Source organism: Janthinobacterium sp. PC23-8 (assembly GCF_002250505.1).
In the GTDB taxonomy this organism is placed as follows: Bacteria; Pseudomonadota; Gammaproteobacteria; order Burkholderiales; family Burkholderiaceae_D; genus Janthinobacterium.
The window spans coordinates 1,788,185-1,843,410 of the sequence record NZ_NJGY01000001.1 but is presented as its reverse complement, the minus strand read 5'-3'; the positions used below and the strand labels follow the sequence as shown (position 1 = coordinate 1,843,410).

Below are 55,226 nucleotides of genomic sequence, written 5' to 3'. Positions count from 1 at the left end.
TCAGGGCGGCAATTTTTTCATCGTCGGTCAGGCCATGGATCTGGTAGATCAGGCCCCAGCCCATGCGCGTGCGCAAGTCTTCGCGCACCGGCAGCACGGCCGGCGGCACGGCGCCGCTGCACACCATGTAGGCCTGGTTGGCGCGGATTTCATTGAACAGGGCAAAGGCGTCGATCTGCGCCAGCGGCGACAGCTTTTCGCAGTCGTCGAGCAGGTACAGGTCGACCTCGGGAGAGTAGAGGAATTCGGACTCGATCGAAAACGGCGAAATATAGCGCGCGCGCTCGGTGCTGGCCAGGGCCTTGAGCAGATGGCTCTTGCCGGCGGCCAGCTCGCCCCACAGGTAGGCAAAATGTTCGCGCGCCGTGCGCGCGGCGAACTGGCGCATCAACTGCGCCACTTCGGCATTTTGTCCCACCTCGAAGGTATCGAGGCTGTGCGCCTGGTCTGTGCCGAGATCGAGCACCAGTTGTTTCATGGCGTACGCCTTGTCCTGTTTTTCATTACTGCGTATGCGTCGTCGCTGTTGTTGTTAGTTTCATATTGTAAAAGCTGATATTCAAGTATTATAGAAGCTGCTGGCAAGGTAGTGGCGTCTTAGATGCTTGAAAGCGACCATTAACACGGCGGAAGCGGGCAAAGCGAGCAGTACGCCGACGAAACCGAATAGTTGGCCGAAAGCGAGCAGGGCGAAGATGACGGCCAGCGGATTCAAGCCGATGCGCTCGCCGACCAGGCGCGGCGTGAGGAAAAAGCCTTCGATCAGCTGGCCGCAGCCATAGATCACGGCCACCGCCACCACGCCGCTCCAGTCGGCAAACTGCAGCAGGGCGGCGATCAGCGCCAGCACCAGGCCGAGACCAAAACCCAGATACGGAATGAATACCAGCAAACCGGTGATGATGCCCACCGGCAGCGCCACTTCAAAGTCGGCGATCGACAGCGCGATCGAATAATAGGCCGCCAGCACCAGCATCACCAGCAACTGGCCGCGCAGGTATTGCGCCAGCAGGGTGTCGACTTCCTGCGCCATGGCCACCGTGCGGCCGACCCAGCGCCGTGGCACGCTGCCGGCGATGCGCGCCAGCATGGGGTGCCAGTCCAGCAGCAGGTAGAACAGCACCACGGGAATCAGCACCACGGTGGCCAGCCAGCCCAGCACGGCCGTGCCGCCGATGCGCGCCGAGGCCAGCACCGTGCTCCAGATCTCGTCGCCGCTGGTGGCCATCTGCTGGCTCAGCATGCGTTTGATGCCGGTGCCGTCCAGGCGCACGCGGATGCCCAGGTCGCGCAGTTTCGGCGCGATCACGTCATTGGTCTTGTTCAGGAATTGCGGGATCTGCGCCTGCAGCAGCGGGATTTCCTTTTGCAGCACCGGCACCACGATCAGCACCAGCGCCGTGAGCGCGAGGAAGAACAGCAGCACCACCAGCAGCACCGCCAGCGGGCGCGGCAGGTGGAAGCGCCGGTAATGCAGGCGTTGCAAACGGTCCACGCCTGGATTGAGCACATAGGCCAGCACGGCGGCGGCCAGGAAAGGCGTCAGGATGGGGCCCAGCATGAGCAGCAACAGCAGCAACGCCAGCCAGACCGCAGTCCAAAATGCTGTTTGCTTCTGTTCGGCGGTGATGGCAAAGGGCATGTGGTTTCTGTTTTTGCGTTAAAAAAAGGCAGTTAATTACAAACTCAGGGGTCAGTTTGATAAAATAGCGGCTTGATCGACCGAATTGACCGGCTGGCGCGCCGCTCGCACAAGGCTTGCACCCCTTGCTGCGCACCTGTGCCGGCGGTTGTCCGTTTCCATTCCGCCTTCTATTTTACCGCCTCCGCTGCCACCACACCATGAACCAGACTTCTAATGTTTCCCTTTCCTACCGTGACGCTGGCGTCGATATCGACGCAGGCGACGCTCTAGTCGAAGCAATCAAGCCTTACGCCAAGCGCACCCTGCGCGAAGGCGTGATGGGCGGCCTGGGCGGTTTTGGCGCCATGTTTGAAATCAGCAAGAAGTACAAGGAACCGGTGCTGGTCTCGGGCACCGACGGCGTGGGCACCAAATTGCGCCTGGCGTTCGAACTGAACCGCCACGACACGGTCGGCATCGACCTGGTCGCCATGAGCGTCAACGACATCCTGGTGCAGGGCGCCGAGCCGCTGTTCTTCCTCGACTACTTCGCTTGCGGCAAGCTCGACGTGGCGATCGCCACCGACGTCATCAAGGGCATCGCCCAGGGTTGCGAACAGGCCGGCTGCGCGCTGATCGGCGGCGAAACGGCGGAAATGCCGAGCATGTACCCGGCCGGCGAATACGACCTGGCAGGCTTTGCCGTCGGCGCCGTGGAGAAAGCCAACATCATCGACGGCACGAAAATCGCCGCCGGCGACGTGGTGCTGGGCCTGGCCTCGTCGGGCGTGCACTCGAACGGTTACTCGCTGGTGCGCAAGATCATCGAAGTGGCCAAACCGGACCTGGAAGGCGACTTCCACGGCCGCAAGCTGGCCGACGTGCTGATGCAGCCGACGCGTATCTACGTCAAGCCGCTGCTGGCGCTGATGGCTTCGATGGAAGTCAAAGGCATGGTCCACATCACCGGTGGCGGCCTGGTGGAAAACATTCCACGCGTGCTGCAGCCTGGCCTGGTGGCCGAGCTGGACTCGAAAGCCTGGACCATGCCACCGCTGTTCACCTGGCTGCAACAGCATGGCGGCGTGGCTGATGCTGAAATGCACCGCGTGTTCAACTGCGGCATCGGCATGACCGTCATCGTGTCGGCCGACAACGCTGCCGCCGCGATTGCCCAGCTGCAAGAAGCGGGCGAAACCGTGTACACCATCGGCACCATTCGTGCCCGTAACGGCGACGAGCACCAGACCATCGTCATCTAAGACGTCGCAGTCGATAAAAAGCAGGCCGCTTGCGCGCGCCTGCTTTTTTTACGGCTTGAGGATCTTGTCCACCTTCGCGCAGCGCAGCCGGAACGCATCGGGCATTTTCGAACCGAGCAGCGGGCGCAGGTAAAGGCGGAAGGCATCGGTCACATCGGTGCCGCTTTCACTGATGAATTCGTCTTCCATGGTGCGCGTCTTGCCGGCCACCTCCGTCAACGGCAGCAGTTCGTAGTCGACCGAGTAGTAGCCGGTGCGCTTGATGGCGACCGAGCCGTCGCGGTCTCCCCACATGGCGTACTGCACGGCTTTTTCGCCGACCTCGCGCGCTTCGCGCTGGTCGACATCCGACACGCAGCCGATGAACGAGCGCTGCAGATAGCCGAAGGTGTCGCCGCGCACGCGCTTGATGCCGAGTTTTTGCTTGATCTCGTCGCACAGCAGGTCGGCCAGCGCGCCGGTGCCGGACAATTGCACATTGCCGTGGTCATCGCGCTCGATTTCTTTGGCGAGCAGGCTGGCGATGGCCTCGCCCGACGCATCGTGGATGCCTTCGGAGACGGCGATCACGCAGCGGCCATGTTTCTCATACATCGCCTTCACGTCGGCAAGAAACTGTTCCAGCACAAACGTGCGTTCCGGCACATAGATCAGGTGCGGCCCGTCGTCGGGAAATTTTTTGCCCAGCGCGGATGCGGCCGTCAGAAAGCCCGCATGGCGGCCCATCACCACGCCCACGTACACGCCGGGCAGGGCTGCGTTGTCGAGGTTGGCGCCGGCAAACGCTTGCGCGACGAAACGCGCGGCCGAGGGAAAGCCCGGCGTATGGTCGCTGCCGACCAGGTCGTTGTCGATGGTTTTCGGGATATGGATGCAGCGCAGCGGGTAGCCGGCCTTGTGCGCTTGCTCGCTGACGATGCGCACCGTGTCGGACGAATCGTTGCCACCGATATAAAAGAAGTGTTCGATCTCGTGCGCGCGCAGCACCTGGAAGATTTGCTGGCAGTAGGCGATATCGGGCTTGTCGCGCGTGGAGCCGAGTGCCGACGAGGGCGTGGCGGCCACCAGTTCGAGGTTGTGGCTGGTTTCCTGCGTCAGGTCGATAAAGTCTTCATTGATAATGCCGCGCACGCCGTGCAGCGCGCCGTAGACGCGCGTGACGTGCTGGAAGCGCCGCGATTCGAGCACCACGCCCACCAGCGACTGGTTGATGACGGCGGTGGGGCCACCGCCTTGCGCAACAAGAATTTTTCCGGACGGCATAGGATCTCCTGGCAAGTAACACGGCCCTCCAGCCTACTCCTTTTTGGCCGCCGCGCCGTGTTTTCCGATATGCCGGTCGAGGAAGCGTTCGGCCCGCGACCAGAAATCGACGCGGTTCTTCGGCAGCGACCAGCCGTGGCCCTCTTCCTCGTACACCACCCATTCGACCTGCCGGTTATGCTGCTTCATGGCTGCATGGAATTGCTTGCCGTGATACAGCGGCACGCGCTGGTCGAGCGCGCCATAGGCCAGCAGCAGCGGCTGGGTGATGCGCGCAGCCTGGGCGATCGGCGAGGTGGCCTTGAACTGCGCCGCATCCTTGACCGGGTCGCCGATCAGTTCGGGCATGCCGTAGTGTTTCCAGTCGTCGCTCATGTCCGAGGCAAAGCTCCAGTGGCCCGTATAGAGCAGGCCGATATCGGTCACGCCCGCCAGGTCGATGCCGCAGCGGTACAGGTCCGGATCGTTGACCAGCCCCATCAGTGCCGCATAGCCGCCATAGCTGCCGCCGGCGATGCAGATGCGCTGGCCGTCCGCCACGCCCTGTTGCACCGCCCAGCGCGCGCCATCGGCGATGTCGTCCTGCATTTTCAGGCCCCATTGCTTCCAGCCGGCATGAAAAAGCTTGCTGCCAAAACCGGTACTACCGCGAAATTCCGGTTCCAGCACGGCGTAGCCGCGCGAGGCCAGGAACTGCACTTCGCCGTGCCACTGCCAGGACGAGCCGCGCACATACGGGCCGCCACGCACCATCACCACCAGCGGCAAATTCCTGCCGTCGCTGTTGCCCGGCAGCGTCAGCCAGGCGGGGATCGTCAGGCCGTCGCGCGCCGCATAGTGCACCAGCTTTTGCCGGCTCATCTGCGCGGCCTGGATGCGCGGCATTGAGGCGCCGATCGGTGTCAATTGCCCCGTTTTGCTGTCAAGCAGGGAAAAACTGACCGGCTGCACGTCGGCGTACGAGGCGACCACCAGGAAGGGCGTCGCCGCCCTGGGCGCGACCGAGATCAGGTTGACGGTGTGCGGCAGCGCCGCATCGATGCCGGCCTGGGTGGCGGCCATGGCTTGGTCGAACCAGCGCGTGCCGCGCCGCTCGGCCAGGTAGCGCAGGCCCAGCAGCTTGCCCTTGCCGACCAACAGGCTGCCGCTGAAATCATAGCCATCGAGCGCCATCACGGGCGCCGGGTCGATACGGTTGGCGGCCAGGTCGTAGGCGTACAGGTTCAGGGTGTCGCTATCGATGCGGGCGCTCACGTACAGCGTGCCGTCGGGGCCGAAGGCGAGCGGCGTAAAGGCGTCCTTGCCCTTCAGGTAGGCGTCGAATTGCGCCAGCTGGCGCCAGGCGCCGCTGGCCGGGTCGCGGTACTGGATGGTTTCAACATTGCGTGCTTTGGTGACGGCGATGCGCGGCTCGCCGTCCTGGTCCAGCAGCCAGCGGCGCACCTTGCCGGGCGCTGCCACGGGCGTGCTGCGGCCGGTGATGGTGTCGAGCCGCAGCAGGGCCGTGTAGTCGACTTCGCGCCTGGCGGTGTAGACGGTGCTGCGCACGTAAATGAAGCTGGAGTCTTGCGCGCCGCGCTGGCCCGTCAGCCAGGTATGCCAGGGCAGCGGCTTGTAGATCGAGGTCGACAGATTGGGCGCAAAGCCGCGCTCGGCCAGCTGGCGAAAGTCGCTGCCGTCGCGGTTGACGGCGTACAGGCCGGGCGCGTAGCGCTGCTCGCCGGGAGCGTTTTGGTAGTCGCGCGTGGAGAGCACCAGGCGCTCGGGATTGACCCATTCCACCTCGCCCACGTCGGCATCGTCGAACTGCGCCACCACCTTGATGGTTTGATCGAGCACGTTGACCACCGCCAGGCGCTTGCGCCCGTTCGGCCCCAGCACCAGCACGGCCAGGTGGCGCGCATCGGGTGACAGCCGCACGTCGCTGAACTCGGGGTTGGCAAAAAAGTCGGCAATCGGCGGGGCTGCTGCAGCGGCGCTCATGACGTTGCCGCTTGCCAGCGCGGTGGCAGCAAGCAGGTAAAAGCTGCCGAATACAAGGCGGCGCAACTTCTGGAGCAGCATATTGTTCTTTTGAAATTAATAAAAAGAAATATATTATCAGCAATGTATATTGTTTGCTACTCCGGCGCCCGGATATGGTCGACCAGCCCCGTGCTGCGCCGGCCCGGCGCCGGCGTCAGCAGGCTGACCAATATGGTGGTCAGCATGCCGGCCGGCATGCCGAAAATGCCGGCGGCGATCGGTGCGATATGGAACCACTGGCCGGCCGGTCCGCCACCGAGCATGGGACTGGTTTGCAGCATGTAGTACAGGCACACGCCAAAGCCTGTCAGCATGCCGGCCACGGCGCCATGGTGGTTGGCGCGCTTCCAGAACACGCCCAGCACCAGCGCGGGGAACAGGCTCGAGGCGGCCAGCGAAAAGGCGATGCCGACCAGCGACAAAATATCGGCCGGCTTCTGCGAGGCGGCATAGGCGGCGATAAAGGCCACCGCCAGCAGCAGCAGTTTCGAGATCGTCACGCGCTTTTGTGTCGAGGCGGTCGGGTCGACCACCTTGTAATAGATATCGTGCGACAGGCCGTTGGAAATGGCCAGCAGCAAGCCGTCCGCCGTCGACAGTGCGGCGGCCAGGCCGCCGGCGGCCACCAGGCCCGAGATCACATACGGCAGGCCGGCGATCTCGGGCGTGGCCAGCACCAGCACGTCGGCGTCGATGGCAATTTCGGCCAGCTGCACCACGCCGTCGCGGTTGACGTCGACGATGCTGATCAGGGGGGTGAGCTTGTCGACATTGGCCCAGTACGAGACCCACGTTGGCAGGTGCGCGTATTGCGTGCCGACCAGGGCCGAATAGATATCGTATTTGACCAGCACCGCCAGCGCCGGGATCGTCAGGTAAATAAGCAGGATGAAGAACAGGGTCCAGAACACCGACACCCGGGTTTCATGCACCGATGGCGTGGTGTACGAGCGCATCAGGATATGCGGCAGGGCGGCCGTGCCCAGCATCATGCAGAAAACGAGTGCCAGGAAATTGTTGCGCTTGATATCGGACTGCGCGCGGTCGGGCGCGGGAAACGGCTGGGCGTGCGGCGTGATCGGCTCGGCCCGTTTCAAATTGACGGCCAGCGCCGCCTGCCAGCCGGCGCGCGCCTCTTCCGGGCTTTTCGGATAGGCGATCATGGCGCGCTCGGCGCTGCGGATATCGAACATCGAGGCGTTGCGCTTGCGCAGGATATCGAGCTGGCGCTGGGCCGCCAGCCGGCCCGCGTCCCACGAGGCGGGCAAGCCATCGAGCTCGAGCTGATAGTTGCGCGCGCGCTGGGCGTAGATATCGCGCACCTCCTGTTCTTTCGGATCGAGGCTCAGCACCTGCTCGCGCGCGCTCAGTTGCGTCAGCACCTTGCCGTAGGCGATTTGCGGCACCGGGTTGTCGGCATGCTTGACCGACAGCCACATGGCGGGAATCAAAAAGGCGACGACGATGATGATGTACTGCGCCACTTGGGTCCAGGTAATGGCGCGCATGCCGCCCAGGAAAGAACAGACCAGAATACTGGCCAGCCCCAGGAAAATGCCGACCGAAAAATCGACGCCCGTGAAGCGCGAAGCGATCAGGCCGACCGCGTAGATCTGTGCCACCACATAGGTGAACGACACCACGATGGTGGCGGCCACGGCCAGCACGCGCACCGGCGCGCCACGGCCGTCCGGTCCGCCCGCATAGCGCGCCGCCAGGAAATCGGGAATCGTGTACTGGCCGAACTTGCGCAAATACGGCGCGATCAGGAGCGACACCAGGCAATAGCCGCCGGTCCAGCCCATGATGAAGGCCAGGCCGTCGAAGCCGTTCAGGTACAGCCCGCCCGCCAGGCTGATGAAGCTGGCCGCCGAGATCCAGTCGGCGGCCGTGGCCATGCCGTTGAACAGGGCCGGCACGCGCCGTCCGGCCACATAGTATTCGGTGACGTTCGAGGTGCGGCTGATGACGCCGATGGTGGCGTACAGAGTGATGGTGGCGAACATGAACAGATAGCCGATCCACACGCGCGACATGCCCTCCTGCTCGAGCACCGTCAAGGCCAGCAAAAAGGCGGCGAAACCGGCCGAAAACAGCAGATAGTAGCGCGCCAGGCGCTGGAACAAGGTGCGCGGCGCGCTCATGGCATTTCCTCCGCCTGGCATTGCTGGTCGAGCCGGCGCATGCGCCAGGCATAGCAGCCGAGGATGGCCAGGTAGACCAGTGACGCGCCCTGGGCCGCCATATAGAACGGCAGCGGCCAGCCGAACAGCTGCAGGTGCAGCAGTTCGCGCGCGTAAAACACGGTCAGGAAGCCCGTCAGCAGCCACACCAGCAGCAGCAGCGCCGTCAGTCGCTGCGTGGCTTTCCAGTGCGCGGCGCGGCGCGCCAGCAGGGCGGCGCTGGGGTGGCTCGCCGGCTTGGTCTTATCCATAGGTAATCTCGTCCTCGAGCGGGGGGGGCGGCGGCAGCACGGTGATCGACAGGCGCAGCAGGGTACCCGGCAACTTGGGCGTCTGTGCGCGCGGATTGTGAAAGATGTCGACTTCGGCACCATGTTGCTGGGCAATTTCGCGCACGATGGCCAGGCCCAGGCCGCTGCCGTCGACATTGCTGCCAAGAATGCGATAAAAGCGTTCGAACACGTGGCTGCGTTCGGCCTGGGGAATGCCGGGCCCCGTGTCTTCCACTTCCAGGATGGCCTGCTCTGGCGTGCCGCGCACGCGCACCGTCACGCTGCCGCCGGCCGGTGTATAGCGCAGCGCGTTGTCGATCAGGTTGCCCAGCAGTTCGCGCAGCATCAGGGGATTGCCAGAAATCAATACCGGCTGCGTCGCCTGCTCGAAGCCCAGGTCGATCCGGTGGGCAAACGAGGCTTGCACCCAGTCATGCACCACGGCGCGCGCCAGCTCGCTCAGTTCCAGCGGCTCGAAGGCTGTGCCCGCCTGCGGCTGGTTTTCCGCGCGTGCCAGGGCCAGCAGCTGGTTGACCAGGCGCGTGGCCGCCTCCGAACTTCTGGCCAGTTGCAGCAGCGAGCGGTGGATCTCGTCCTGGTCGGTCTGGCGCAGGGCCAGTTCGGACTGCATGCGCATGCCGGCCAGCGGCGTTTTCATCTGGTGGGCGGCGTCGGCGATAAAGCGCTTCTGCATGTCGATCGACAGCGACAGGCGCGAAAGCATGTCGTTGAGCGAGCCGACCAGCGGCGTGATTTCCTCGGGCACCTGGTCCGTATCGATGGGCGAGAGGTCATCGGGCGGCCTGGCCCGTATGCGTTCCTGCAACTGCGCCAGCGGCGACAGGCCGCGCGACAGCGCAAACCAGACCAGCGCCAGAATCACGGGCAGGATGATGAACTGCGGCAGGATCACGCCCTTGATGATTTCATTGGCCAGTTGGGCCCGCTTTTCCAGGGTTTCGGCCACCTGCACCAGCGCGCGGCCATCGTCGCCGCTGGCGTTGTCGGGAGTGTCGATATACGAAAAGGCCACGCGCACCGGCGCGCCATGCACGGCGTCATTGCGAAACAGCACCGCGCCGCTGCGGTAGCGCTCGGCATCCTGCGGCGGCGGCAGGTCGCGGTCGCCGGCCAGGTAGCGGCCCTGCTGGTCGAGCACCAGGTAATACACGGCGTCGACATCGTCGCCGCGCAGCACGTCGCGCGCATAGGTGCCGGGGCGGCCGGGTAACTGGCCTTGCCGGCTGCCGTCGGCTTGCTTGAATTGTTGCACCAGCATCGTGACATTGTCTTCCAGTACATGGTCGAACGGCTGGTTGGCGATGCCCTTGGCCACCAGGTAGGTGATGGCGATGCTCATCGGCCACAGCAGCAGCAGCGGCGCCAGCATCCAGTCGAGGATCTCGCCGAACAGCGAATGCTGGATGGTTTCATCCTGTTCGCTGGTGGGCGGTTCGTACCAGTCGTCCTCGGCCGCCTCGTCCGCTGGCGCTACACTCGGCTTCACTTGCCGGCGTCGCCGGCGTCGAGGGGCGGGCGCGCTTCCGTGTATTTCTCCAGGCAATAGCCGAGGCCGCGCACGGTGGCGATGCGCACGCCGCCGACCTCGATCTTCTTGCGCAGCCGGTGCACATACACTTCGATGGCGTTGTTCGACACTTCCTCGCCCCATTCGCACAAATGGTCGACCAGTTGTTCTTTCGAGACCAGCCGGCCGGTGCGGCCCAGCAGGATTTCCAGCAGGCCCAGTTCGCGCGCCGACAGGTCGATCATCTGCTCGTTGATATACGCGCTGCGCCCCACCTGGTCGTAGCTGAGCGGGCCGTGCCTGATGACGGTGGCGCCGCCGCCGGCGCCGCGGCGGGTCAGGGCGCGCACTCTTGCCTCCAGTTCGGACAAGGCGAAGGGCTTGGCCATATAATCATCGGCACCGAGATCGAGGCCCTTGACTCTTTGTTCAATGGAATCGGCAGCCGTCAGGATCAGCACCGGCAGCAGGGACGCGCGGGCGCGCAGGCGGCGCAGCACTTCCAGGCCGCTCAATTTTGGCAGCCCCAGGTCGAGAATGAGCAGGTCGAATTCCTGGGTGGACAGGGCCGTATCGGCTTCCTGGCCATTCTTGACGCAGTCGATGGCATAGCCGGACTGGCGCAGCGAACGGGTCAGCCCGTCGGCCAGCACGCTATCATCTTCGGCAAGTAAAATACGCATGGCAGATTCCTAAGCTGGCGACATCAGAAGTGTGTATTGTGTTTTATTTTTCGCAAGGTGGCGAATATTTATGAAAAACGCGCCATGTTATGAGCTGTTTCAATTCAATTGCACGTTCCGCTTGCATTAAGCACTGTTTTTTTATACAGTAGTGGCTGTGATGCATTTTGCGCCGTACCCCTTTACACCTACGCGCCAGTTCGGGCTGAAAGAACACAATGGACGATAAAAGAGCTGTAGTACCCGCATCGGAAAAAGCCAAGGCGCTGGCCGCCGCGCTGGCACAGATCGAGAAGCAGTTTGGCAAAGGTTCGGTCATGCGCATGGACGCCAGCGCACCGATCGAAGAAGTGCAAGTCGTGTCGACCGGTTCGCTCGGCCTCGATATCGCGCTGGGCGTGGGCGGCTTGCCGCGCGGCCGCGTGGTGGAAATCTACGGTCCCGAGTCGTCGGGTAAAACCACGCTGACCTTGCAAACCATCGCCGAGATGCAAAAACTGGGCGGCACCTGCGCCTTTATCGACGCCGAGCACGCGCTCGACGTCGGCTACGCCCAGAAGCTGGGCGTGAACCTGCACGAACTGCTGATCTCGCAACCGGATACGGGCGAGCAGGCGCTGGAAATTTGCGACGCCCTCGTGCGTTCGGGCAGCGTCGACCTGGTCGTGATCGACTCGGTGGCGGCCCTGACGCCACGCGCCGAGATCGAAGGCGACATGGGCGACTCCTTGCCAGGCCTGCAGGCGCGCTTGATGTCGCAGGCGCTGCGCAAGCTGACCGGCTCGATCAACCGCACCAATACCCTGGTCATTTTCATCAACCAGATCCGCATGAAGATCGGCGTGATGTTCGGCAGCCCGGAAACGACTACCGGCGGCAATGCGCTGAAATTTTACGCCTCCGTGCGCCTGGACATCCGCCGCACCGGCTCGATCAAGTCGGGCGACGAAGTGATCGGCAACGAAACCAAGGTCAAGGTCGTCAAGAACAAGATCGCGCCACCGTTCAAGGAAGCGCACTTCGACATCCTGTACGGTGCCGGCACCTCGCGCGAAGGCGAAATCCTCGATCTCGGTTCGGATGCCAAGATCGTTGAAAAATCCGGTTCCTGGTACAGCTACAATGGCGAGCGCATCGGCCAGGGCAAGGACAACGCGCGCGCCTTCCTGCAAGAGCGCCCGGCGCTGGCGCGTGAAATCGAAAACAAGGTGCGCGCCTCGCTGGGCGTGCGCGAACTGCCGCCGCTGGCCGGTGAGAAGCCTGAAAAAGCCGATAAAGCCGCCGACAAGGCCGCCGACAAGGCTGCCAAGGCCGCAGAAGCAGCCAAGGCCGCCGAGTAAAGTTGCTAAAGCGGCTTGCCGCAAGATAGGGCTCCGATCGCCGTCCCGCGCTGTTGCGCCGGGCGGCGATTGTGTTTGTGTGGTGTGATCGGGCAATGCGTGAAATGAAAGACAAGGTGGGGGTATGGCCAGAGTGCAATTGAGCCTGAAGGGCAGGGCCTTGCGCTTTCTGTCGATGCGCGAACACAGCCGCATGGAGTTGCGCCGCAAGCTGCAGCGCCATGCGCAGGAGGGCGACGACGTGGAAGCCTTGCTCGACAGCCTGGAGCAGGCCAATTGGCTGTCGCAGGAACGCTTTTCCGAGTCGCTGATCCATCGCCGCTCGGCCCGCTTCGGCAACAGCCGCATCATGGCCGAACTGCAAAGCCATGGCATACAGGGCGAAGCCTTGCATGAACTCAAGGCCGGCCTGGCCGAAGGCGAGGCCGAACGTGCCTGCGAAGTATGGCGCCGCAAGTTCGGCACCGTGGCGCAGGACGCCGAACAGCGCAACAAGCAGATGCGTTTCCTGATGCAGCGCGGCTTTTCCCAGCGCGCCGTGCAAGTGGCCCTGAAAGGCCTGGACCCGGACGACGATCAATAATTGTTACCTTGCAGGCAAGGATCAGTTATTCTGCCCATGCGCGGTGGCGCATGGGCGCACTGGCGCTGTTTACCTTCGATACGGGACACCTGATGAGCAACTGGCATGCCGGCTACACGGCCGAAACCGCATACACGTACGGCTATTACACGGAATTGAACCCGCTGCGCACGCAGCTGCTGCTGCTGAACTGGGGGGTGCAGCCGCCCAAGGTCGGCACCGCATGCGAGCTCGGTTTTGGCCAGGGCATGAGCGTCAATATCCATGCGGCGGCGTCCGGCACGCGCTGGTATGGCAATGACTTCAATCCGGCCCAGACCGCTTTTGCGCAGGAACTGGCCGAGGTGTCGGGCAACGGCGCCGTGCTGTCCGAGCAGTCGTTCCAGGAGTTTTGCACGCGCGCCGACCTGCCCGACTTCGATTTTATCGCCCTGCACGGCATCTGGAGCTGGATTTCGCCGGAAAACCACGCACATATCTGCGACTTCCTGGCGCGCAAGCTCAAGCCCGGTGGCGTGCTGTACATCAGCTACAACACGCAGGCGGGCTGGGCGGCGATGGCGCCGATCCGTGACCTGATGGAGCAGCACAGCCGCGTGCTGAGCGCCCCGGGCCAGGATTCCCTGGCGCGCGTGAGCAGCGCGCTGTCCTTTGTCAACCGCATGATGGAAACCAAGCCGCGCTACCTGCAGGCCAATCCCACCATCGCCGTGCGGCTGCAGCAGCTCGGCGAGCAGGATCCGAATTACCTGTCGCACGAGTATTTCAATCATTACTGGCATACGGTGTCGTTCGCGGCCATCAGGCCGGTGCTGGCCGCCGCCAAGCTCGACTTCGCCGGGTCGGCCGCCTATCCCGACCACGTGCCGCTGCTGAACCTGTTGCCCGAACAGCTCGATTTCCTGGCGCAGATTCCCGACGCCACCTTCCGCGAAACCACCACCGACTTCATGGTCAACCGCCAGTTCCGCCAGGATTACTGGGTCAAGGGCAGCCGCCGGCTCAATGCCCATGAACAGGCGACCGCCTTGCGCGCCGTGCGCATCCTGCTGGTCGCGCCGCTTGAGCAGATCAGCATGAAAGTGACGGGCGCCCTGGGCGAAGCCGAGATGGACCGCGACAGCTATGCACCGCTGCTGGCATTGCTCGGTGACTACCAGCCGCACAGCATCGGCGAACTGCAGCAGCGCCTGCCGGAGAAGGTGGCCGAGCTCGGTAGTTTGCTGCAGATGCTGCTGGTGCTGGCGCATAAATCCTGCATTGCGCCAGTGCAGGACGATGCGGCGATCGCGCTGGCCAGGCCGGCCACGGCCAGGCTGAACCGGTATCTGCTGGAAAAAGCACTGGGGCGCACCGACCTGGCCGCGCTGGCCAGTCCGGTGACGGGCGGCGGTGTTGGTGTGTTTCATTTGCAACAGTTATTCCTGCTGGCCCGGCTGGAAGGACACGCGACGCCCGAGGCCTGGGTCGGTTTTGCCTGGCCGCTTTTCCGTGCACTGCAGCAAACGATGATGCGCAATGGCGTGGCGCTGACCAGCGAAGAGGATAATCTGGCCGAACTGAGCAAGCATGCGGAAAGCTTCTGCGTCACTGTGCTGCCGATTCTGCAAGCGCTGGGCGTCGCCGATTAGCACCGTCTGACCGGGGCCATGCCGCCAGCGGGACTGTGATTTTTATGATATCAATCATTCGCAAATCGAATGACTTGCTGAAAATCCCCGGTTTCTATTTATAATTTGAAATCCTTTTATCTCATCCATGAAAAATTTTGTTGCGGCGCAACCTGCGCGCAATGTGCTACACTTTTAGGGTTTTTGCGGCGCCGCAGGTGCGGTTGCTGTTCGTAGAAGCTGCGAACGGCGTGCTTTATGCACATGGCTGCTTACTAATTACGCCGCGCAAGCGGCATCGGTCTATGCCCCTGTCAACTCCCGTTTCCCGGCGCGCCTTACGGCACTCCCGCGTTATCGACGTCCAAGCGTATGTGCGCGACGACGGCCTGTGGGATATCGACGCGCACATTACCGACATCAAATCGTTCGACGTCAGCCTCGCCTCCGGCCCGCGACCCGCCGGCGCTCCCCTGCACGACCTCCATTTACGCATTACCGTCGATCGCACGCTGACCATTGTCGAGGCCGAAGCCGCCTCCGATGCCGTGCCCTATCCCGGCTTTTGCGATACCATCGGCCCCGCTTACAGGGAACTGATCGGTTTGAATTTATTGAAGAATTTCCGCCGCGACTTGAAACAGCGCCTGGCGGGAATCGCCGGCTGCACCCATTTGACCGAACTGGCGCAAGTCTTGCCGACTGCGACGGTTCAGGCATTTGCCGGCGATGTCTGGTCGACCCGCGACGGTGCGAATGCTGATTTGCCGCATGAAAAGCCGTTTCAACTCGACAAATGCCATGCCCTGCGCACCGATGGCGGGGCGGTTGCACGGTATTACCCGCGCTGGGTAGCCAAGGTGTGACCCCGGCGCTGTTTTTCCTGTTTTTTTTGCACCACTAACCGTATTTTTACAAATCAGTATCAGAAGGGAAGCCAGCATGAAAATCCATGAGTATCAAGCCAAAGAAATCCTCCGGCAGCACGGAGTGACGGTACCGCGCGGCATTGCGTGCATGTCCGTCGACGAAGCCGTCAAGGCTGCGCAAACCCTGGGCGGCCCGGTATGGGTTGTCAAGGCGCAGATCCACGCTGGTGGCCGCGGCAAGGGCGGCGGCGTGAAAGTGGCAAAATCGATCGAACAGGTCAAAGAATATGCTGACCAGATCATGGGCATGCAGCTGATCACGCACCAGACCAGCGCCGAAGGCCAGAAAGTCAACCGCCTGCTGGTGGAAGAAGGCGCCGACATCAAACAGGAACTGTACGTGTCGCTGGTCACCGACCGCGTTACCCAGAAAATCGTCCTGATGGCGTCGTCCGAAGGCGGCATGGACATCGAAGAAGTGGCCGAGAGCCACCCTGAAAAAATCCACCACGTTACCATCGAGCCAAGCGTCGGCCTGACCGATGCCCAGGCAGACGACATCGCGACCAAAATCGGCGTGCCTGCCGGTTCCATCGTTGACGCCCGTGTCAACCTGCAAGGCCTGTACAAAGCCTACTGGGAAACCGACTGCTCGCTGGCCGAAATCAACCCGCTGATCGTTACCGGCAGCGGCAAGGTCATCGCCCTGGACGCCAAGTTCAACTTCGACCCGAACGCACTGTTCCGCCATCCGGAAATCGTCGCCCTGCGCGACCTGGACGAAGAAGATCCGGCTGAAATCGAAGCGTCGAAATTCGACCTGGCTTACATTTCGCTCGACGGCAACATCGGTTGCCTGGTCAACGGCGCCGGCCTGGCCATGGCCACCATGGACACCATCAAACTGTTCGGCGGCGAGCCAGCCAACTTCCTGGACGTCGGCGGCGGCGCCACGGCAGAAAAAGTCACCGAAGCGTTCAAGATCATGCTGAAAAACCCGAGCCTGAAAGCCATCCTGGTGAACATTTTCGGCGGCATCATGCGTTGCGACGTGATCGCCGAAGGCGTCATCGCCGCAGTGAAAGCCGTTTCGCTGAACGTGCCGCTGGTGGTGCGCATGAAGGGCACCAACGAAGACCTGGGCAAAAAGATGCTGGCCGATTCCGGTCTGCCTATCATCGCAGCCGACACCATGGAAGATGCAGCCAAGAGCGTCGTTGCCGCTGCTGCCGGTCAAGCTTAATTAAGGAATCAACATGTCCATTCTGATCAATAAAGATACCAAAGTCGTTACCCAAGGGATCACCGGCAAGACCGGCCAGTTCCACACCCGCGGTTGCCGCGACTACGCGAACGGCAAAGCCGCCTTCGTGGCAGGCGTGAACCCGAAGAAAGCCGGCGAAGACTTCGAAGGCATTCCTATTTTCGCCAACGTCACCGAAGCGAAAAAAGAAACCGGCGCCAACGTTTCCGTGATCTACGTGCCGCCAGCAGGCGCGGCAGCGGCGATCTGGGAAGCGGTCGAAGCTGAAATGGATCTGGCCATTTGCATCACCGAAGGCATTCCCGTGCGCGACATGATGGCTTTGAAAGACCGCATGGCCAAGTCGGGCAGCAAAACGCTGCTGCTGGGCCCTAACTGCCCAGGCCTGATCACGCCGGACGAAATCAAGATCGGCATCATGCCAGGCCACATCCATAAAAAGGGCCGCATCGGCGTGGTCTCGCGTTCGGGTACCCTGACCTATGAAGCAGTTGCTCAATTGACCGCACTGGGCCTGGGCCAATCGTCGGCAGTCGGCATCGGCGGCGACCCGATCAACGGCCTCAAGCACATCGACATCATGAAGATGTTCAACGACGATCCGGATACCGACGCGGTCATCATGATCGGCGAAATCGGCGGTCCTGACGAAGCCAATGCCGCCTATTGGATCAAGGACAACATGAAAAAACCGGTGGTCGGCTTTATCGCCGGCGTCACCGCGCCTCCAGGCAAGCGCATGGGCCACGCCGGCGCGCTGATCTCGGGCGGCGCCGACACGGCACAAGCCAAGCTGGAAATCATGGAAGCGTGCGGCATCACCGTCACCAAAAACCCGTCGGAAATGGCGCGTCTGCTGAAAGCCATGCTGTAATACAGCCGGTTTGATGCAGTACAAGAAAGGAGCTTCGGCTCCTTTTTTTATTGTCTGGCGGCCACGGCCCTTCTGGTCGCGTGGCGACGGCGGTGGTCGCAAGCAGGACGCGCCGCGTCGTTTTTCTTGCCGTTGTCGCTGGCCTGGCCCGTGCGCGGCGCTGGCATGGCGCTTGCACTTTTCCTCCGGTGAGCATTCGACAACAGGAGGCAACCATGCGCGCGCAGTCCGGATTTACCCTGATAGAACTGATGATCGTGGTGGCGATCGCCGGCATCCTGGCGGCCGTGGCCATCCCGCAATACAGCGACTACACGATGCGGGCCAAGGTCAGCAATGTGCTGGCGGCGGCCGCGCCGTTGAAAACGGCGGTCGCCTTGTGCGTGCAGGAAAATGGCGGCGAGGCCTCCGCCTGCAGCACCAGTACCGAAGCCAAGCCCAGTTCGATTCCACAATTTAGCGCCACGCGCGAAGTGGCCAGCGCCGGCGTGGCCGATGGCAATATCACCCTGACCCTGGCGCCCGATCTGGGCACCGGCATCGGCGGCCAGACCATCACCATGGAACTGCGTAAAGGCAGCAGCAGCCTGACCTGGTTCAACAGCACCACGGTCACCAATGAGGCGGCCAAGCAGGCCATCTTGCGCAACAATATTGCGACGGCCGTGGCCGCGTTGTGACGCAAAAAGCGCCGACAGCTTGCCCGCTTTGTTTTACAATCGGACAATATTAATCATCATGAAAGACGCCATGGCGCGCAGCTATTTCTGGACCATGTTATGCCTGATCCTGCATCAGATCGACGCCGCCTACTGGCGCGAATGGGAAATGTTTTACTTGCCGGGCGGCGTGCAGGGTTTCCTGGTGTTCAACCTGGCGGCCATCGCCGTGGTGCTGGCCGGCTACCGCCAGGTGCTGCTGGCGTTGCCGCGCGCGCGCCTGTACGCGGGCATCTGCGCCGCGCTGGGCGTGGCCACTTTCGTGATCCACGCCGGCTTTGCGCTGGCGGGGCTGGAACAGTTTCACTTGCCGCTGTCGATGGCGATTATTGTGCTGTGCCTGGGGTGTGCCGGGTGGCTGCTCAATGCGCTGCGCTTACAAGGCAGCCGTCCAGTCGCCTGACTTGCCGCCATGCTTTTCCAGCACCCGCACATCGGTCATGACCATGCCGCGATCGACCGCCTTGCACATGTCGTAGATGGTCAACAGGCCTATCTGCACTGATGTGAGCGCCTCCATTTCCACGCCGGTTTTGCCGGTCGTGTCGACCTGGGCGCGGCAATGGACGCTGCTGGCGGCTTCGTCGATGTCGAAGTCGACTGTCACGCGCGTGATCGCCAAGGGGTGGCACAGGGGAATCAGGTCGCTGGTGCGCTTGGCGCCCATGATGGCGGCGATGCGGGCAATGCCCAGCACGTCGCCCTTCCTGGCGTTGCCTTTGACAATGATGGCCAGGGTCGCCGGCTGCATGCGGATGGTGCCGGCCGCCACGGCGCTGCGGCGCGTGTCGTCCTTGCCGCCGACGTCGACCATATGGGCCTGGCCGGTGGCGTCGAAGTGGGTCAGTGCGCCGGCGGGCGCGTCTTGCTCGGGTGGGGTCATGGTGTCGGCTCGATTTTCTGCGGTTATTCTTGCCGTCATTATAGGGCGCGCCAAGCGCGTGGAAAATGATCGCGCTTACGGGGTATGATAGCAGCCGTGAAATCCCTCCCTTTTTATCCGATCGCTTCTTTAAAAGCCGTCGCGCTGGCGGCCTGCTTGCTGGCCGCCCCCCTGGTGCTGGCGCAAACGGTTGCCACTCCCGCGCCGGCAAAGCCCGCCAAGGTTGATGGCAAGTGGACCCCGTTGCCGCTGGCGCCCACGCCCAATCTGCCGACCCTGGGCGACACCTCGCGCGAAGACCTGTCGCCGGCGATGGAGCGCAAGATCGGCGAAGAGATTATCCGCAGCATCCGCGGCGACCGCGACTATCTCGATGATGCGCCCTTGCTCGAATACATGAATAACTTCGGCAATGCGCTGGTGGCGGCGCGCCCCAGCGTGCGTGGCGAAACCAGCTACGACTATTTCTTTTTTGTCGTGCGCGATCCGCAACTGAACGCGTTTGCCTTGCCGGGTGGCTTTATCGGCGTGCATTCGGCGCTGCTGCTGGCGGCGCAGACCGAGGCCGAACTGGCGTCCGTGCTGTCGCACGAGATCGGCCATGTGGCGCAGCGCCATATTGCGCGCATGCTGGGCCAGCAGCGCCAGGATGCGTTGATGCCGCTGGCGGCCATTGTGCTGGCGGCGCTGGCCTCGCGCGCGGGCGGCGATGTGGCCATGGGCGTGTTTGCCGCCGGCCAGGGCCTGGCGATCCAGCGCCAGCTCAATTTTGGCCGCGACGCCGAGCGCGAAGCCGACCGCATCGGTTTCCAGATCATGGGGGAAGCCGGTTTCGACACCACCGGCATGGTGGCCTTTTTTGGCCGCATGCAGGCGGCCAGCCGCTCCTACAGCGACCTGATGCCGGCCTATTTGCAGACCCACCCCTTGACCACCGAGCGCATCGCCGATATCCAGGCGCGCATCCGCGAGCAGCCTTACAAGCAGCGGCCCGACAGCCTGAACTTTCATCTGGCGCGGGCGCGCGCCCGTGTGCTGCAGGATGACAGCATGCAGGGCTTGATCAACGCGAAAGCGACGTTCAAGACCCAGCTGGAACAGCAAAGCCGCTTCCAGGTGACGGCCGCCCACTATGGGCTGGCGTTTATCGCCATCAAGCAGGGAAAAACCAGGGAAGCGCAGGCCGAGCTCAATGCTGCCAACGCGGCCCTGCACAAGCCGGCCGCGGCGAATGTGCTGACCTCGGGCGGCACGCAAGGGCCCAATTCGCTGCTGGCGGCGATGGCGCTGGAAGTGCTGTTGATGCCGGAGCAAAAGCCGGAAGTCGCGCCGCAGGCGGTGAAAGCGGCAGAGGCGGCGCGCCACCAGTTTCCGCTGTCGCGCGGCATCGCCCATCAGTATGCGGAAGCGCTGATCGCCGACCAGCAGCTCGACAAGGCCACGCTCTACCTGCGCGAGCAGGTGCAGCTGTACAAGGAAGAGCCGGAGCTGTATGACTTGCTGGCCAAGGCCTATTCGACCCAGGGCAAGCGGACCTTGCAGCATATCGCGCTGGCCGAATCGTATGTGCTGCAGGGCGCTACCATGGCCGCGCTGGACCAGCTGACGATCGCGCGCAAGTCCACCGACGCCACTTTTTATGACCAGGCCATGATCGACGCGCGCGAACGCGAATTGCAGGAAAAACGCCGCGAACAGCTCAAGGATCAAAAGTCGTAGTTATACCGGCTGCGGCCTGCGCTGGAAGCCAAAGTGCTGCGGCACCTGGCTCTGGGCCAGGGGCTGCACCGCGATTGTCTGGCCGCCGTGCTGCAGGGTCAGCACGCCGCCCGGGAGTTCCAGCCAGGCCAGCAAGGCTTCGTCGCCAACTGGCTGGTCGTCGAGTCGCAGCAAGCCCATCACTTGCGCCATATCGCGGTCATCGACCTGGGCGACAAGGCCGCCATGTTGCAGGATCAGCGCGCCGTTATCGCATAGAAATGCGGCATCGACGGCTTCGAGCGGTGCGCCGGTGTGCAGCACAAAGCCATGCTGCGGGTCGCTGCGGGCAATAAAAGGCGTCGCTTCCAGGTTCAGGTAGACGCGTTGCGGGCCGTTCTGGAAGAACCAGCAGCCCTGCTCGTCATGGTCATAGTTGCGATTGATAAAGCCGAGCAGGGCGGCGTGGGCGATCTTGTCGCCAGGCAGTTGCAATTGCTGGGCGTGCGCGTCGCGCATGCGCCAGCCGCCGCGCGCGTCCAGGCCCAGCCAGCCATAGCAATGGGGCACGTTCGGCCATTTGGCCAGCGCTTTCTTGACGAGTTCATCCATGTGAGGCGGTCTCCGTGATGGGGGCGATGGCCTCAGCCTGACAGCTTTGTGCCTGGTGTGGCGCCGCGCTGCCCTGTTCGAAAAAATGCAGCAGGCGCCGCGGCAGCCATTCCAGGCTGCCATTGCTGAAGCCCACATGGCCGCCCTGGCGCGGATAGTCCAGCGTGACCTGCGGCGAGGCGCTGCGCGGCAAGTACTGACCGGGCAAAAACGGATCGTTCAGCGCGTTGAGCACCAGGGTCGGCACGGTAATGTCGTGCAACACATGTTTGGCGCTGGCGCGGTGCCAGTAGTCGTCGGCATCGCGGTAGCCGTGCAGCGGCGCCGTCACCACATTGTCGAACGCGTGCAGGTCGCGCGCGGCCAGCATGGCCGCGCGCTCGAACAGGCCGGGAAACTGTTCCAGCTTGGCCAGGCATTTCGGTTTCAGGGTCTGTAAAAACATGCGCGTGTACAGGCGGTTTGCACCGGACGAGAGCGCCTTGCCGCCTTGCGCCAGGTCCAGCGGGGCCGACACGGCCGCTGCCGCATCGACGAAATCGGCACCATGCTGCGCCTGCCCCAGCCAGCACAGCAGGGCGTTGCCGCCCAGCGAGACGCCGGCCGCATAGAACTTGCCGCTGGCGCGCGGGCGCAAACGCCGCAGCAGCCAGTCCACTTCCTCGGCGTCGCCGGAATGATAAAAGCGCGGCGCCAGGTTGGCCTCGCCCGAGCAGCCGCGAAAATGCGGTACCGCGCCCGACCAGCCGCGCGCCGCCACCTGCGCCATCAGGGCGCGTGCGTAATGGCTGTTCGAGGAGCCTTCCAGGCCGTGCAACAGCACCACCAGCGGTTGCCCGGGCTGGCCGTCGACCAGGTCGACATCGACGAAGTCGCCATCGGGCGCCTGCCAGCGCTCGCGCCGGAAGGCCACGGGCGGCTTGCGGAACCAGACGGCCGGCGCGATGGTTTGCAGATGGCCGCCCGGCAACCAGAATGGCGCGCTGTAGTTCATGAGGCCTTAATGCAGGATCTGCGCTCCGGCCGCGTCCGACTGTGCGGCGCCGGGGGCGATCGAGACATGGTGCAGCACGATGCGCCAGCCACGCGGGGTTTTCACGTAGACATTGGTGGCCAGCAAGTGCGCGGCCGCGCCTTCGCTGGCGGTGCTGCCTTCGACCACCGTATGAACTGAACTCATCAGATTGTGCGTTTCATGCAACTGGGTCGGCAGGATATGCAGGCCGCCGCCGGCCAGCACGACTTCCCACGAGGCGCGGATGGCGGCATGGCCGATCAGGCGCGCCCCGCCCGGGTGGATGCAGACGATTTCTTCATCGTCGGCCCACAGCGCCATCAGCGCATCGAGATCGGCGCGGTTCAAGGCATCGTAGAAAGCCACCTCGACTTCGGCGGCGCTGCCATTCAATTCCTTCACACTTTTCATGATGACTCCGGTCTGGGCGGCGTTGGGATCAATGGTGGCCGGCGCTGGCGCCTGGTTTCAGTTTGTAGGCGGTGCCGCAGTATGGACACTTGGCCACGCCATGGTTGTCAAATTCCAGGAACACCCGCGGATGCGACGACCACAGCGGCATGGCCGGGTTAGGGCAGTGGGCTGGCAGGTCTTTACCGTCGAGTTCGACCGCTGGCTGGGTGGTGTTTGTCATCTTGTCATGCTCCGTGAGGCTAAAGTAATCAGTTATGGTGAAAATACAGGGTGAAAATACCGGGTGAAAATACAGCGTGCGAAAAGCACGATTTTAACGGATTCGCGCAGGCAGTAAAATTCATCCGTAGAATGGCGGCTTGATCCGTTAGGGCAGGCCGCCGTTTTCACACCAAAAGCGCGCGCACGCCGTCACCATGAACCCAGATACCGTCTTTTTATCGCCGCGCGCGATCTCCTTGGCCTGCGCCGTCGTTGTGCCAATCATACACTTTGCCGCCAGAGGTGCCGTTTGAGCACCACCCTCCAACGCCAGTCGTTTCGCGAAGGCCTGCTGCTGGGCGCACCGACCCTGGTCGGTATCGCCGCCTGGGGCATGGTGGTCGGCATCGCCATGGTGAAAAGCGGTCTGAGCGTGACCGAGTCCAGCCTGATGACCTTGCTGGTGTTTGCCGGTTCGGCCCAGCTCGCTTCCCTGCCGCTGCTGGCCGCGCAGGCGCCGATCTGGGTGATTTTTGCCACCGCGCTGGTGGTCAACTTGCGCTTCGTGATCTTTTCGGCCTTGCTGGCACCCCATTTCGCCCATCTGCCGTGGCGCCAGCGCTTTGCGCTCGGCTATATTTCCGGCGATATCGCCGTCGGCCTGTTTCTGCAGCGTTATCCTCTGGAAACGCCCGACCCGGGCAAGGTGCCCTTTTTGAAAGGGCTGATCTATCCGAACTGGGCTGCATGGCAAGTCGGCTCGCTGGCCGGCATCTTCCTCGGCACGTTTGTTCCGGCCGAATGGGGCCTGGGCTTTGCGGGCACCCTGGCCATCATCTGCGTGACGGTGCCGCTGGTGCTGGGCCGCGCGGCCCTGTGCGGCGTGCTGGTGTCGGGCGCGGTGGCGGTGGCGGCCTTTCGCCTGCCGTATAAACTGGGCTTGCTGGTGGCGGTGCTGGCCGGCATGCTGAGCGCCATGGCGGTGGAAGAACTGACGGACAAATGGAAGAGCAAGCATGTTTGAGGCAATAGAACTGGGCAATATCGATGTCTGGGCCGTCATCGTGGTGCTGGCGCTGGCCACCGCCGCCACCCGCAGCACCTTCTGGCTGGTGGGCCACCATATCACCATCCCGAAGCGCGTGAACGAGATGCTGCGCTTTGCGCCGGCCTGCGCGCTGGCGGCCATTATCGCGCCCGACCTGTTGATGGACAGCACCCAGATGCAGCTGGACTTGCTCAACCCGAAACTGCTGTCCGGCATTGCCGCGACGATTTTTTACTTGATCCGCCGCAATATGCTGCACACCATCGTGTTTGGCATGCTGGTTTTCACCGGATTGCGTTTGTTGCATGTTTTTCAGTAAAGCGGGACAAATCGGGTATTTGCGCTGGTGCTTGCGGTAAAATAGCGCACTTCCTTCCACTCGTCATCTGGATCGCCATGTCAGCTGTTCTCAACTTCATCCGTCTGCAAGATTTGATCGACCAACACGCCCTGCAAGGCAAGCGCGTATTCATCCGCGCCGACTTGAACGTGCCGCAGGATGACAGTGGCAAGATTACCGAAGACACCCGCATCCGCGCCTCGGTGCCGGCGATTCGCGCCGCGCTGGACGCTGGCGCTGCCGTCATGGTGACCTCGCACCTGGGCCGACCGACCGAAGGCCAATTCAAGCCTGCCGACAGCCTGGCGCCCGTCGCGGCCCGCCTGTCCGAGCTGCTGGGTCAGCCAGTGGCATTGAAACAGGACTGGATCGATGGCGCCGGCCTGGAGTCCTTGACCGCCGGCCAGGTGGTGCTGCTGGAAAACGTGCGCGTCAACCAGGGTGAAAAGAAAAACAGTGATGAACTGGCGCAAAAAATGGCCAGGCTGTGCGATATTTATGTCAACGACGCGTTCGGCACCGCTCACCGCGCCGAAGCCTCGACCCACGGCATCGCCAAGTTCGCGCCCATCGCCTGCGCCGGCCCGCTATTGGCCGCCGAACTCGATGCGCTGGGCAAGGCGCTGCACGCGCCGGCCAGGCCGCTGCTGGCCATCGTTGCCGGCTCCAAGGTGTCGAGCAAGCTGACCATCCTCAAGGCCCTGTCCGACAAGGTCGATAACCTGATCGTCGGCGGCGGCATCGCCAACACCTTCATGAAGGCGGTTGGCTTGAATGTTGGCAAGTCGCTGGTGGAAGCGGAACTGGTCGAGGAAGCCCGCGCCATTATCGAGATCATGGCCAAGCGCGGCGCGCAAGTGCCGATTCCCGTCGACGTGGTGTGCGCCAAGGAGTTTTCACCCACCGCCGCCGCCACCGTCAAGGACGTGGCCGATGTGGCGGACGACGACATGATTCTCGATATCGGCCCGAAAACGGCGGCCCTGCTGGCGCAGCAAATTGCTGCCGCCGGCACCATCGTCTGGAACGGCCCGGTTGGCGTGTTCGAATTCGACCAGTTCGGTCACGGCACCAAAACGCTGGCGCTGGCCATTGCCGAGTCGAAAGCGTTCTCGATCGCCGGCGGTGGCGACACCCTGGCGGCGATTGCAAAATATGATATTACCGATAAAATCAGTTATATCTCCACCGGCGGCGGCGCTTTCCTGGAATTCCTGGAAGGCAAAACCTTGCCAGCAGTAGAGATTCTGATGCAGCGCGCCGCCCAATAAGGGCTGGCTGTAAAGTATGTACGCACCAAGCGCAGCCTGACCGCTGCGCTTTTACCTTGCCGGGCCGCGCAGGCGCCCGGTCGATATGCTCTAACCTCTTGCTCTCGCACAAGGAATCCTATGCCACGCGGTACAAAAATCGTAGCAACCATCGGCCCAGCCTCCACTGACCTCGCCATCCTGGTCAAGATGATACGGGCCGGTGTCGACGTGGTGCGTTTGAATTTTTCCCACGGCAAGGCACAAGACCATATCGACCGCGCGGCGCTGGTGCGCCAGGCGGCGGCCGAATGCGGCCGCGAAGTGGCCATCATGGCCGACATGCAAGGCCCGAAGATTCGCGTCGGCAAGTTTGAAAACAGCCGCATCCAGCTCGAAGCGGGCGACAAGTTCATCCTCGACGCCAAGTGGGGCGAAAACGGCGAGCTGGGCAACCAGGAACGGGTTGGCCTCGACTACAAGGCCCTGCCGCGCGACCTGAACAAGGACGACGTGCTGCTGCTCAACGACGGCCTGATCGTGCTGATCGTCGAGCGCATTATCGCCAACGAGATCCATACGGTGGTCAAGATCGGTGGCGAGTTGTCGAACAACAAGGGCATCAACCGCCAGGGCGGCGGCCTGACAGCGCCGGCGCTGACGGCCAAGGACATGGAAGACATCAAGACGGCGATGAGCTTCCAGGCCGACTACCTGGCCATTTCCTTCCCGAAAAGCGCGACCGACATGGAAATGGCGCGCACCCTGGCCAATATCGCCGGCGAGCCTTACCACCACAAGCCGATGATGATCGCCAAGATCGAGCGCGCCGAAGCGATTCCCGTGCTGCAGGAAATTCTCGATGCCTCCGACGGCATCATGGTGGCGCGTGGCGACCTGGCCGTGGAAGTGGGTAATGCGGCCGTGCCGGCCTTGCAAAAGCGCATGATCAAGATGGCGCGCGCCTCGAATAAACTGGCCATTACCGCCACCCAGATGATGGAATCGATGATCGTCAATGCCGTGCCGACCCGCGCGGAGGTGTCGGACGTGGCGAACGCCGTTTTAGATGGCACCGACGCCGTGATGACCTCGGCCGAGACAGCCTCGGGCAAATATCCGATCGAGACGGTGGAAATGATGGCCGCCATCTGCGTCGAAGCGGAACAGTCCGAATACAACAAGCTCGACGCGGACTTTTTGAACGTGACGTTCTCGCGCATCGACCAGTCGATCGCCTACGGCGCGCTGTTTACGGCCCACCATTTGCGCGTGAAAGCCATCGTGGCGATGACGGAATCGGGTTCCACCGCGCTGTGGATGAGCCGCCACAGTATCGACACGCCGATTTTTGCCCTGACGCCGAGCGTGACCACGCAGCGCAAGGCCACCCTGTACCGCAATGTGCGCGCCTACCACCTGCTGCAAAACGGCAGCAGCGCGCAAGTGCTGAAACAGGCCGAAGATTTGCTGGTCGCCAATGGCATCGTCAAGAAGGGCGACATGATCGTCGTCACCTGGGGCTCGCCGATGGGCCAGGCGGGCGGCACCAACGCATTAAAAATTGTACGCGTGGGTGAATATGATTAAGCCACGCGTGAGGTAAACCAGATGCCGGCGCGGTTCACCTGCCGCGAAGCGTCGCCACAGTTTCTATTGTTCTCTGGAGTATTACCATGTCTCTCGTATCCATGCGTCAATTGCTGGACCATGCCGCCGAAAACGGTTATGGCATTCCTGCCTTCAACGTCAACAACCTCGAGCAAGTGCAGGCCATCATGGCTGCCGCCGACGCGCTGAACGCGCCGGTGATCATGCAGGCGTCCGCTGGCGCCCGTAAATATGCCGGCGAAGCGTTCCTGCGCCACCTGATCGATGCCGCCATCGAAGCCTATCCGCACATTCCGGTCGTCATGCACCAGGATCACGGCCAGTCGCCGGCGATCTGCATGGCCGCCATCCGCTCCGGCTTTTCGTCGGTGATGATGGACGGTTCGCTCGAAGCGGACGGCAAGTCGGTCGCTTCCTACGAATACAACGTCGACGTGTCGCGCGAAGTGGTGAAGTTTTCGCACGCCATCGGCGTGACGGTGGAAGCAGAACTGGGCGTGTTGGGTTCGCTGGAAACCATGAAGGGCGACAAGGAAGACGGCCACGGCGCCGAAGGCACGATGACGCGCGAGCAGTTGCTGACGGACGTGGCGCAGGCGGCCGACTTCGTGCAGCGCACCCAGTGCGACGCGCTGGCGATCGCGATTGGCACCTCGCACGGCGCCTACAAGTTTACCCGCAAGCCGACCGGCGAAATCCTGGCGATCGACCGCATCAAGGAAATCCACGCGCGCATCCCGAACACCCACCTGGTGATGCACGGTTCCTCGTCGGTGCCGCAGGAATTGCTGGCCATCATCCGTGAATTCGGCGGCGACATGAAGGAAACCTATGGCGTGCCGGTTGAAGAAATCCAGGAAGGCATCCGTCACGGCGTGCGCAAGATCAATATCGACACCGATATCCGCCTGGCGATGACGGCCGCGATTCGCCAGTTCATGTTCCAGAACCCGTCGAAATTCGATCCGCGCGACTACCTGAAACCGGCCCGCCTGGCGGCCGAGCAGATCGTGCGCGCGCGCTTCCAGCAATTCGGCTGCGAAGGCCAGGCCTCGAAAATCAAACAGATTTCGCTGGAAAAAATGGCCGAGCGCTACAAGGCCGGCGAGCTTGCCCAGATTGTGAAGTAAAATCTTGCCCGGAGCGGGCCGGCTTTCTTGCCGGCCCGTTGTTCACGACCGGCGGGCGATTGTCCTGCACGCCGGTGTCGCTTCATGTTTTGTTTCATTCCAACCATTCCCTCCGCTATGAACAGCCTCTATCAGACCTCCATCCATTCCCTGCCACTGCTCGGTCACGGCAAGGTGCGCGACAACTATGCCGTCGGCGACGACAAGATCCTGATCGTCACCACCGACCGCCTGTCGGCCTTCGACGTCGTCATGAACGAGCCGATTCCCGGCAAGGGCAAGGTCCTCAATCAGATGAGCGACTTCTGGTTCGAAAAGCTGGGCCATATCGTGCCGAACCACCTGACGGGCGTGGCGCCTGAATCGGTGGTGGAAGCCGAAGAAGTGGAGCAGGTCAAGGGCCGCGCCGTGGTGGCCAAGCGCTTGAAACCGATCATGGTCGAGGCGGTGGTGCGCGGCTATCTCATCGGTTCGGGCTGGAAAGACTACCAGGACACGGGCAGCATCTGCGGCATCAAGCTGCCGGCAGGCCTGCAACAGGCGCAAAAGCTGCCGCAACCGTTGTTCACGCCTGCAGCCAAGGCCGAACTGGGAGAGCACGACGAAAACATCAGCTTTGCTGACATGGAACAGCGCATCGGCGCGGAACTGGCCGCGAAAATGCGCGACGTCAGTATTCAGTTGTACCAGGCGGCCGCCGATTACGCCGCCACGCGCGGCATCATCATTGCCGACACCAAATTCGAATTCGGCCTGGACGACGATGGCGTGATGCACCTGATGGACGAAGTGCTGACGGCCGACTCATCGCGCTTCTGGCCAGCGGACTCGTACCAGCCCGGCATGTCGCCGCCATCGTTCGACAAGCAGTTTGTGCGCGACTACCTGGAAACCCTGAGCTGGGGCAAGACGGCGCCGGCGCCGGCACTGCCGGCCGAGGTGATCGAGAAGACCCAGGCCAAGTACTTCGAAGCCATCGAACGCCTGACCGGCGCAAAGCTGAAGGACTGAGATGACTGATCAACAAGCACCACTGGTCGGCGTGATCATGGGCTCGTCCTCGGACTGGGACGTGATGCAACACGCCGTAACGATCCTGAAACAGTTCGGCGTGCCGTTCGAAGCGCAAGTCATTTCCGCGCACCGCATGCCCGACGAGATGTATGCCTATGCCAGGAGCGCGCGTGCGCGTGGCCTGCGCGCGATTATCGCCGGCGCCGGCGGCGCGGCCCACCTGCCGGGCATGGTGGCGGCGATGACCATCGTGCCGGTGCTGGGCGTGCCCGTGCCCTCGAAATACCTGCGCGGCGAAGACTCGATGCTGTCGATCCTGCAAATGCCCAAGGGCGTGCCGGTGGCCACTTTCGCCATCGGCGAAGCGGGTGCCGCCAATGCCGCGCTGACGGCCGTGGCCATGCTCGCCGCCAATGACGACGCGCTGGCCGCCCAGCTCGAAGCTTTCCGTGTCACGCAAACCGACGCCGCCAAGGCGATGACTTTACCGCTGGACTAAATGAGCCATTCTTCTTCTTCTTCGCAACCTTTGCCGTCTACGCCCATCTTGCCCACCGCCAACCCGCCCGCCTGGCTGGGCGTGATGGGCGGCGGCCAACTGGGCCGCATGTTTGCCCAGGCCGCCCAGAGCATGGGCTACCAGGTTGCAGTTCTTGAACCTGTGCTGGAGCCGTCCCATGATTGCCCGGCCGGCCAGGTCGCGCAGCGGCTGGTCAATGCCGGCTACGACGCCGCCGCCGGCCTCGACGCCTTGGGCGCACAATGCCTGGCGGTGACCACCGAATTTGAAAACGTGCCGGCCGGCAGCCTGTCGCGCCTGGCCGACAAGGTGTTTGTCGCGCCGAACGCCCATGGCGTGTCGGTGGCGCAGGACCGCATCGCCGAAAAGCGTTTTTTTGTCGATTGCGCGGGCAAATCCGGCGTGCTGCCGGCGCCGCACAAAGTGATCGCCAGCGAGGACGATATCGCGGCGATTCCCGATGATCTCTTGCCCGGCATCCTGAAAACCGTGCGCATGGGCTATGACGGCAAGGGGCAGGTGCGCGTGCGCTCGCGCGACGAGGTGCGCGCCGCGTTTGCCGGCATGGGGCAGGTCACCTGCCTGCTGGAAAAAATGCTGCCGCTGGCCTATGAGGTGTCGGTGCTGACGGCGCGCGGCTTTGACGGCGCCTCGGTGGTGTATCCGATCGCCGAAAACGTGCACCGCGACGGCATCCTGTTTACCACCACCGTGCCGGGCCCGAACGTCTCGAACGATTGCGCGGCCAAGGCGCAGCGCGCGGCGCAGGCCATGGTGGCCGAGCTCGGCTATGTCGGCGTGCTGTGCATCGAGTTTTTTGTGCTGGCAGACGGCTCCCTGGTGGTCAATGAAATGGCGCCGCGGCCGCACAACAGCGGCCACTACACGATGGACGCCTGCGTCACCAGCCAGTTCGCGCAGCAGGTGCGGGCCATGGCGCGCTTGCCGCTGGGCGACACGCGCCAGCATTCGCCGGCCGTGATGCTCAATATCCTGGGTGACGCCTGGTTTGCCAACGAGACCGACGCCATCCGTGAACCGGCCTGGGACCAGGTGCTGGCGCTGCCGGGCGCTTGTTTGCACCTGTATGGCAAGGATGATCCGCGCCGTGGCCGCAAGATGGGTCACCTGACCCTGGTCGCGGCCACCTTGCCCGAAGCGCAGCAACGCCTGCATGAGGCTTGCCTGATCCTGGGAATTGCGCCGTGAGCATGCCGCAGTCGATCATTGACGCTGCCGCCTTGCTGGAAGCGGGCGCGCTGGTGGCGTTTCCTACCGAGACCGTGTATGGCCTGGGGGCGGACGCGGAAAACCCGCAAGCTGTCGCGCGCATCTATGAGGCCAAGGGCCGTCCGTCCGACCATCCGGTGATCGTGCATGTGGCGCCCGGCGCCGACCTGGCGCACTGGTGCGACGACTTGCCGGTGGCAGCGACGCAACTGGCGGCCGCCTTCTGGCCCGGTCCGCTGACCCTGATCGTCAGGCGCGCCGCGCGCATTCCCGATGCGGTCTCCGGCGGGCAGGATACGGTGGGTTTGCGCTGCCCGTCGCACCCGGTGGCGATCGCCTTGCTCGCCGCTTTCAAGGGCGGCAAGGGTGGCGTGGCGGCGCCGTCGGCCAACAAATTTGGCAATGTCAGCCCGACCACCGCGCAGCATGTGCGCGATGAATTCCAGGCGGAACTCGACAGCGGCTTGCTGGGCGCGGTGCTCGATGGCGGCCAGAGCGAGGTCGGCATCGAGTCGACCATCGTCGACCTGTCGCGCCTGGCCACGCATGGCCCGGTGCTGTTGCGTCCCGGTCATATCAGCGGCGAGCAGATCGCGGCCGTGATGGGGCAGTTGCCGGCTTCAGCGGATGCGACCGCGCCGCGCGCCTCCGGCACGCTCGATTCGCACTATGCGCCACACACGCCTGTTGCGATGCAGCACACCGATGTGCTGGGCGAAACGCTGAACCAGTTGCTCAATGCCGGGCGCCGGATCGCGCTGATCCATTACTCTGCCTTGCCGCCGGCCTCGGCCAGCGTGCGCCTGGCGCCCGTGCCCGCTTCCTACGCGCATGCGCTGTACGCCTCGCTGCGCACGATGGACCAGGCCGGCGCCGAGCTGATTTTGGTGGAAGCACCACCGACCGGCCCGGACTGGCTGGGTGTCAATGACCGCCTGCGGCGCGCCGCCTTTGGCTCGACCGGCCTGCTGCAGCAATTTCTCGGCATTTGAACGCAGTCCCAACCAGCCCCGTTCAGGGGTTTTTTCTTGACGCAGCGCAATATAAATCATTGTCCGTAGTCATGACAATTCCGCCATAATTGACGCACTTGCCCGGTCTTGCGCGAACGGAAAGAGTTGTTGTTATTTGGCTGTTTTTTCAAACGTATTTTCTATACAAGCATACGGAACGATGGCATATTAGTTGGGTAGCGAATAGCACGCCCGTTCGTTTGTAAACCAAAAAAAGACCCTAGGAGACAAAATGCAATACACCAAATTCGCGCTTGCCGCGCTGACAGCGGCTGTCCTGGCCGGTTGCGGCGGCTCCAGCGGCGGCGACCAGACCCTGAAAGTCAAATATACGGCACAAGTCTCGTTCGGCGACAGCCTGTCCGACGTTGGTTCCTATGCGGTCGGCACGATCGCCGCGCTGAAAGGCGGCAAGTTCACCATCAATGGCAACAATACTTCCATCAATCCTGAGCTGACGGGCAAGAACTGGACCGAACACCTGGCCGCGCAATTCGGCCTGCCAGCGCCATGCGCGGCGCAAACCGGTCTCGACGGCAATGCCGCCCAGGGTTTTTCAGTCGCTTCGGTAAAACATGCCGGCTGCTTCGGCTACGCCATGGGCGGCTCGCGCGTGACCAATCCGGTCGGCCCGAACAACAAATTGACGGGCAGTGCGCTGGGCGCGCTGACCGTGCCGGTGACCACCCAGATCGCCAATCACCTGGCGGTATCGGGCGGCAAATTCAGCGGCACCGAAGTGGTGTTCGTGATGGCCGGCGGTAATGACTTGCTGTTCCAGTTGGGTGGCTTGCAAGCGTCTGCCACGGCTGAAGGCACGAAGGCCTTCGGCTCCAGCCTGGTCAGCCAGCTGGCGGCTGGCGCGCCGAATCCCCAGACCGCTGCGGCGGCCATTAGCCTTGCGCTGCAAACCGAGAGCGCGCGCCCGGGCAGCACCTCGACCACCATCGTGGCAGCTGCGGTTACCGCTGCTGCGCGCGCGGGTAACACGGCTGCCGCATCGGCAACCGTCTACGGTCCGATGGTTGTTACGGCTCAGGCCGCCGCTGCCAAGGCCGGTGCCGACTACGCCGCCAAGACCGGTCCGACCCTGGTCACCGCCATGGGCACGGCCGGCGCCGAACTGGTGGCGCTGGTGAAAGACCAGATCATTGCCAAGGGCGCGACCCACGTGGTCGTCAACAACCTGCCGGACGTGGCCAATACGCCATCGGGTCTCGGCAAGGACGCCAATACGCGTGCCCTGATCAACGCCATGGTGTCGGCCTTCAACACGCAGATCAGCACCGGCCTGGCCGCCAATGACAAGGTGTTGCTGGTTGACGTGTTTGCCGTCAGTCATGATCAGGCAAGCAACCCTGGTCCGTATGGCCTGACCAACGTCAAGGAACCAGCGTGCAACCTGACCGATGCCACCAAGAATCCGCTGGGCAGCTCGCTGGTGTGTAACGGCAGCAACCTGATCGCCGGCGACGTCAGCCATTACTCCTATGCCGACGATGTGCATCCTTCGCCGTTCAACAACCTGTTGCTGGCGCGTTATGTTGCCAAAGACCTGGTGACGCGCGGCTGGCTGTAATCGGGCGGCGCCCCGGCCATGCCGGGGCGCCTGAAGGACTGACTGGATAGGCGACTATCCGCACATGATGAATCAGGAGACAATATGAACCAACGTTTCAATCGCGCGGCGCAGGTGCTGGCGGCCATCGCGGCCATGACACTCGCTTCGGCTGCCACGGCGCAAAGCGCCGGCACTTTTACTGCCAAGGTCGGCCTCAACAAGATCACGCCGCATGTGACCAGCGGCGACATGACGGCGCCGGCCCTGCCGAACACCAAGGCCGACGTCGAGTCCGACACCAAGCCGATTTTGACCCTGGCCTATATGCTGACCGACAATATTTCGGCCGAGATGCATCTGGGCGTGCCGTACAAGCATAATCTGATGGGCGCCGGCTCCATCAAGGGCACGGGCAAGCTGGGCACCTCGGAAGTGCTGCCGCCGACCTTGCTGATGCAGTACCGTTTCTTTGACGCCAACGCCATGATCCGCCCTTACGTGGGCGCGGGCCTGACCTACGCCTATTTCCAAAAGGAACGCGGTTCGGGCGCGATGACGGCCTTGCTCAATCCGGGCGGCGAGCCGTCGACCTACCGCCTGCAAAACAAGCTGGCCGGCAGCATCCAGGTCGGCGCGACGCTGGCCTTCAACGAACGCTGGTTCGCCGACGTGGGCGTCATCAAGACCTACCTGAAAACCCGTGCCTCGTTCTCGACCGGCCAGACGCAGGATATCAAGCTCGATCCGACCGCCGTCAGCATCGGTATCGGCTACAAGTTTTTCTGAGATTGCCGTATTTGAAAAAAATCCGCTGCGGCGGATTTTTTTTGTGCCCTCACTCGGGCAGGGTGCTGAATTTGCCGTGGTGAAAAATCAGCGGCGGCTGGGCCGTGTAGGCGCATTGCTCCACTTCGCCGACAAAGATCACATGGTCGCCTTCCGGATAGCGGCTGCGGTTATGGCACTCGAACCAGGCCGAGGCGCCTTTCAGGATGGGCTGGCCGGTGCGCGACAGTTCAAACTCGACACCGTCAAACGGGTTCGGCGTGCGGCGCGAAAAACGCTGGGCCAGTTCGGCCTGGCCGGCGCCCAGCACATTGATCACATAATGCGAGTTGCCGCTGAAGATGGGCATGCTGTTGGCCGCCTCGCCCAGACTCCACAGCACCAGCGGCGGCGACAGCGACACGGAATTGAAGGAACTGGCTGTCAGTCCGCGGAAGCTGCCGTCGGCCAGGCGCGTGGTGATGACCGTCACGCCGGTGGCAAATTGCGACAATGCCTGTCGGAAATGAGGGGTATCGAATGCTTGCGCGGGGGCGCGGGGGGAGAGTGTATTCATGGGTGACCTGTCTGTTTGCAGCCATTATGCCAAAAAATCACTGACAGGGCGCAAGCATGGCCGCAAAGGCAAGCCGTACGCTGGCGGCAAGCGGCGCAAGTTTGCGTTACATTGGTGGAACAAGCATGATGCATGACGACGCTTGAACGACCTGGGAGCATGAGATGAGCGAGCAGAGGGAGCTGGCGGTGCTGGGCGGTGGTTGTTTCTGGTGCCTGGACGCGGTCTACCGGCAAGTGCGCGGCGTAGTCAGTGTCGAGACCGGCTACATGGGCGGGCAGGTGGCGCAGCCCACGCATGCACAGGTGGCAGAGGGTAATACGGGTCACGCGCAAGTGGTGCGGCTGGCATTCGATGCGGCCATCGTCGGCTATCACGACTTGCTGGAGGTATTTTTTACCAGCCACGACCCGACCACCGCCGACCGGCAGGGCAATGACGTGGGTTCGCAGTACCGCTCCGTCATTTTTACCCACTCGGCGCGGCAGGACGCGGTGGCGCGGCAGGTCATCGCCGAGATGGCCGTCGTGTGGGATGCGCCCATCGTCACGCAGGTGCTGCCGGCGCAGTCCTGGTACCGGGCTGCAGACGAACAGCAGGATCATCTGGCGCGTCATCCTTTGGCAAGCTATAGCATCCTGGTCGCCGCACCCAGGCTCGACCAGTTCCGCGCCCTGCACCCCGGCCTGGCCAAATGACGCTAGTGCGCCAGCACGGGCGCTTGCGGCGGCAGCGCGATCGGTTTGGCCTCGTACATATGGTTGCGCGACCACGGCAGGGTGCCTGACCTGCGGCCTGCCTTGACGCAAACGATCTGGTACAGGCTGATCAGGTCTTGCTCGAAGGCATAGCTGCAGCCGGCCAGGTAGACATGCCAGATGCGAAAGCGCCGCTCGCCCGCCAGCGGGCGGATCTGTTCGGCATGGGCTTCGAAGTTTTCCGTCCACAGCGCGCAGGTGCGCGCGTAGTGGCGGCGCAGGTTTTCCACGTCCAGCACTTCCAGTCCGCCTTGCTGCATGGTTTTGAGCACATTGCCGATATGCGCCAGTTCGCCATGCGGAAATACATATTTTTCGATGAACTCGCCGCCACCATAGGGAGTCTCGCCATTGTCCGGATCGGTGGAAGTGATGCCGTGATTCATCGCCACGCCGTCCGGCGCCAGCAGCTTGCTGATGATGGAAAAGTAATCGGGCAAATGTTTCAGGCCCACGTGTTCGAACATGCCGACGCTGGTGATGCGGTCGAACTGGCCCGTCACGTCGCGGTAGTCCTGCAGCCGGATCTCGACCAGGTGTTCCAGGCCGGCCTCGGCCACGCGCGCGCGCGCCAGCTGGTACTGGTTTTCCGACAGGGTCACGCCGACGCAGCGCGCGCCATATTGTTGTGCGGCGCGCAACACCAGCGCGCCCCAGCCGCAGCCGATATCGAGCAGGCTCTGGCCCGGCTGCAACTGGATTTTTTTCAGGATATGGTCGATTTTTTTCACTTGCGCCTGGGCCAGGGTTTCATCGCCGTGCTCGAAGTAGGCGCAGGAATACACCAGGGCCGGATCGAGAAACTGCTGGTAGAAAGCGTTCGACACATCGTAGTGGTAGCGGATCGCTTCGGCGTCCTTGCTCTTGTCGTGCGTAAAGCTGCGCACGATGCGGGCCAGCTTGCCTTCCGGCTTGAGGGTGTTGCGCGCCAGCGCATTGCAGATGGAAATCATGTCCTGCGCCCGGCCCTTGACCTCGATATTGCCTTCCACATAGGCCGAGCCCAGATTGGCCAGCGAGGGGTTCAGCAGGTAGCGGGCCGAGGCGATGGTGGGCAGGCGGATGGTGACGCGCGGCGCCTCGCTCGACAGGTCGACGTGCTGGCCGTTCCACAGTTCTATGCGCAGCGGCAAGGCAGCCTTGCTGCGCATGCCGGCGATCCAGGACTTGAGTTGGTTTTGAACAAACAAGATGGCCTCCAATGAAGCGGCCGCGCTGGCGACCGTTAATTGAACAACAATATTATTCAGATCCTACTCCGCACAGCCTACACCCATATCGATCAGTTTGCTTTGCGCCTGCACGGTCAGGGTTGCAAGCGTTCCATGCTCCACTGGCCGTCGGCGCCGCGCACAAACACGATGCGGTCGTGGAAGCGCGAGCGGCGGCCCTGCCAGAATTCAATGCGTTCCGGCCGCAAACGGTAGCCGCCCCAGTGTGCGGGACGCGCTGGCGTCTCGCCGGCGACGGCTGCGACGGTCTCGTAATTGGCTTCGAGCTGGGCGCGGCTGGCGATCGGCGCGCTTTGCTGCGAGGCGATGGCCGACAGGCGGCTCAGCAAGGGGCGCACATTGAAATACTCGTCGCTCTCGGCCGCCGAGGTTTTCACCACCGTGCCTTCGATGCGCACCTGGCGCTCCAGTTCGCGCCAGAAAAACAGCAGCGCTGCCTGCGGGTTCTGGGCCAATTGCTGGCCCTTGTCGCTGTTGTAATTGGTGTACCAGGTAAAGCCTTGCTCGTCGAATTGCTTGATCAGCACGATGCGCGAGCTGGGTTTGCCTTCCGGGCTGACGGTGGACAAGCTCATGGCGTTCGGCTCGCTCACTTGCGCCTTGAGCGCTTCGTCAAACCACTTCTGGAACTGGGCCACCGGATCGGCCAGCACGTCGGCTTCCGACAGGCTCGAATGCAGGTAATCGGTGCGCATGGCGGCCAGGGTAGCGGCGTCGTGCACCGGTCCCGGTAACGGTACGGCGCCAGCGGCCGGTGCCGCGGCGTCTTCTGGCGCAATGCCGCGCCGGCGCTGCATGGCCGCGCCCAATTGTTCCATCTGCTGCGCGCTGAACAGGCGCCTGGCCATCGTCGCCAGCTGGCTTTCTTCCTTGCCCATGTGGGCGTGATAGGCGTCGACATAGGCGTTCACGCCATCGACGGAGAGCGCGGTGCTGGCGCCGGCGGCGATCGCGTCGAGTTGCGGGCGCAGGGTGGACCAGGCCTGGTCCATGCGCTGATGGTCGGCCAGGATGCCGGGCACCAGGGTGGCCAGCAGGTCGGCGTCGGCGCCGGTGGCGCTCGCTTGCAGCATCGGCATCAGATCTTGCTCTTCGTCATCGTGGTGCAGATGGGCGGCTTGGTTGAAGTATTGCAGCACCGCCTTGGCCGCCTGCTGCGACTCTGTCGTATTGCCTTGCTGCGGCAGGTAGGCCAGCAGGTTCTGCAGGGTGGTCAGTTGTTTGCGGATCTTGTCGTGGCAATGCTTGAGCACGGCAATCGGCTGGTCAAAGCCGGGAACGGAGTCGAACAGCGGAACGGTCATGGTGTGCTTTCCAGTTAATCAGGGATGGTGCAGTGTTGGGGCGCGGCGACAGTTGCAGCCTGCCGAACGCCAGTGCGGTCATTTTAGAATATCCGTCAGCGCCGTGTCCGTTAAAATGGCGCCATGCATACCTCCACCCATGAACTTATTTCCCCGGACTTGACCGAGATTGATTTTGAACGGCGCTTCGGCGGCATTGCCCGCTTGTATGGCGCGCCGGCACTGGCGCGGTTTCGCGCCGCCCATGTGTGTGTGATCGGCGTGGGCGGCGTCGGTTCCTGGATTGTCGAAGCCCTGGCCCGCAGCGCCGTCGGTCATTTGACCCTGATCGACCTCGATAACGTGGCCGAGTCGAATATCAACCGCCAGATCCAGGCCATGAGCGACACCATCGGCAAGGCCAAGATCACGGCCCTGGCCGAACGTATCGGCCTGATCAACCCGTTTTGCCAGGTCACCGAGGTCGAAGATTTCATTGCACCCGATAACCTGGAGCAACTGCTTGGTGGCCAGCATTTTGATTACCTGGTCGACGCCATCGACAATGCCCGCTCGAAAGCGGCGCTGATCGCCTGGTGCCGCAGTCGCAACTTGCCGATGCTGACCATCGGCAGCGCGGGCGGGCAGACGGACCCGACCCTGATCGCCGTGCGCGACCTGGCGAAAACGGAACAGGAACCGCTGCTCAAGCGCGTGCGCAAGCATTTGCGCACCGATTACGGTTTTCCGCGCGGCGTGAAAAGCAAATTCAATGTCGATGCCGTGTTTTCGATGGAACCGTTGACGACGCCCACGTCCACGCCCGAAACGGGCGAAGCCTGTGACATGGATGGCGCCACCGCCGGCGTCACCGGCCTGAACTGCGCCGGTTTCGGCTCCAGCGTGGTGGTCACGGCCAGCTTCGGCATGGTGGCCGCCGCCCATGTCTTGAAAAGCCTGCGCCAGCCGCAGGCCGAGGCCTTGCCCGACGCCGCTTGAGCGTTCAAACAAGCTGGCGGCTGGCCAGGATATGGTAGTCGCCACTGCTCTTGACCGACTCGACCAGCACCAGTTGCCTGGCCTGCCAGACAATCGGCGCAAACGGCGCCTTTGGCGGCGGACCGGCCTTGCGCGCCAGGGTCACATGCGGCGTAAAACGGTCGTGTTCAAAAGCGCTCGCCAGGCCGGCGCAAGCCAGGCGTTGCATCAGCTGCGCGCGCAGCGCCAGTAGCGTTGGCGGCGTCTCGCGCAGCGCCGACCAGCTCAGCTCGGCCTTGGAAAAAAAGCTGAAATGGTCGAAACACAAGGTCATGGCGCTGGCCGGCACCTCGTCCAGGATGGTTTGCAGCGCCGGCACCTCGCGCGCGTCGCGCTGGCCCAAAAAGGCCATGGTCAGGTGCAGTTTGCCGGGCCGCGACGGCGTGCCGCCGACGGCCGCCTGCAGCGCGGCGAAGGCGGCGCGGGTGGCCGCATCGGGCCACAGGCCATAGAACAAACGTGGCTGTGGTGACAAGTTTTTCATATCGCTCCCATGGTTTGCTATTATTGTCGCGCATCCTGCCCATCCACCATGGCAGGGTCTGACTGAAATCTCATTGACACTCAAGGAAAGTAACCATCATGACGCGTAGCTCCGTATTGTTTGCCCTGATCTGCTCCGTCGCCGCGTCGCTGGCGCAGGCGCAAGCCCCCGCACCGGCGCCCGTACCGGCATCGGCCGTGTCGCTGAGTCCGGGCCCGGTCGCCGACAAGCTGATCATCATCGACAACAAAGTGGGCGCCGGCAAGGAAGCGGCCGTCGGCAATACCGTCAGCGTGCATTACACGGGCTGGCTGTACCGTCCGCTGGCGAAAAACTCGCGCGGCAAGCAGTTCGACAGCTCCGTCGGCCGTGGCCCGTTTGACTTCCCGCTGGGCAAGGGTATGGTCATCAAGGGTTGGGACCAGGGCGTGGCCGGCATGAAAGTGGGCGGCAAGCGCACCCTGATCATTCCTGGCGAACTGGCCTACGGCGCGCGCGGCGCCGGCAATGGCGACATCCCGCCGAACTCGGCGCTGATCTTCGATGTCGAATTGCTTGATGTTAAGTAATTAATTATTCGACAGCAACGCCCTCGCGCGTTGCTGTCAAAGGCGGTAGACTGGGTACTCCTGCAACCGTGGAGACTCCCCCATGAATATCGCCAACGACGTCACCGAACTGATCGGCAATACACCGCTGGTGCGCATCAACCGCATCGCCGCCGGCTGCAAAGCCACCATCCTGGCCAAACTCGAATTCTACAATCCCGCCCACAGCGTCAAGGACCGCATCGGCCTGGCCATGATCACCGCCGCCGAAAGCGCCGGCCTGATCCATCCCGACACCGTCATCGTCGAGCCCACCAGCGGCAATACCGGCATCGCGCTGGCGATGGTGTGCGCGGCGCGCGGCTACCGCTGCACCCTGGTCATGCCCGATACCATGAGCCGCGAACGGCGCATCCTGCTGCGCGCCTATGGCGCCGAACTGGTCTTGACGCCGGGCAGCGAAGGTATGCTGGGGGCGATCCGCAAGGCCGAAGAGCTGGTGGCGGCCGACCCGCGCTACCTGATGCTGCAGCAATTCAATAACCCCGCCAATCCCGCCATCCACCGCCAGACGACGGCCGAGGAAATCTGGCGCGATACCGATGGGCAAGTTGACATCGTGATCGCCGGCGTCGGCACCGGCGGCACGATTACCGGCATCGGCGAAGTGCTCAAGGAACGCAAGAGCGGCGTGCAGATCATCGCGGTGGAGCCGGAGGCCTCGCCGATGCTGTCGAAAGGCACCAAGGGCCCGCATCCGATCCAGGGCATCGGCGCCGGCTTCGTGCCGCAGATACTGAACACCGCCATCTACGACGAAGTCATCTGCGTCAAGAGCGACGACGCCTTTGCCACCGCGCGCCTGGCCGCCAGCGACGAAGGCCTGCTGGTCGGCATCTCGTCGGGCGCCGCCCTGTGGGCCGCCTTGCAGGTGGCGCAGCGGCCGGAAAACGCCGGCAAGACCATCGTCACGATTATCCCGTCGTTCGGCGAGCGCTACCTGAGCACGGCGCTGTATGCGGGGCTGGGCGATTAGTTTGTCTGCTGTCGCACATAGGCGCAGTACAATACGGAACGGGCCGCAATAGTTCGGCCCGTCTTCCGTCTTTGAAGGAAATATGTTTCTGGTAAAACCTGAACGCCGCCGCCTGTTGCAGCTCGCTGCCACCGCAGCGGCCATTGCGCTGGGCCTGGCCTCGCGCGCCTTTCCCCAGTGGCTACCCGACGCGCTCGGCAAATATCCGGGCGACGCCCTGTGGGCCATGATGATCGTGTTTGGACTGGGCTTGTTTGCCACCCGCATGCGTACCTGGCAGCTGGCGCTATGGGCCTTGCTGGTCTGCTTTGCGGTCGAGTTCAGCCAGCTGTACCAGGCGCCGTGGATCGTCGAGCTGCGCAGCCACACCCTGGCTCATCTGGTGCTGGGCTCGTTCTTTGGCTGGGCCGACCTGATCGCCTGCACGGTCGGGGTGGCCGTGGCGGCGATGATCGACAACCTGGCGCTGTTCAAACGCCGTTAAGCCTTATTTGACGTTGCCTTCCGCGTCGCGCACTTCCACCGGCGCCAGTTTCAGCCTGGACAGTTGCGGTGCGATCTTCGCCTGGTCACCGACGCCGATCACGATCAGCTTTTCAGGCTGCAGGTATTTTTTTGCCACCTGCTGCACCTGCTTGCCCGTCACGCTGGCAAAGCGCTGCGGCAGCAGGGTGTAGTAGTCGAGGCCCAGGTTGTAGACATAGGTGCTGGCCATGCTGGCGCTGACGCTGGCGTTGGTGTCGAACTGGCCCGGCAGCGACAATACCTGCGCATTGCGCGCATTCGACAATTCCTTGGCGCTCAAAGGCCTGGCGATCATGGCGCGCAGCTCCTTCACCGTTTCCGATACGGCCGCGCCCGTCACGTCGGTGCGTACGCTGGCCGCGATCGAGAACGGGCCGGGCAGGCTGCGGTACTGGAACTGCGAGCGCACGCCGTAGGTATAGCCCTTTTCTTCGCGCAGATTGGTGTTCAGGCGGCTGGTAAACAGGCCACCGAGGGCCGCGTTCATCACTTGCAGCGGCGCGTAGTCGGGCGTCTTGCGGTCGACCGCAATATTCGACAGGCGCAGCGCCGTTTGCGGTGCGCCCGGCTTGTCGACCAGGATCAATCTGGCCTTGCTGGTGGCAGGCAGGGCGGCCACCGATGGCGCGACTTCGCCCGCTTTCCAGGCGCCGAACTTCGCTTGCGCCAGCGCCTTCAGTTCGCTTTCCGTGATATCGCCCGAGACGATCAAGGCCGCATTGTTCGGCACATAATGCTGCTGCCAGAAGCGCTGCAGGTCGGCGCGGGTGGTCGCTTTCAAGGCCGCTTCCGTGCCCAGCTGGATATAACCGTAAGGATGTTGCGGGCCGTACAGGGCGGCCGCTTCCACGCGGGCGGCGACAAAGCCGGCGTTTTCGCGCTGCTGCGCCAGGTTGCCGATGCGGCTGGCGCGCTGGCGCTCCACTTCCTCTTGCGGGAACTGCGGATGCTGCACCACGTCGGCCAGCAGGTCCAGCGCCTGCGGGAAGGTGCTCTTTAACGACGTCATCTGTGCAAACGAACTGTCGGCGCCGGAACCGGTACCGAGAAAAGCGCCCAGTTGCGCCGCTTCATCGGCGATCTGCGGCGCGCTGCGCGTGGCCGTGCCTTCCTGCAGCAATTGCGCCGTAAAGCTCGACAGGCCGGGCTGGGCCAGCGGATTGGCGCCGGAGCCACTCTTGATCACCAGCTGGCTGGCCACCAGCGGCACGGCCGGGTTGTAGTGGTGAATCACCGTCAGGCCGTTGGCCAGGGTGAACGATTTGCCTTGCGGCAGCTTGATCGCTGGCGCCGGGCCGGCGGCGGGCACCTTGTTACGCCATGGCTCGTCGGCATTGATGGCGGTACCGGGCGCGGCCTTGACCTTGCCCGGTGCCGGCGTGGCCACTTCCGGGCCCAGGTCGGGCGTGCCCGGCACGCCGTAGACCACCACCCGCGCCCGGGTTTTGAGGTAGGTGTCGACGGCGCGCTGTACGCCGGCCGCCGTCACTTGCCGGTAGCGTTCGATATCCTTGGCCAGGTAGCCGGGGTCGCCCGTGTACTGGTTGTATTCGTTGAGCAAGTTGGCCACGCCGTGCCCGCCGACTTTTTCCACCTGGCTCAGCATCATGGTTTCGATGCCGTTGCGGGCGCGCTCGATTTCCTTCCCGGTCGGGCCTTGCGCACGCAGCTTTTCCAGTTCGGCGTTCAGGGCCTGCTCGATTTCTTCCGGCTGGTGGCCGGGGCGGGCCGTGGCGTCGATGGTAAACATCGAGCTCAACGCGGCCGAACCCTGGTCGGCGCCCACGTCCTGGGCGATCTGCTGCTCATATACCAGCGACTTGTACAGGCGGCTCGATTTGCCACCGGCCAGGATCTGCGCAGCAATCTTGAGTTCCGCATCGTCTTTGGTGTAGGCCGATGGGGTGAGCCAGCCGAAGTAGACACGGGGTAACTCGACCCTGTCCTGCACTACCACCCGGCGTTCCTCGGTGATCGGTGGCGTCACCACCTGCGGTTTTGCCACCGCCGGACCACTCTTGAAACTGCCGAAATATTTGTTGACCAGTTCCCTGGTTTTGGCCTTGTCGATATCGCCGGCGATCACCAGGCTGGCGTTGTTGGGGCCATAGTATTTGGTGAAGAATTGCTTGATGTCGTCCAGTTTGGCGTTCTGGATGTCGGCGTGCGAACCGATCACGCTGGCGTAATAGGGATGGTTCTTCGGAAACAGTTGATGAAACAGCGCTTCCTGCACGATGCCGTAGGGTACGTTTTCCACGCTCTGGCGGCGCTCGTTGCGCACCACGTCCTGCTGGTTGGTCAGCGCCGTCTGGTCGAGCACGTCGAGCAGATAGCCCATGCGGTCGGAATGGGTCCACAGCGCCAGTTCCAGCTGGTTCGACGGCACGGTATCGAAATAATTGGTGCGGTCGAAATCGGTGCTGCCGTTCGAATCGGTGGCGCCCGCGCCTTCGAGCAACTGGTCGGCCAGGCCGCGCGGCACGTGTTTGGTGGCGGCAAACATCATGTGTTCGAACAAGTGGGCAAAGCCGGTCAGGCCCGGCGCTTCATTGGCCGGCCCCACGTGGTACCAGATATTGACGGCGGTAACGGGCAGCTTGTGGTCTTCTACCAGGATCACTTCCAGGCCGTTGGGCAGCGTGTATTTTTCGTAGGCGATATGCGGCACGGCGGTGGCGCCGGCCGCTGCCGCTACGGCCGCTTCGGCCGCATGGGCCAGCGTGGGCGCAGCGCCGTACAGCGACAGCATCAGGGCGGGGATGGCCAGCAATTTGATCGGTTTCATGCGTGCTTCCAATAGAGGATGATAAAGAGTTCGGGACTAAGCAAGTACGCATAAATTCTTGTGGATTCTGACTTCCATAACCGGCGCTCTGCAGCGTTGCCCGCTGCTAGCAGTGCTCGCACTGCGTCGCATCGGGCGCCTTGCAGCGCATCCGGTTCTGTTCGTCATAATTTCACAATAATTTCTTGGCACTTACTTAGCGCCACAGCAGCGCCGCGCCGGCCAGCACCAAGAGGGAAGAGGCCAGCGAGACGATGGCGGCGGCGCCCAGCAAGCGCCATTCGCGCGGCGTAAACCAGCGCCTGTCGGCAACGCCCAAAGCGAGCGGCATCGCCAGCGGCGGCAGGCCGCCCGTGGCGCAGGCCTGCGCCGCCAGCGCTTCGGTGGCGGTGTTCAGCACGGCCAGCTGGCGCTCGACGGTCTCGGCCAGCACCGCTTCGTTCAGGGCCACCAGGGCAAAGATGGGGTCGTCGGTGTCGATCCGGATGCCGGTCCGCTCAAACACATGGCTGCGCAGTTTATGCTGGTCCACTACCATTGCACCTTGTCGAGTTGTTCGAAAATATCGCGGTAGACCACCTTGATACGCTGTTTTTCCATGATGTTGAACTTGTCGTTCTGCAGCACTTCCTGCATCGTCAGGCGTGCCGTGTTCATCTTTTTCACGTCGGCGCCAAAGGTATCCGGGTTGCGCTGCGACAAGGTGATGCTGCCTTTCACGCGGGCGCGGTGGTCGTTATACGACTGCGATTCGATGAACCGCTTGCCCGAGGCCGATTGCAGCAGGCCGAAGTGTTCGTTCTGCCACAGCACCAGCGGTACCGTGGTCGCCTGGGCCGTGGCGACAAAGCCGGTGGCCGTGTCGTGCAGGGTGTCGCCGCCGCCGACGATGGTGTGGATATACACCTTGCGGCCTGATTCTTCCAGCAAGGCAAAGCAGTCGTTTTCCAGCAGATAGCCCATCAGTGGCGAAAAGGTATTGGCGCCGTTGTCGACCACGCAGTTGCCGTCTGTCTCCAGGATATCGATCATCAACGCGTCAAAACGCTTCGGGTCGATCATGCGCCCCTCCGTCATGACCGGCACATGCTTGACGTTCATCGCCTTGTAGCGCGAGAAGGTGGCGTTTTCCTGGTCGGTGTCGTAGCAGCGCAGGGCGTTGTCGTCCTTGCCGACCATCCATTGCGCCAGCAGGGTCGACACCAGCGTCTTGCCGATGCCGCCTTTGCCCTGCAGGATGAAATGTACCGTGTTTTGCATTGCGACTACTCCAAGTGATTGCGTCTGTAACAGGTGAAAAGGTCAATGGCAGGGCGCTGCGCCGCTGTCGGGCGCCGGGCGCGCCACCGTGCCGTCGTCCGGCACGGCCAGGTAGCGCCAGCTGTAGCCGGCCTCGTGCAGGCTCAGCCTGAGCACGCCATGGCTGCTGTTGTCGCGCATCTCGCTGTGCGGCATGAAATAAAAGAAGGGCGTCAGGAAGGCGCCGCCGGTGCCGATCACGAACTGGCGCAGGCCCCGTTCCGTGTCGATGTTGCCGCTGGCGTCCTGCGGCGCGAAGCGCTCGTAATCGTGGTCGTGGCCCGACAGCACCAGCTCGGCGCCAGCCTGGTGCAGCGCCTGCCAGGCCGGCTGCATGGTTTTTGGCGCGCGGTGGCCGCCCGAACTGTACAACGGCGCATGCCAGTAGGCCAGGGTGCAGCGCGCCGGGTGGCGCGCCAGGTCGTCTTTCAGCCAGGCCAGCTGCTCGTCCAGCCGCGCGGCCGGCAAATGGCTGTTGAGCGAGATCACGTGCCAGCTGCCCAGTTGAAAACTGTAGTAATCGGGCCGGCCGAAATAATCGACATAGCCGCTGGCCGACCTGGAACCGTAGTATTCATGGTTGCCGGGCGTGGGGTAGGTGCGCTCCTTGAAGCGGCCCCAGGTGGGGGCATAGCAATCGCGAAATTCCGCCGCCAGGCCGACCGGATAGGTATGGTCGCCCAGGCTCAGTACGGCGGCCTCCGGCTTGCCGGCCAGTTCGCCGGCGATCAGCTCGGCCGTCAGCGCCGCGCCCGTGTATTGCCAGCCGTGCTGTCGGCAATCGGCGATATCGCCGGCCGCGTAGACGGTGTAGGCCGGACCGGCCAGGTAGGCGGCGGCCGCAGGATCAGCCGGCGCGCCGGCGCAGCCCGACAACAGCAGCAGGGACAGGCAGGTGGTGAGCGCGGAAGACAGGGTCATGGAAGGGGTGGTGGCTGGCAATTATTGAGAATAGTGGTTTTTTGTTCCGCAGGCAACCGTGGACAGATTGTCCGGTCACCACCGCGCACTGGGGTTTTTACCACAATCGTTTGCAAAGATACCATGTGCAAGGCGAAATCTGGTTATGATGAAGGGGAAGAATATCATTGATATAGGGTAATTTTTGTGTGAAAAATCCACCCTGGAGTGTGAAAAGGTTGCCGTGCCGCTCTCCAGTCTCGATAAAGCCCACCTGGACCGTCTCAATTTGCAGGGTTTGTCCTGCGTGGTGGGCAACCGCCGCCAAGCCAGGCGCCTGGTGCGACTGGTGCTGGCCGCCAGCGAACGCCGGCAGTATCGCCGCGGCCACGCGTACGCCGAGCTGAACCGATGCTGGCTGGCCTATTATGGCGGCGAGATGGAGCCGGCCAGTGCCGCATTGCGCGAGTATTTTCACGCCTGCCATGACCTCGAAGGCGGCATGTCCTTGGCCGCGCTGCAGGGGGCTTACGCCAGCCGGCGCGGCGAATTTGCCGAAGCGGAACAGTTTTTCCTGCTGGCGCGCCAGCTTGCCGCGCAAATTCCTGATTCCCTGCATAAATTCATGCTGTATGCGCGCCTGGGCGTCGATGCCCTGAACCGTGGCGATACGCAGGAAGGGCCGCGCAACTTCCTGCTGGCACTCGATATCGCCGAGCGCTTCGGCACGCCCGCGCAGCGCGTCAACAGCCTGTCGAACCTGGCTTCGTCGCAGCACGACCTGGGCAATGACGAGGACGCGATCCCGCTGCTGTACGAAGCGCTCGACATCATCGGCACGCAAAAGCTCAAGTACCAGCACACCATCGTCTCGGCCAACCTGGCCATGTGTTTGCTGGCCACCGGCAAGCCGGTCGAGGCGCTGGCGCTGGTCGAACCGTTTTATGACTGGCCCGAGGAAAATCTGGCGGTGCGCGCCTTCTTGTTCTGCATTGCCGCCCATGCCGCCATTTCGCTGCAGCAAGCGCAAACCGCACTGGAACTGCTGCAGCGCGCCGATCAATACGCGCATCAGGCGCAGGACCTGGAGGAGCAGATGCATGTGTGGCTGGTGCGCGGCAAGCTCGACCTGCACGCGGGCGATGCGGCCACCGCGCTGGTGTCGTTGACGCAGGCGCACAGCCTGCTGAGCTGGACCCGCAATCCGTTTCACCGGCAGCAGATCCTGCGCGGCTTGTCCGACCTCAATGCGCAGTTGGGCCACTGGCAGGACGCGTATGGTTATTTGCAGCAGTATCACGCCGCTTTTGAGGCGAGCAGCAAGTCCGCGCGCGCCTCGCGCGTGCTGATGCGTCACCTGGAAAAAGAAATGCGCAACCTCAAGGCCGAGCGCGACAAGGCGCTGGAATTGCAGGCCGCGCGCGAATCGGAAAACCTCAAGCTCGAGCACCTGAACCGCGAACTGGCGCACCAGATCCTGCACGTCAATTCGCTGCAGGACAGCCTGAAGGAGCAGGCCATGCGCGACCATCTGACGGGCCTGTACAACCGCCGCCATTTCGAAACCTGCCTGAACGCCATCCTGCACGAGGCCAATGGCAAAGCTGCGGTGGCCCTCATCATCATCGACCTCGATTTTTTCAAGCGCATCAACGATACCTACGGACACAACTTCGGCGACGAAGTGCTGATCCAGTTCGCGCGCCTGGTCGAAGGCCAGTTGCGTGGCAGCGACATGGTGTGCCGCTATGGCGGCGAGGAATTCTGCCTGCTGCTGCGCGAGGCCGACAGCCTGGTGGCGGCGCACAAGGTCGACGACATCGCCGCGCGCTACCGCCAGTTGCTGATCAAACAGGCGCCGCATAGCTTGTCCGGCTGCACTTTTTCGGCCGGCATCGCCGAATATCCGCTGCACGGCACTGGCCGCCATGAATTGCTGATGCGCGCCGACAGCGCCCTGTATGCGGCCAAGCAGGCCGGCCGCGACCGCTCCATGATCGCCGGCTAGCCGGCTAGATAAGTTTCAGCAATCCCTGCAAGGCATGCGCCACCGCCTGCTCGCGCACGGCCTGGCGGTCGCCGGCAAAGACCTGACGCTCGGTGTGCACGGCGCCGGCGCTGGCCCAGCCGAAGCAGACCGTGCCGACCGGCTTGCCGGGCACGGCGCCGCCGGGGCCGGCAATGCCGGTGGTCGACAGCGCCACCTGCGCGCCGCTATGGGCCAGCGCGCCTTGCGCCATGGCGGCGGCCACTTCCTCGCTGACGGCGCCATGGCTGGCGAGCAGCTGCGCCGGCACCCCCAGCATCTCGGTCTTGGACAGATTGGTATAGGTGACGAAGCCGCGCTCGAACCAGGCGCTGGAGCCGGCGATGTCGGTGACGGCCTGGGCCACGCCACCGCCCGTGCACGATTCGGCCGTGGCCAGTAATTGCCCCTTTGCATGCAGGGCCTGGCCCACCTCATGGGCCAGTGCAAACAGATCGTTGTTCATGGTGTCAGTTGAGTTGGACAGGCGTTGACTGTAGCACAGCGCACTGTGCCGCAAAAGCCGCAGGCGGGATATAAAAGTTTCCCCTTTGACAGCGAAAAATGGTTACACTTATTGCAAGCATGTCAAACGGTGACTGGCATGCGATTTAACGCAACCTTTCTTACTTGACTGTCATGGCACGATTGAATCAGCTTCCAGGCGACGGTTTTTCCAGGTGCACATGCCTGGCTGGCGGGCCCATGCTGTTGCAGGCTGCCTCATGATACGGCTGCGCTCGATTCGCCACAAGCTGGCCTCGGTGGTGTTGCTCAGCACGCTGATGACGCTGCTGATTTCCCTCGGCGCCATTCTGGCTTACGATCTGCACGGCGCGCGGCGCATGCTGCCGACAGACTATCTGCTCATCGTGCTGGGGGTGACGGTGGCAGCGCTGCTGATGGCCTGGCTGCTGCTGCGCCGCCTCGATCATGTGATCATCCAGCCCATTCTCGCTATCGCCGAAGTGGCCCGCAGCGTGATCGACACGGGCGACTACACGCGGCGCGCGCGCAAGCTCAGCGTCGATGAAGTGGCGCAATTGGTCGACTCCTTCAACCAGATGCTGGACGAGGTTGAGCAGCGCACGCAGGCGCTGGAACGTTCGAACGGCGAACTGGCGCGCGAAGCGGCCCAGCGCGCGCAGGCGCAACAGGAAGTGATGCGGCTGAACCAGGAACTCGAAATGCGCGTCCACGAGCGCACCATGCAGCTGGAACTGGCCAATGGCGAGCTGGCGCTGGCCATACACGAGGCGCACAGCGCCAACCAGGCCAAGTCGGCCTTTGTGTCGACGATGAGCCACGAACTGCGTACGCCGCTCAACGCCATCCTCGGCTTTGCGCAAATCCTCAGCGCCGACCGCCTGCCGTCGACCCTGGAACAAAAGAAAGAGTTTGCCGGCCATATCCTCAAGGCGGGCCGCCACCTGCTGACCTTGATCAATGAAATCCTCGACCTGGCCAAGGTCGAGTCGGGCACGCTGAGCCTGTCGCTCGAATCGGTGGCACTGTTGCCGCTGCTGGAAGAGTGCCGCCACATGACGGCGCCGCTGGCGGCCGGGCGCGGCATCGCCATGACGTTTTCCGGGGATTGCCGCCTGCAGGTGCTGGCCGACCGCACGCGGCTCAAACAGATCCTGCTGAACCTGCTGTCGAACGCCATCAAGTACAACCGCGACGACGGCCAGGTGGCCATCGGCTGCGCCGTGCAGGCCGATGGCCGGGTCTGCATCAGCGTGCGCGATACCGGCATGGGTCTGGACAGCGCCCAGCAGGCGCAGTTGTTCCAGCCTTTCAACCGCCTGGGGCAGGAGGGTGGCGCGCAGGAGGGCAGCGGCATCGGCCTGGTGGTCACCAAGCGCCTGGTGGAATTAATGGATGGCGGCATCAGCGTGAGCAGCATCCCGCAGCAAGGCAGCACTTTCTCGATCACGCTGGGCGCAGCCGCATGATCAAGCCGGCCGCTAGCCATGGCGCGCGCATGCTGAGCGTCAACCATCAGGAAGCCGGGCTGCGGCGCTTGCGCGCCGCGATGAATGCCGCCAGCGACGCCATCTTCCTGTTCGACGTGCCAGGCATGACATTGGTCGATGTCAACGATGGCGCCTGCCGCCTGCTCGGTTATACGCGTGAGGAACTGCTGGCGCTGGCGCCTGGCGCGCTGCTGCCGTCCTTGCCGCCGGCAGGCTTGCCCGATGCGCCGGCCGCCCTGGCGTCGCAGGCCAGCGAATGCGAACTGCTGCGGCGCGACCTGAGCCTGGTTCCTGTCGAGTTGAAGTGGCACTGGCATGCGCAGGCCGCAGACGCCGACGCCGGCACGGACGGGGCGCTGCTGATCGCCGTGGCGCGCGATATCAGCGAGCGGCGCCAGGCACAGGAGCGCCTGCAGCACCTGGCCCATTACGACAGTCTGACGGGCTTGCCGAACCGCAGCCTGTTCTACCAGACCCTGGCGCAGGCGGTCGAGCTGGCGCAGGAAAAATCGTGGCGCATCGTGGTGCTGTTCATTGCGCTCGACCGCTTCAAGAGCATCAACGACACCCTTGGCGCGGCGCTGGGCGACGAATTGCTGCGCCAGTTCAGCAACCGCCTGGTGGCCTGCGTGCGCCTGCGCGACACGGTCGGGCGCCTGGGCAACGATGAGTTCGCGCTGATCCTCACCATGAGCCGCCACCAGCAGGATGCCGTGGCGGTGGCCAACCAGGTGCGCGACACCCTGCGCGCGCCGTTCGACCTGCGCGGTCATGCGGCCACCCTGACGGCCAGCATCGGCATCGCCATGTATCCCGACGACGCGCTGGACCCGGAAACACTGGTCAGGTACGCCAATACGGCGATGGGCGGCGCCAAGCGGGCCGGGCGCGACGGCTACCGTTTTTTCACGGCGGGCATGAACGTGCAGGTGCTGGCGCGGCTGGACCTGGAGCTGGCGCTGCGCCATGCGCTCGAGCACGAACAATTCATTTTGCACTACCAGCCCAAGGTGGACTTGCGCACCGGCCGCATCAGCGGCGTGGAAGCCCTGCTGCGCTGGCGCCGCCCCGGCCACGGGCTGCTGGCGCCGGCCGAATTCGTGCCGGTGCTGGAAGACACGGGCCTGATCGGGCGCGTGGGCGCGTGGGTGATCGAGGCCGCCTGCCGCCAGGTGGCGCAGTGGCGCGACGAGGGCGTGGGGCCGGTGCGGGTGGCCGTCAACGTGTCGAGCCGGCAGTTTGCCGAAGGCGACCTGGCAGCCGAAGTGACGCAGGCGCTGGCGCGCTACCTGGTGCCGGCCGAATTGCTGGAACTGGAGCTGACGGAGACGGCGCTGATGTCGAACGCCGAACGCACCATCATCGTGCTGGGCAAGCTCAAGAAGATTGGCGTGAAGGTGGCCATCGACGATTTCGGCACCGGCTACTCCAGCCTGGCTTACCTGCAGCGCTTTCCGATCGACAAGCTGAAGATCGATATCGCTTTCGTGCGCAACATTACCAGCAGCCCCAACGACGCGGCCATCGCCCTGGCCATCATCAGCATGGCGCACAGCCTCAAATTGAGCGTAGTGGCCGAAGGCGTCGAATCGCGCCCGCAACTGGAATACCTGCGGCGCAACCGCTGCGACGAAATCCAGGGCTTCTATTTCAGCCGCGCCTTGCCGGCGCTGGAACTGGGCCAGATCATTGCCGCCGGCGCCGGCCTGCCGCCCGGCCATGACCCGGCCGCACAACCGGCGCAAACCCTGTTGATCGTCGACGAGGACGTCAACGTGCTGTCCTCGCTGCACCGTTTGTTGCGTCCCGACGGCTACCAGATCCTGACGGCCGGCACGCCGGACGAAGGCTTTGAACTGCTGGCCCTGCACTGCGTGCACGTGATCATCTGCGACCAGCGCATGCCGGCCCTGTGCGGCACCGAGTTTCTCAGCAAGGTCAAGGAACTGTACCCGGAAACCATCCGCATCATCCTGTCCGGCTACACGGGCCTCGAAGCCGTGCTCGATTCCATCAACCGCGGCGCCATCTACCGTTTCTATACCAAGCCGTGGGACGACACCGAACTGCGCGACAATATCCGGCAGGCGTTCCAGCATTACTGGATGGCCAATCAGCCGGGGATGGGACGTTCGCAACTGCGATAAACCAGGTGTGGCACGGCAGCCGGACTGTTAAAATCGCTGTTTGCTTTCCTCAGTCTGCCTGGAAGCATAGCCCGGTAAGCCTAGCCTATATGACACTTGTAAAACAACGTAGAAATGCCCAGCAACAGCTATCCCTGTCTGGTTTCGGAGATGCGACGGCGGTATTTCATGATGTCGCTGCGCCCCGTAGTGCTGATGAACGCGGAGCCATTTTTACGCGGCGGGTGGTGGTTGATTTCATTCTCGATCTGGTCGGTTATACCGTTGATATGGATCTGCACGAAACGGAAGGTGTCAAACTATTTGAGACAGTTTTTGTAAATAGTTTAGAGGGCAATTTTAGCTGTGGTCTCGTCTCCTGACGTGTTCTTTGGCATATTGATTCCGGCCTCGGTGGGTAGCGCCGGCGGCTGCGGACGGCGCTGTTTGAAGCGGTTGGGATGACGCGCGAAGGCACCTTCTAAGACCATGTCGCGCTGTGCATGAATGGCCAAAGCTGTTCCTGTATGCATGGCCGCCGGTGTCATGTAGCCGATGCCGGAATGCCGATGTTCGTCGTTGTACCAAGCAAAGAACACCTGGCAGAAGGCGCGCGCATCGGCCAGCGAACCGAAGCGTTCGGGAAACTCGGGGCGGTATTTCATCGTCTTGAACTGCGCCTCCGAGAACGGGTTGTCGTCCGACGTGTAGGGACGGCTGTGGCTCTTGAGCACACCCATATCGACGAGCAGGTCGGCCACCAGTTTGGAACGCATCGCCGCACCGCGATCAGCGTGCAGGGTCAGCGTTCCCGGCACGATGCCTTCGCGGTCGCAGGTGGTGCCGATAAGGCTTTCGGCCAGCGCGTCCAACTCGCAGTCGGCGATCATCCAGCCGACCACGTAGCGACTGAAGATGTCGAGAATGACGTACAAATGGAAGTGCGCTGACTTGGCCGGGCCTTTCAGTTTGGTGATGTCCCACGACCACACCTGACGCGGTGCGGTGGCCAGCAATTCGGGCCGGGCATAGGCGGGATGGCGCAGCTCGTCGCGGCGTGCGCGCGTGCCACTGCTGGCGCGCAACAAGCGGTAAAAGGTCGACGGCGAGGCCAAGTAGAGACCGGCGTCGAGCAGCATGGCATAGGCCGTGCGCGGGGCGACGTCGACGTACTCAGGTGAATGCAACAATGCCAGGATGGCCGCGCGCTCAGCCTCGTCCAAGGCCAGCGGCGAGCGGCGCGGCCGTCGCACCGTGTGCTGCGGCACACGTGCCTGGCGGGCGCGGTAGAGGCTGGCGCGTGGCACACCCAAACCGGCGCAAGCGGCGCGCGCGCCCAGCGGCACCACGAGTGCGATGGCTGCCTGCATCACGGCACTTCCACTGCCGTGGGCAAGCCCAGCAAATCGCAAAGTTTTTTTTGGACATCGATGATTTGTTCGGCTCTGCCCAGTTGCTTGCGCAGCTTGTCATTCTCCTGCTGCAGGCGCGCCAGCTGGCGGTCGGCGGCCTTGGCGGGGTCAGGTTTCGGACCGCGCTTCGGGCTCTGCAACGCTGCGTCGCTGGCGGCCACGGCGGCGCGCCAAGTGCTCAAATGCGAGCTGTACAGGCCTTCGCGTCGTAAAAGCTCGCCGATGGCGCCAGGCACCGTGCAAGCGTCGGCTTCGCGCACGATACGCTGCATGTAGGCCTGGGTGAATTTGCGACGGCGCGCCACCGCGACGACCTCCGCGTCGGCTTTTTTGGAGGGCGCCTCTACGCTCGCCCTGCGGGCTCCCTGCGAGGCGCCCTCCAAAGATACGGCGTTATCGATATCCTGCTGCTGATGACTGATTTTCATTCTATGACCTGGGTGTGCAACTTCTTTAATTAGACTGCTGAAGTTGTCTCACGACAGTTTGACACAGGGGGAAACTTCGTTGCTGGAGCCATCTTTTGGGGATGGCGATTTTCTCCTGCCGGCGATTGAACGACTGCTGGCCGTACGTTTGCGCGTCCAACAGTCAGGCGATCATATTGGCTCGATTGATCACTGTATAAGAGGCGTTGAGCTGCATGCTGACAGCTATGTCCTCACGCGAGATAAAGTGGTCGCCCTGTTGACACGTTCGCACTTTTCATTGGAAGAAGCACGGCGTATTGCGCACGTCTGGCTGGTGCAAGGAGATTATTTACTGGCAGAACTGCAATCAGAGTTTGATTTTGTTGTTGGCAACCCTCCGTATG

The 55,226-nt window shown here is 63.0% G+C and carries 56 protein-coding genes (2 of these 56 running past the window's edge); 32 read left to right on the top strand and 24 right to left on the bottom strand.

The genetic code is table 11. The annotated features are described in order from the left end of the window. Window positions 1-478 carry the 5' portion of a DnaA regulatory inactivator Hda gene (hda, locus tag CD932_RS07940; RefSeq protein WP_094442157.1) on the bottom strand. 191 nt of this gene lie to the left of the window's left edge, so only the first 478 of its 669 coding nucleotides appear in the window; the start codon lies at window positions 476-478; its stop codon lies off the left edge, out of view. An 81-nt stretch (window positions 479-559) separates the two neighbouring features. Beyond that, window positions 560-1,642, bottom strand: a complete 1,083-nt coding sequence (locus CD932_RS07935; protein ID WP_094442156.1) for an AI-2E family transporter — start codon at window positions 1,640-1,642, stop codon at window positions 560-562. A gap of 200 nt (window positions 1,643-1,842) precedes the next feature. Between CD932_RS07935 and purM the strand changes: the two genes are divergently transcribed. Next, window positions 1,843-2,886 carry a phosphoribosylformylglycinamidine cyclo-ligase gene (gene purM, locus CD932_RS07930; protein ID WP_094442155.1) on the top strand — a complete coding sequence of 348 codons (1,044 nt, stop codon included), beginning with the start codon at window positions 1,843-1,845 and terminating at the stop codon, window positions 2,884-2,886. A gap of 48 nt (window positions 2,887-2,934) precedes the next feature. On the opposite strand, the gene CD932_RS07925 is transcribed toward purM, so the two are convergent. Genes CD932_RS07925 through CD932_RS07900 form a run of 6 tightly spaced genes read right to left on the bottom strand, consistent with a single transcriptional unit; the run spans window position 2,935 to window position 10,840 of the window. After that, window positions 2,935-4,149, bottom strand: a complete 1,215-nt coding sequence (locus CD932_RS07925) for a 6-phosphofructokinase (protein ID WP_094442154.1) — start codon at window positions 4,147-4,149, stop codon at window positions 2,935-2,937. 33 nt (window positions 4,150-4,182) lie between these two features. Beyond that, window positions 4,183-6,213: a S9 family peptidase gene (locus CD932_RS07920; protein WP_254926509.1), complete on the bottom strand. Its 2,031-nt coding sequence runs from the start codon at window positions 6,211-6,213 to the stop codon at window positions 4,183-4,185. A 56-nt stretch (window positions 6,214-6,269) separates the two neighbouring features. Then, the gene (locus CD932_RS07915) at window positions 6,270-8,318 is read right to left on the bottom strand and encodes a sodium:solute symporter family protein (RefSeq protein WP_094442153.1); all 2,049 of its coding nucleotides are present in this window, start codon (window positions 8,316-8,318) and stop codon (window positions 6,270-6,272) included. Then, window positions 8,315-8,608, bottom strand: coding sequence for a DUF4212 domain-containing protein (locus CD932_RS07910; RefSeq protein ID WP_094442152.1), 294 nt, complete (start codon window positions 8,606-8,608; stop codon window positions 8,315-8,317). The genes CD932_RS07915 and CD932_RS07910 overlap by 4 nt, the downstream gene beginning before the upstream one ends. Further along, window positions 8,601-10,136: a sensor histidine kinase gene (locus tag CD932_RS07905; protein WP_254926508.1), complete on the bottom strand. Its 1,536-nt coding sequence runs from the start codon at window positions 10,134-10,136 to the stop codon at window positions 8,601-8,603. The genes CD932_RS07910 and CD932_RS07905 overlap by 8 nt, the downstream gene beginning before the upstream one ends. Beyond that, the gene (locus CD932_RS07900; protein ID WP_094442151.1) at window positions 10,133-10,840 is read right to left on the bottom strand and encodes a response regulator transcription factor; all 708 of its coding nucleotides are present in this window, start codon (window positions 10,838-10,840) and stop codon (window positions 10,133-10,135) included. Before CD932_RS07900 ends, CD932_RS07905 begins: the two co-directional genes overlap by 4 nt. A 218-nt stretch (window positions 10,841-11,058) precedes the next feature. Between CD932_RS07900 and recA the strand changes: the two genes are divergently transcribed. From recA to CD932_RS07860, 8 genes are all read left to right on the top strand, one after another. Beyond that, window positions 11,059-12,180, top strand: a complete 1,122-nt coding sequence (gene recA / locus CD932_RS07895) for a recombinase RecA (protein WP_094442150.1) — start codon at window positions 11,059-11,061, stop codon at window positions 12,178-12,180. 124 nt (window positions 12,181-12,304) lie between these two features. Continuing rightward, window positions 12,305-12,763: a recombination regulator RecX gene (recX, locus tag CD932_RS07890; protein WP_094442149.1), complete on the top strand. Its 459-nt coding sequence runs from the start codon at window positions 12,305-12,307 to the stop codon at window positions 12,761-12,763. Between the two features lie 50 nt (window positions 12,764-12,813). Continuing rightward, a complete protein-coding gene (locus CD932_RS07885) occupies window positions 12,814-14,394 on the top strand; it encodes a class I SAM-dependent methyltransferase (protein ID WP_254926507.1) in 1,581 nt (526 codons plus the stop codon). A gap of 284 nt (window positions 14,395-14,678) precedes the next feature. Beyond that, the gene (locus tag CD932_RS07880) at window positions 14,679-15,239 is read left to right on the top strand and encodes a DUF2889 domain-containing protein (RefSeq protein WP_094442148.1); all 561 of its coding nucleotides are present in this window, start codon (window positions 14,679-14,681) and stop codon (window positions 15,237-15,239) included. 76 nt (window positions 15,240-15,315) lie between these two features. Further along, a complete protein-coding gene (gene sucC, locus CD932_RS07875) occupies window positions 15,316-16,485 on the top strand; it encodes an ADP-forming succinate--CoA ligase subunit beta (RefSeq protein ID WP_094442147.1) in 1,170 nt (389 codons plus the stop codon). Between the two features lie 13 nt (window positions 16,486-16,498). Then, window positions 16,499-17,380 (top strand): succinate--CoA ligase subunit alpha, encoded by an 882-nt coding sequence (gene sucD / locus CD932_RS07870; RefSeq protein ID WP_094442146.1) that lies wholly within the window; start codon window positions 16,499-16,501, stop codon window positions 17,378-17,380. Between the two features lie 215 nt (window positions 17,381-17,595). Next, window positions 17,596-18,060 carry a pilin gene (locus CD932_RS07865; protein WP_094442145.1) on the top strand — a complete coding sequence of 155 codons (465 nt, stop codon included), beginning with the start codon at window positions 17,596-17,598 and terminating at the stop codon, window positions 18,058-18,060. Window positions 18,061-18,118: 58 nt separating this feature from the next. Beyond that, window positions 18,119-18,502 carry a DUF6713 family protein gene (locus CD932_RS07860; protein ID WP_217907244.1) on the top strand — a complete coding sequence of 128 codons (384 nt, stop codon included), beginning with the start codon at window positions 18,119-18,121 and terminating at the stop codon, window positions 18,500-18,502. Here CD932_RS07860 and moaC read toward each other — a convergent pair. Next, the gene (gene moaC, locus CD932_RS07855) at window positions 18,476-18,982 is read right to left on the bottom strand and encodes a cyclic pyranopterin monophosphate synthase MoaC (RefSeq protein ID WP_094442143.1); all 507 of its coding nucleotides are present in this window, start codon (window positions 18,980-18,982) and stop codon (window positions 18,476-18,478) included. The two genes, CD932_RS07860 and moaC, sit on opposite strands and share 27 nt — an antisense overlap. An 84-nt stretch (window positions 18,983-19,066) precedes the next feature. Here moaC and CD932_RS07850 point away from each other — a divergent pair, with 84 nt between their 5' ends. After that, window positions 19,067-20,701, top strand: coding sequence for a M48 family metallopeptidase (locus CD932_RS07850; RefSeq protein ID WP_094442142.1), 1,635 nt, complete (start codon window positions 19,067-19,069; stop codon window positions 20,699-20,701). Here the strand turns inward: CD932_RS07850 and CD932_RS07845 are convergent, their stop codons facing one another. The 4 genes from CD932_RS07845 to CD932_RS07830 are packed head-to-tail and all read right to left on the bottom strand — an operon-like array spanning window position 20,702 to window position 22,941. Further along, the gene (locus CD932_RS07845; RefSeq protein WP_094442141.1) at window positions 20,702-21,292 is read right to left on the bottom strand and encodes a DUF2946 family protein; all 591 of its coding nucleotides are present in this window, start codon (window positions 21,290-21,292) and stop codon (window positions 20,702-20,704) included. After that, window positions 21,285-22,286 carry a YheT family hydrolase gene (locus CD932_RS07840; protein ID WP_094442140.1) on the bottom strand — a complete coding sequence of 334 codons (1,002 nt, stop codon included), beginning with the start codon at window positions 22,284-22,286 and terminating at the stop codon, window positions 21,285-21,287. The genes CD932_RS07845 and CD932_RS07840 overlap by 8 nt, the downstream gene beginning before the upstream one ends. A gap of 6 nt (window positions 22,287-22,292) precedes the next feature. Then, the gene (locus CD932_RS07835; protein WP_094442139.1) at window positions 22,293-22,718 is read right to left on the bottom strand and encodes a nuclear transport factor 2 family protein; all 426 of its coding nucleotides are present in this window, start codon (window positions 22,716-22,718) and stop codon (window positions 22,293-22,295) included. Window positions 22,719-22,746: 28 nt separating this feature from the next. Beyond that, the gene (locus tag CD932_RS07830; RefSeq protein WP_094442138.1) at window positions 22,747-22,941 is read right to left on the bottom strand and encodes a zinc-finger domain-containing protein; all 195 of its coding nucleotides are present in this window, start codon (window positions 22,939-22,941) and stop codon (window positions 22,747-22,749) included. Window positions 22,942-23,232: 291 nt separating this feature from the next. Between CD932_RS07830 and CD932_RS07825 the strand changes: the two genes are divergently transcribed. From CD932_RS07825 to CD932_RS07775, 11 genes are all read left to right on the top strand, one after another. Then, window positions 23,233-23,946, top strand: a complete 714-nt coding sequence (locus tag CD932_RS07825) for an AzlC family ABC transporter permease (protein WP_094442137.1) — start codon at window positions 23,233-23,235, stop codon at window positions 23,944-23,946. Next, window positions 23,939-24,289 (top strand): AzlD domain-containing protein, encoded by a 351-nt coding sequence (locus CD932_RS07820; RefSeq protein ID WP_254926506.1) that lies wholly within the window; start codon window positions 23,939-23,941, stop codon window positions 24,287-24,289. Before CD932_RS07825 ends, CD932_RS07820 begins: the two co-directional genes overlap by 8 nt. Before the next feature lie 77 nt (window positions 24,290-24,366). Further along, complete coding sequence (locus CD932_RS07815; RefSeq protein WP_094442136.1) at window positions 24,367-25,581, top strand: phosphoglycerate kinase; 1,215 nt, start codon at window positions 24,367-24,369, stop codon at window positions 25,579-25,581. Between the two features lie 120 nt (window positions 25,582-25,701). After that, entirely contained in the window at window positions 25,702-27,150 is a 1,449-nt protein-coding gene (pyk, locus tag CD932_RS07810; RefSeq protein ID WP_094442135.1) for a pyruvate kinase, read from the top strand. Window positions 27,151-27,236: 86 nt separating this feature from the next. Continuing rightward, on the top strand, window positions 27,237-28,301 hold the full coding sequence (gene fba, locus CD932_RS07805) for a class II fructose-bisphosphate aldolase (protein ID WP_094442134.1): 1,065 nt from the start codon (window positions 27,237-27,239) through the stop codon (window positions 28,299-28,301). Between the two features lie 117 nt (window positions 28,302-28,418). Beyond that, window positions 28,419-29,312: a phosphoribosylaminoimidazolesuccinocarboxamide synthase gene (locus tag CD932_RS07800; protein WP_094442133.1), complete on the top strand. Its 894-nt coding sequence runs from the start codon at window positions 28,419-28,421 to the stop codon at window positions 29,310-29,312. A 1-nt stretch (window position 29,313) separates the two neighbouring features. Continuing rightward, the gene (gene purE, locus CD932_RS07795) at window positions 29,314-29,814 is read left to right on the top strand and encodes a 5-(carboxyamino)imidazole ribonucleotide mutase (protein ID WP_094442132.1); all 501 of its coding nucleotides are present in this window, start codon (window positions 29,314-29,316) and stop codon (window positions 29,812-29,814) included. After that, window positions 29,815-31,044, top strand: coding sequence for a 5-(carboxyamino)imidazole ribonucleotide synthase (locus CD932_RS07790; protein ID WP_094442131.1), 1,230 nt, complete (start codon window positions 29,815-29,817; stop codon window positions 31,042-31,044). 2 nt (window positions 31,045-31,046) lie between these two features. Further along, a complete protein-coding gene (locus tag CD932_RS07785) occupies window positions 31,047-32,057 on the top strand; it encodes an L-threonylcarbamoyladenylate synthase (protein ID WP_094442130.1) in 1,011 nt (336 codons plus the stop codon). 253 nt (window positions 32,058-32,310) lie between these two features. Next, entirely contained in the window at window positions 32,311-33,657 is a 1,347-nt protein-coding gene (locus CD932_RS07780; protein ID WP_094442129.1) for an SGNH/GDSL hydrolase family protein, read from the top strand. Between the two features lie 84 nt (window positions 33,658-33,741). Continuing rightward, a complete protein-coding gene (locus tag CD932_RS07775; RefSeq protein ID WP_094442128.1) occupies window positions 33,742-34,425 on the top strand; it encodes an OmpW family protein in 684 nt (227 codons plus the stop codon). 49 nt (window positions 34,426-34,474) lie between these two features. Here the strand turns inward: CD932_RS07775 and CD932_RS07770 are convergent, their stop codons facing one another. After that, complete coding sequence (locus tag CD932_RS07770) at window positions 34,475-34,981, bottom strand: flavin reductase family protein (RefSeq protein WP_094442127.1); 507 nt, start codon at window positions 34,979-34,981, stop codon at window positions 34,475-34,477. On the opposite strand from CD932_RS07770, the gene CD932_RS28740 reads away from it, so the two are divergent. Together CD932_RS28740 and msrA are read left to right on the top strand one after the other, a co-directional pair. After that, window positions 34,980-35,117, top strand: a complete 138-nt coding sequence (locus CD932_RS28740) for a hypothetical protein (protein WP_176460911.1) — start codon at window positions 34,980-34,982, stop codon at window positions 35,115-35,117. The two genes, CD932_RS07770 and CD932_RS28740, sit on opposite strands and share 2 nt — an antisense overlap. Window positions 35,118-35,145: 28 nt before the next feature. After that, window positions 35,146-35,679: a peptide-methionine (S)-S-oxide reductase MsrA gene (gene msrA / locus CD932_RS07765; RefSeq protein WP_094442126.1), complete on the top strand. Its 534-nt coding sequence runs from the start codon at window positions 35,146-35,148 to the stop codon at window positions 35,677-35,679. A 2-nt stretch (window positions 35,680-35,681) separates the two neighbouring features. Here msrA and CD932_RS07760 read toward each other — a convergent pair whose 3' ends face one another. Together CD932_RS07760 and pdxH are read right to left on the bottom strand one after the other, a co-directional pair. After that, a complete protein-coding gene (locus CD932_RS07760) occupies window positions 35,682-36,929 on the bottom strand; it encodes a cyclopropane-fatty-acyl-phospholipid synthase family protein (RefSeq protein ID WP_094443525.1) in 1,248 nt (415 codons plus the stop codon). Window positions 36,930-37,045: 116 nt separating this feature from the next. Continuing rightward, complete coding sequence (gene pdxH / locus CD932_RS07755) at window positions 37,046-38,275, bottom strand: pyridoxamine 5'-phosphate oxidase (RefSeq protein ID WP_094442125.1); 1,230 nt, start codon at window positions 38,273-38,275, stop codon at window positions 37,046-37,048. A gap of 123 nt (window positions 38,276-38,398) precedes the next feature. On the opposite strand from pdxH, the gene tcdA reads away from it, so the two are divergent. Continuing rightward, window positions 38,399-39,253: a tRNA cyclic N6-threonylcarbamoyladenosine(37) synthase TcdA gene (gene tcdA, locus CD932_RS07750; RefSeq protein WP_094442124.1), complete on the top strand. Its 855-nt coding sequence runs from the start codon at window positions 38,399-38,401 to the stop codon at window positions 39,251-39,253. Between the two features lie 4 nt (window positions 39,254-39,257). Here tcdA and thpR read toward each other — a convergent pair whose 3' ends face one another. Beyond that, window positions 39,258-39,776: an RNA 2',3'-cyclic phosphodiesterase gene (gene thpR / locus CD932_RS07745; RefSeq protein ID WP_094442123.1), complete on the bottom strand. Its 519-nt coding sequence runs from the start codon at window positions 39,774-39,776 to the stop codon at window positions 39,258-39,260. A 98-nt stretch (window positions 39,777-39,874) separates the two neighbouring features. Here thpR and CD932_RS07740 point away from each other — a divergent pair, with 98 nt between their 5' ends. From CD932_RS07740 to CD932_RS07730, 3 genes are all read left to right on the top strand, one after another. Beyond that, window positions 39,875-40,345, top strand: coding sequence for an FKBP-type peptidyl-prolyl cis-trans isomerase (locus CD932_RS07740; protein WP_094442122.1), 471 nt, complete (start codon window positions 39,875-39,877; stop codon window positions 40,343-40,345). Window positions 40,346-40,427: 82 nt separating this feature from the next. Beyond that, window positions 40,428-41,360 carry a cysteine synthase A gene (gene cysK, locus CD932_RS07735; RefSeq protein WP_094442121.1) on the top strand — a complete coding sequence of 311 codons (933 nt, stop codon included), beginning with the start codon at window positions 40,428-40,430 and terminating at the stop codon, window positions 41,358-41,360. Between the two features lie 82 nt (window positions 41,361-41,442). After that, window positions 41,443-41,844: a DUF2809 domain-containing protein gene (locus tag CD932_RS07730; protein WP_094442120.1), complete on the top strand. Its 402-nt coding sequence runs from the start codon at window positions 41,443-41,445 to the stop codon at window positions 41,842-41,844. A gap of 3 nt (window positions 41,845-41,847) precedes the next feature. On the opposite strand, the gene CD932_RS07725 is transcribed toward CD932_RS07730, so the two are convergent. The 4 genes from CD932_RS07725 to CD932_RS07710 all read right to left on the bottom strand — a co-directional run bounded on the left by CD932_RS07725 (window position 41,848) and on the right by CD932_RS07710 (window position 46,893). Then, window positions 41,848-44,673 carry a pitrilysin family protein gene (locus CD932_RS07725; protein WP_094442119.1) on the bottom strand — a complete coding sequence of 942 codons (2,826 nt, stop codon included), beginning with the start codon at window positions 44,671-44,673 and terminating at the stop codon, window positions 41,848-41,850. A gap of 196 nt (window positions 44,674-44,869) precedes the next feature. Continuing rightward, window positions 44,870-45,205 (bottom strand): hypothetical protein, encoded by a 336-nt coding sequence (locus CD932_RS07720; protein ID WP_094442118.1) that lies wholly within the window; start codon window positions 45,203-45,205, stop codon window positions 44,870-44,872. Then, the gene (locus CD932_RS07715) at window positions 45,205-45,933 is read right to left on the bottom strand and encodes a hypothetical protein (RefSeq protein ID WP_094442117.1); all 729 of its coding nucleotides are present in this window, start codon (window positions 45,931-45,933) and stop codon (window positions 45,205-45,207) included. Before CD932_RS07715 ends, CD932_RS07720 begins: the two co-directional genes overlap by 1 nt. A gap of 42 nt (window positions 45,934-45,975) precedes the next feature. After that, window positions 45,976-46,893, bottom strand: coding sequence for a metallophosphoesterase (locus CD932_RS07710; RefSeq protein ID WP_094442116.1), 918 nt, complete (start codon window positions 46,891-46,893; stop codon window positions 45,976-45,978). 223 nt (window positions 46,894-47,116) lie between these two features. Between CD932_RS07710 and CD932_RS07705 the strand changes: the two genes are divergently transcribed. Continuing rightward, a complete protein-coding gene (locus tag CD932_RS07705; protein WP_254926505.1) occupies window positions 47,117-48,880 on the top strand; it encodes a GGDEF domain-containing protein in 1,764 nt (587 codons plus the stop codon). A 4-nt stretch (window positions 48,881-48,884) separates the two neighbouring features. On the opposite strand, the gene CD932_RS07700 is transcribed toward CD932_RS07705, so the two are convergent. Continuing rightward, window positions 48,885-49,364: a CinA family protein gene (locus tag CD932_RS07700; RefSeq protein ID WP_094442115.1), complete on the bottom strand. Its 480-nt coding sequence runs from the start codon at window positions 49,362-49,364 to the stop codon at window positions 48,885-48,887. A 259-nt stretch (window positions 49,365-49,623) separates the two neighbouring features. Between CD932_RS07700 and CD932_RS07695 the strand changes: the two genes are divergently transcribed. From CD932_RS07695 to CD932_RS28120, 3 genes are all read left to right on the top strand, one after another. Continuing rightward, window positions 49,624-50,853, top strand: coding sequence for an ATP-binding protein (locus CD932_RS07695; protein ID WP_094442114.1), 1,230 nt, complete (start codon window positions 49,624-49,626; stop codon window positions 50,851-50,853). Beyond that, a complete protein-coding gene (locus CD932_RS07690) occupies window positions 50,850-53,021 on the top strand; it encodes an EAL domain-containing protein (RefSeq protein ID WP_254926504.1) in 2,172 nt (723 codons plus the stop codon). The genes CD932_RS07695 and CD932_RS07690 overlap by 4 nt, the downstream gene beginning before the upstream one ends. Before the next feature lie 89 nt (window positions 53,022-53,110). After that, window positions 53,111-53,383 (top strand): hypothetical protein, encoded by a 273-nt coding sequence (locus tag CD932_RS28120; protein ID WP_141213207.1) that lies wholly within the window; start codon window positions 53,111-53,113, stop codon window positions 53,381-53,383. Here CD932_RS28120 and CD932_RS07685 read toward each other — a convergent pair. Together CD932_RS07685 and CD932_RS07680 are read right to left on the bottom strand one after the other, a co-directional pair. Then, window positions 53,348-54,373 (bottom strand): integrase core domain-containing protein, encoded by a 1,026-nt coding sequence (locus CD932_RS07685; protein WP_094442113.1) that lies wholly within the window; start codon window positions 54,371-54,373, stop codon window positions 53,348-53,350. The genes CD932_RS28120 and CD932_RS07685 overlap by 36 nt on opposite strands. Next, complete coding sequence (locus CD932_RS07680) at window positions 54,370-54,840, bottom strand: transposase (RefSeq protein ID WP_254926503.1); 471 nt, start codon at window positions 54,838-54,840, stop codon at window positions 54,370-54,372. Before CD932_RS07680 ends, CD932_RS07685 begins: the two co-directional genes overlap by 4 nt. A gap of 79 nt (window positions 54,841-54,919) precedes the next feature. Between CD932_RS07680 and CD932_RS07675 the strand changes: the two genes are divergently transcribed. Further along, window positions 54,920-55,226 carry the start of an Eco57I restriction-modification methylase domain-containing protein gene (locus CD932_RS07675; RefSeq protein ID WP_254926502.1) on the top strand. 1,211 nt of this gene lie beyond the right edge of the window, so 307 of the gene's 1,518 nt are visible here — the first part of the coding sequence; it begins with the start codon at window positions 54,920-54,922; the stop codon falls past the right edge of the window.

What these genes read in the sequence shown, in the direction of transcription:
- CD932_RS07935 (WP_094442156.1), bottom strand. Translation starts at nt 1,642, where the DNA reads ATGCCCTTTGCCATCACCGCCGAACAGAAGCAAACAGCATTTTGGACT.
- purM (WP_094442155.1), top strand. Translation starts at nt 1,843, where the DNA reads ATGAACCAGACTTCTAATGTTTCCCTTTCCTACCGTGACGCTGGCGTC.
- CD932_RS07925 (WP_094442154.1), bottom strand. Translation starts at nt 4,149, where the DNA reads ATGCCGTCCGGAAAAATTCTTGTTGCGCAAGGCGGTGGCCCCACCGCC.
- CD932_RS07920 (WP_254926509.1), bottom strand. Translation starts at nt 6,213, where the DNA reads ATGCTGCTCCAGAAGTTGCGCCGCCTTGTATTCGGCAGCTTTTACCTG.
- CD932_RS07915 (WP_094442153.1), bottom strand. Translation starts at nt 8,318, where the DNA reads ATGAGCGCGCCGCGCACCTTGTTCCAGCGCCTGGCGCGCTACTATCTG.
- CD932_RS07910 (WP_094442152.1), bottom strand. Translation starts at nt 8,608, where the DNA reads ATGGATAAGACCAAGCCGGCGAGCCACCCCAGCGCCGCCCTGCTGGCG.
- CD932_RS07900 (WP_094442151.1), bottom strand. Translation starts at nt 10,840, where the DNA reads ATGCGTATTTTACTTGCCGAAGATGATAGCGTGCTGGCCGACGGGCTG.
- recA (WP_094442150.1), top strand. Translation starts at nt 11,059, where the DNA reads ATGGACGATAAAAGAGCTGTAGTACCCGCATCGGAAAAAGCCAAGGCG.
- recX (WP_094442149.1), top strand. Translation starts at nt 12,305, where the DNA reads ATGGCCAGAGTGCAATTGAGCCTGAAGGGCAGGGCCTTGCGCTTTCTG.
- CD932_RS07885 (WP_254926507.1), top strand. Translation starts at nt 12,814, where the DNA reads ATGGGCGCACTGGCGCTGTTTACCTTCGATACGGGACACCTGATGAGC.
- CD932_RS07880 (WP_094442148.1), top strand. Translation starts at nt 14,679, where the DNA reads ATGCCCCTGTCAACTCCCGTTTCCCGGCGCGCCTTACGGCACTCCCGC.
- sucC (WP_094442147.1), top strand. Translation starts at nt 15,316, where the DNA reads ATGAAAATCCATGAGTATCAAGCCAAAGAAATCCTCCGGCAGCACGGA.
- sucD (WP_094442146.1), top strand. Translation starts at nt 16,499, where the DNA reads ATGTCCATTCTGATCAATAAAGATACCAAAGTCGTTACCCAAGGGATC.
- CD932_RS07865 (WP_094442145.1), top strand. Translation starts at nt 17,596, where the DNA reads ATGCGCGCGCAGTCCGGATTTACCCTGATAGAACTGATGATCGTGGTG.
- CD932_RS07860 (WP_217907244.1), top strand. Translation starts at nt 18,119, where the DNA reads ATGAAAGACGCCATGGCGCGCAGCTATTTCTGGACCATGTTATGCCTG.
- moaC (WP_094442143.1), bottom strand. Translation starts at nt 18,982, where the DNA reads ATGACCCCACCCGAGCAAGACGCGCCCGCCGGCGCACTGACCCACTTC.
- CD932_RS07850 (WP_094442142.1), top strand. Translation starts at nt 19,067, where the DNA reads ATGATAGCAGCCGTGAAATCCCTCCCTTTTTATCCGATCGCTTCTTTA.
- CD932_RS07845 (WP_094442141.1), bottom strand. Translation starts at nt 21,292, where the DNA reads ATGGATGAACTCGTCAAGAAAGCGCTGGCCAAATGGCCGAACGTGCCC.
- CD932_RS07840 (WP_094442140.1), bottom strand. Translation starts at nt 22,286, where the DNA reads ATGAACTACAGCGCGCCATTCTGGTTGCCGGGCGGCCATCTGCAAACC.
- CD932_RS07835 (WP_094442139.1), bottom strand. Translation starts at nt 22,718, where the DNA reads ATGAAAAGTGTGAAGGAATTGAATGGCAGCGCCGCCGAAGTCGAGGTG.
- CD932_RS07830 (WP_094442138.1), bottom strand. Translation starts at nt 22,941, where the DNA reads ATGACAAACACCACCCAGCCAGCGGTCGAACTCGACGGTAAAGACCTG.
- CD932_RS07820 (WP_254926506.1), top strand. Translation starts at nt 23,939, where the DNA reads ATGTTTGAGGCAATAGAACTGGGCAATATCGATGTCTGGGCCGTCATC.
- CD932_RS07815 (WP_094442136.1), top strand. Translation starts at nt 24,367, where the DNA reads ATGTCAGCTGTTCTCAACTTCATCCGTCTGCAAGATTTGATCGACCAA.
- pyk (WP_094442135.1), top strand. Translation starts at nt 25,702, where the DNA reads ATGCCACGCGGTACAAAAATCGTAGCAACCATCGGCCCAGCCTCCACT.
- fba (WP_094442134.1), top strand. Translation starts at nt 27,237, where the DNA reads ATGTCTCTCGTATCCATGCGTCAATTGCTGGACCATGCCGCCGAAAAC.
- CD932_RS07800 (WP_094442133.1), top strand. Translation starts at nt 28,419, where the DNA reads ATGAACAGCCTCTATCAGACCTCCATCCATTCCCTGCCACTGCTCGGT.
- purE (WP_094442132.1), top strand. Translation starts at nt 29,314, where the DNA reads ATGACTGATCAACAAGCACCACTGGTCGGCGTGATCATGGGCTCGTCC.
- CD932_RS07790 (WP_094442131.1), top strand. Translation starts at nt 29,815, where the DNA reads ATGAGCCATTCTTCTTCTTCTTCGCAACCTTTGCCGTCTACGCCCATC.
- CD932_RS07785 (WP_094442130.1), top strand. Translation starts at nt 31,047, where the DNA reads ATGCCGCAGTCGATCATTGACGCTGCCGCCTTGCTGGAAGCGGGCGCG.
- CD932_RS07780 (WP_094442129.1), top strand. Translation starts at nt 32,311, where the DNA reads ATGCAATACACCAAATTCGCGCTTGCCGCGCTGACAGCGGCTGTCCTG.
- CD932_RS07775 (WP_094442128.1), top strand. Translation starts at nt 33,742, where the DNA reads ATGAACCAACGTTTCAATCGCGCGGCGCAGGTGCTGGCGGCCATCGCG.
- CD932_RS28740 (WP_176460911.1), top strand. Translation starts at nt 34,980, where the DNA reads ATGGGTGACCTGTCTGTTTGCAGCCATTATGCCAAAAAATCACTGACA.
- CD932_RS07770 (WP_094442127.1), bottom strand. Translation starts at nt 34,981, where the DNA reads ATGAATACACTCTCCCCCCGCGCCCCCGCGCAAGCATTCGATACCCCT.
- msrA (WP_094442126.1), top strand. Translation starts at nt 35,146, where the DNA reads ATGAGCGAGCAGAGGGAGCTGGCGGTGCTGGGCGGTGGTTGTTTCTGG.
- pdxH (WP_094442125.1), bottom strand. Translation starts at nt 38,275, where the DNA reads ATGACCGTTCCGCTGTTCGACTCCGTTCCCGGCTTTGACCAGCCGATT.
- tcdA (WP_094442124.1), top strand. Translation starts at nt 38,399, where the DNA reads ATGCATACCTCCACCCATGAACTTATTTCCCCGGACTTGACCGAGATT.
- thpR (WP_094442123.1), bottom strand. Translation starts at nt 39,776, where the DNA reads ATGAAAAACTTGTCACCACAGCCACGTTTGTTCTATGGCCTGTGGCCC.
- CD932_RS07740 (WP_094442122.1), top strand. Translation starts at nt 39,875, where the DNA reads ATGACGCGTAGCTCCGTATTGTTTGCCCTGATCTGCTCCGTCGCCGCG.
- cysK (WP_094442121.1), top strand. Translation starts at nt 40,428, where the DNA reads ATGAATATCGCCAACGACGTCACCGAACTGATCGGCAATACACCGCTG.
- CD932_RS07730 (WP_094442120.1), top strand. Translation starts at nt 41,443, where the DNA reads ATGTTTCTGGTAAAACCTGAACGCCGCCGCCTGTTGCAGCTCGCTGCC.
- CD932_RS07725 (WP_094442119.1), bottom strand. Translation starts at nt 44,673, where the DNA reads ATGAAACCGATCAAATTGCTGGCCATCCCCGCCCTGATGCTGTCGCTG.
- CD932_RS07715 (WP_094442117.1), bottom strand. Translation starts at nt 45,933, where the DNA reads ATGCAAAACACGGTACATTTCATCCTGCAGGGCAAAGGCGGCATCGGC.
- CD932_RS07710 (WP_094442116.1), bottom strand. Translation starts at nt 46,893, where the DNA reads ATGACCCTGTCTTCCGCGCTCACCACCTGCCTGTCCCTGCTGCTGTTG.
- CD932_RS07700 (WP_094442115.1), bottom strand. Translation starts at nt 49,364, where the DNA reads ATGAACAACGATCTGTTTGCACTGGCCCATGAGGTGGGCCAGGCCCTG.
- CD932_RS07695 (WP_094442114.1), top strand. Translation starts at nt 49,624, where the DNA reads ATGATACGGCTGCGCTCGATTCGCCACAAGCTGGCCTCGGTGGTGTTG.
- CD932_RS07690 (WP_254926504.1), top strand. Translation starts at nt 50,850, where the DNA reads ATGATCAAGCCGGCCGCTAGCCATGGCGCGCGCATGCTGAGCGTCAAC.
- CD932_RS28120 (WP_141213207.1), top strand. Translation starts at nt 53,111, where the DNA reads ATGACACTTGTAAAACAACGTAGAAATGCCCAGCAACAGCTATCCCTG.
- CD932_RS07680 (WP_254926503.1), bottom strand. Translation starts at nt 54,840, where the DNA reads ATGAAAATCAGTCATCAGCAGCAGGATATCGATAACGCCGTATCTTTG.